Source organism: Amycolatopsis sp. NPDC051716 (genome assembly GCF_040681595.1).
Classification (GTDB): domain Bacteria; phylum Actinomycetota; class Actinomycetes; order Mycobacteriales; family Pseudonocardiaceae; genus Amycolatopsis.
In genome coordinates this window covers 1-55,955 of sequence record NZ_JBFAZA010000004.1, presented here as the reverse complement: position 1 = coordinate 55,955, position 55,955 = coordinate 1, and the positions used below count along the sequence as shown (strand labels likewise).

Here is a 55,955-nt window from a genome sequence, read left to right as displayed (position 1 = left end):
CCTGTGCGAAGACGACCGCCGGGGCGTCTACTCGGTGATCACCGACGCGGGCCGCAAGCGCTACAGCGAAACCGAACCGACGTACTGCGCGGTGCTGCGGACCGCGCTCGACAAGGCCGCGAGCGACCCGGAACTCGCCGCCGCCGTCGCTGCCGTCCGGGGCGCTTGACCCGAATATTCCTCAGTGGTTATATACCGGGACAGGCAACCCACGGGAGGACGCGTGTCCGGACGAGCGAAGCTGCAGACCGACGGCGAGCGCCCGGCGCTCCGGCTGGAGCGCCGCCTGAAGCACCCACCCGAGAAGGTCTGGCACACCATCACCGACCCGGCGGAGCTCGAGCACTGGTTCCCCGCGAAGGTCGACGTGGAACTGCGCGCCGGCGGCGCGATCCGGTTCACCTTCCCCGGCCAGGACGACCCGATGACCGGGCGGGTCGTCACCGCCGACCCGCCGCGCGAGTTCACCTTCGTGTGGAACGACGACACCCTGCGCTGGCTGATCTCCCCCGACGGCGACGGCAGCCTCTTGGAGTTCACCCACACCTTCGGCCGTGGCGACCCGGCGATCGCGAAGCTCGCCGCGGGCCGCACCGCCGCCGGCTGGGACACCTGCCTCGACGCGCTCGCCGCCCGCCTGGCCGGCCAGGACTTCGCGCAACCGCAGGAGTGGCACGCGCGGATGGCGTCCTATGTGGAGGAATTCGGCCTCGACGACGGCGAAGTCCTCGACGACGGCACGATCCGCTTCCGCCGCGACCTCGTCTGGAAACCGGTGGACGAGGTCCGGGCCCTGCTGCCGGACGAACCTGGCTGGCACGTGCTCCAAGACCCCGGCGAAGGCACCCGGGTCGAGTTCACCGAAGCGGCCGACGACGACGTCCCGGCGCAGCTGGCCCGGCGCCACGAGCAACTGGACAAGCTGTTCGCCGCCACCCACGGCGTCACCTTGCCGGACTGGCCGCCCGAGCGCGTCGAAGCCGTGAAGAAGCATTACGCGGAGCATCCGACCCAAGGTTGACGCGCGGGCCGGAGGTCCGCATTACGGTCGGTTCATGCGCATTCGCGTCGTTCTGGACGTGCTGGCCGTCCTGGTGCTGATCCTGGGGGCCGGCGGCAACCTCGCCGCCGGCGCCTGGACGCTGCCGCTGTGGCTGCCCGCCTGGCTCGGCTGGACCATCCTCGTGGGGAGCGTCGTGCCGATCCTGCTGCGGCGCTGGTGGCCGCGGCCCGCCTACATCCTGTCGCTGGTGATGACCGCGGCGGCGGTGCCGATCGGCGGGCCGGTGCTGGCGATCGCCGTCGTGGCGGCGGGCTGCGCGCTGTACACCTTCGTGGTGGCCCATGGCACCCGGGCGACCCGGGTCGGGTTCGCGGCCGGGCTGGTCGGCGTCGGCGTGATCGGCGTCGTGGTGCCGAACCCGAGCTCGGCGACGACGGTGAACTTCGGCGCGTCGGCGCTGATCGTCGGGTTCGCGCTCGGCATCGCCGTCCACGGCCGCCGCGAGCACGCCGCGATCGAGCGGGAAACCCATGCCCAGCAAGCGGTTTCGGCGGAACGGCTGCGGATCGCGCGGGAGATGCACGACGTCGTCGCGCACAGCATGAGCCTGATCGCGGTGAAGGCGGCGGTCGGCAACCACGTCGCCCTCGAACAGCCCGACCAGGCCCGAGACGCCCTGCGCGTCATCGAAGAGACCAGCCGCGAGACCCTGGCCGAGCTACGGCGCGTGCTCGGCGTGCTGCGCGACGGTACCGGCGTCCCGGCGCTGGCGCCCGCGCCGTCGCTCGACGACCTGCGGGCGCTCGCCGAACGCGCGCAGCAGGCGGGCCCCGCCGTCGACCTGGTCGTCGACGGCCTCACCGAGCTGCCGGGCGGGGTCGGCCAGTCGGTGTACCGGATCGTGCAGGAGGCACTGACCAATGTGGTCAAGCACGCGGGCGCGGCGAAGTGCCGGATCCACGTCACCGGCGGCGACGGCGAGGTGGCGATCGAAGTGCTCGACGACGGCCGCGGCGGCGACGCCGTCCCCGGCCACGGGCTGATCGGGATGCGCGAACGCGTCGCGGTCTACGCGGGGGAATTCTCCGCGGCGCCCGGCGAAACCGGCTTCCGCGTCTTCGCGCGGCTGCCCTACGAAGCACCGGTGACGGCCCGATGACCCGCGTCCTGATCGCCGACGACCAGGCCTTGCTGCGCGGGAGCTTCCGGGTGCTGGTCGACAGCGCGCCGGGCCTCGAAGTCGTCGGCGAGGCCTCCGACGGCGCCGAGGCGGTGGCCCTGACCCGCGTCGAGCGGCCGGACGTCGTGCTCATGGACGTCCGGATGCCGGAGATGGACGGCATCGAGGCGACCCGCCGGATCTGCGCGGAAACCGACGTCCGGGTGCTGATGCTGACGACGTTCGACCTGGACGAGTACGTCTATTCGGCGCTGCGCGCGGGCGCGAGCGGTTTCCTCCTCAAGGACACCCGCCCGGCGGACCTCCTGGCGGCGATCGACGTCGTGGCGTCCGGCAACGCCCTGCTGGCGCCGTCGGTGACGCGGCGCCTGGTGGCGGAGTTCGCCCGGCTGCCGTCGGGCCCGGTGACCCGGCTGGACGGCGTGACGGCCCGCGAGCAGGAGGTGCTGTCGCTGATCGCCCGCGGCCTGTCGAACGACGAGATCGCGGCGCGCCTGCACCTGGGCATCGCGACGGTGAAGACGCACATCGGCCGCCTGCTGCACAAGCTCGCGGCCCGCGACCGGGCGCAGCTGGTGATCGCGGCGTACGAATCCGGGCTGGTCCGGCCGACGGCGTCCTGAGTAGGGTGGAGCGGCCGATCACGAGGGGGAATGCGATGAGCACCGAACGTCGCGAGCCGGGCGAGGACGAGCTCCTCCCGCCGCCGCTCCTGCCGTCGGACGAGGACTGGGAGCAGGCGACGCATCCGGGCTGGGGCAACCAGGGCGGCGTCCCCGATCACGGCCCGTACCAGCCGATGCGCGAGCTCGACTCGGAGGACGGACCCCCGCCCCGCCGCGGTGGGCCGACCGGCTGAGCCGTCGTGATCCCCCAGACCCTGGGCGCGCTCGCCGGGTTCCTGGCCCTCGTGGCGCCGGGCATCGTGTTCGAGCTGCGCCGCGAACGCCGCCGCGGCCGCCACCAGGAGACGGCGTTCCGCGAGGCTTCCCGCGTCGCCCTCGGCAGTCTCGTTTTCACGCTGGTCTCCGTGCTGCTCATGACGGCGGTGCAGGCCGCCGGCGCCCGGTTGTTCGTCAGCCCGGTGGGCTGGCTGACCCGCGGCGAGGCCTACGCGCGCGAGCACCTGACGCTCATCGTCGTCAGCGTCGCCGTCGAGCTGGCCTTGGCGTGCGCGCTCGCGACGGGGTTCGAAGCGTTCTTCGCCCGCCGACGCGGCGAAGCGGCCACGGTCCGGCAGGGCTCGGCGTGGGCCCAGGCGTTGCGCACGGACCGGCCCGGGGGAAGCCGCGCGTGGGCGCACGCGCAGCTGGAGAACGGCACGTCGTTCTACGGGTACGTCCGCTCGTACACGCCGACGGGTCCGCCGGCCGACCGCGAACTCGTCCTCGAAGGTGAGGCCCTGACCTGCGAGAACGACGCGGGAACGAAGGTCATCGGCGAGGACTGGCGGCGGGTGGTCATCCCGGGCTCGAAGATCACCTACCTGCGCGTGACGTACCTGGACGCGGCGACCGGCGAACCCCTCACCCCACCGCCCGGGTGAACGGGGCGAACCGCATCGACGGATCACCGGGCAGCGGACGGCCGTCCAGGACCAGCCGCGGCGCCGGGACGCCCGGGACCAGCCCGCGTTCGCGGATCCACGTCGTCAGGCCGGGGAACCGGTGGTCCGGGTCCACCCGCACCTCGCCCGGCACCGACCGCGCCACCCCGCGGATCAGCCGCCGCGCCTGCTCCTCGGTCGCCGCGACGACCGGGCCGATCACCGTCACGTGGCCGATGTCCGTCCCGAACGCGAAGCCGCCGTCGACCACGAAAGGCGTCCCCAGCCGTTCCAGCAGCGGCCGCCGGTCGACACCCTGAGCCGCGAGGTCCAGCGCGAAGACGTCGGACAGCGAACCGGGCGAAGCACCCGGGCCGCCGTCGTCGGCGAACGTCCCGGTGTGGCCCTGGCAACCGCCGTCGGCGACGAACCCCATCGATTCGTACAACGGCCGCCCGAACTTCGACGCGTGCAGCCAGACGACCCGGTCCCCCGCCGCCGCGACGGCGTGCGCGGTGATCGCGCGCCCCCGGCCCCGCCGCTCGTAGCGAGGTGCGACCAGGACCATCGAGATCGACGCCACCGAGCCGAACGGCACCAGGACGGCGGCCGCCGCCAGGCCGGCGCCGTCCGGGGCGGCCACTCCGAACACCCGGCCGACCTCGTGCAGCAGCCGCCACTTCGGTGGTTCCCGCGGCCACGAGCGGGACTCGGCCAGGTCGGAGCAGGCGGGCAGGTCGGCGGCGGCGAGGGTCCGGATCTCCATGGACGTTGCCTACGCCACACGCCAAGTGACCGACAAGTAGTTAAGCTCCCGTGGCATGAGCAGTGCGACGGAGCCGCTCGGGACGCCGCCCGAGGATGAACCGGACATCCACACCACGGCCGGCAAGCTGGCCGACCTCTACCGCCGGTACGACGAGGCGGTGCACGCCGGTTCGGCCCGTGCGGTGGAGAAGCAGCACGCCAAGGGCAAGAAGACCGCGCGCGAGCGGATCGAGCTGCTGCTCGACGAGAACTCGTTCGTCGAGCTCGACGAGCTGGCCCGGCACCGCTCGACCAACTTCGGCCAGGAGAAGAACCGGCCCTACGGCGACGGCGTCGTCACCGGCTACGGCACCGTCGACGGCCGTCCGGTGTGCGTGTTCAGCCAGGACGTCACCGTCTTCGGCGGCAGCCTCGGCGAGGTCTACGGCGAGAAGATCGTCAAGGTGATGGACCTGGCGATCAAGACCGGGCGCCCGATCGTCGGCATCAACGAGGGCGGCGGCGCGCGCATCCAGGAGGGTGTCGTCTCGCTCGGCCTCTACGGCGAGATCTTCCGCCGCAACGTGCAGGCCTCCGGCGTCATCCCGCAGATTTCGCTGATCATGGGCGCGAACGCGGGCGGGCACGTCTACTCCCCCGCGCTGACCGACTTCGTCGTGATGGTCGACGAGACCTCGCAGATGTTCATCACCGGCCCGGACGTCGTCAAGACGGTCACCGGCGAGGACGTCACCTTCGAGGAGCTCGGCGGCGGCCGCACCCACAACACGAAGTCCGGCGTCGCGCACTACCTCGGTTCCGACGACGAAGACGCCATCGCCTACGTCAAGGAACTGCTCTCCTACCTGCCGCAGAACAACCTGTCGGACGCGCCGGTGTTCGAGTCGCCGGACAGCCCGGCCGGGTTCTTCGACGACGTCACCGACGCCGACCGCGAGCTCGACACGATCATCCCGGACTCGCCGAACACCCCGTACGACATGCACGAGGTGATCACCCGGGTCGTCGACGACGGCGACTTCCTCGAGGTCCACGAGCTGTTCGCGCCGAACATCATCGTCGGTTTCGGCCGCGTCGACGGCCAGAGCGTCGGCGTGGTGGCGAACCAGCCGACGCAGTTCGCCGGCTGCCTCGACATCGACGCGTCCGAGAAGGCCGCCCGGTTCGTCCGCACCTGCGACGCGTTCAACATCCCGGTGCTCACCTTCGTCGACGTCCCGGGCTTCCTCCCGGGCACCGAGCAGGAGTGGAACGGCATCATCCGCCGCGGCGCGAAGCTGATCTACGCCTACGCGGAGGCCACCGTCCCGCTGGTCACGATCATCACGCGCAAGGCCTACGGCGGCGCGTACGACGTCATGGGGTCGAAGCACCTCGGCGCGGACATCAACCTGGCCTGGCCGACCGCGCAGGTCGCGGTGATGGGTGCCCAGGGCGCGGCGAACATCGTGCACCGCAAGACCCTGGCCAACGCGGCCAACGAGGGCCGCGACGTGGATCAGCTCCGCGCCGAGCTGATCCAGGAGTACGAGGACACGCTGCTGAACCCGTACGCGGCGGCGGAGCGGGGGTACGTCGACTCGGTGATCGTGCCGGCGCACACCCGCGGCCACGTCGCGCGGGCGCTGGCGCTGCTGCGGAACAAGCGGGAATCGCTGCCGCCCAAGAAGCACGGGAACATCCCGCTGTGAGCGAGGAAAAGAAGCCCCTCCTGCGGGTGGTCCACGGAAACCCGAGCGACGCCGAGCTGGCGGCGCTGACGGCGATCGTCGCCGCGGCTTCGGCCGCGAAGGCGCCGGAGAAGCCGAAACCGCGTTCGTCGTGGTGGGGCGATCACGCTGCTTCACTGCGTCGGCCGCTTCACCCCGGCGAAGGTGCTTGGCGCGCCTCGGGTCTGCCTCAGGCCTGAAGGGCGTCGAGGAAGACCGTCGGGGCTTGGTTTTCCCGGACGATCGTGCCCAGCAGCGCCGCGAGCCGGTCGCGGTCCGGGGTGCCCAGGCTCGCGGCCAGCTCGTCGACGCGGCGGCACGTCGCCGCGTAGAAGTCCTCCGCGAGGTCGTGGCCTTCCCCGGTCAGGACGACGTGCACGGCCCGGCGGTCGTCCGGGTCGGGTTCGCGGCGGACCAGCCCGCGCTTGACCGCCCGGTCGACCAGGCCGGTGAGGCTGGACTTTTCGAGGCCGAGCGTCGCGCCCAGGTCGCCCATCCCGTACGGCCGGCCCATCAGCACGCACAGCAGCTGCCCCTGCTGCACGGTGAGCCCGTACTCGCGGGCGGACTCGGCGTAGACGGCGTTCACCAGGAACGACGCCCGCACGAGCCCGGCCACCACGCCGATGTCCGCCCCGCTCTTCCCCATCCGGTCAGCCTACTTCGCGACGGCCTCACGCACGGCGGGCACGATCTCGCCGGCCCACCGCGCGACGGCGACCTCGTCAGGAGTGCTGCCGCCGGGCCCGAAGAGCACGAACCCGGCGGCGCCGTACTCCAGCACCGCGCCGGTCAGCTCCTCGACCCACTGCGCGGGCGAGCCGCCGATCCAGCGGCCGTCCTCGGTGCGGGTCTTCGCGAGCGGTTCCGCCGTGATGCGCCCGGGGAAGTTGTAGACGGTGGCGATCTCGGCCGGGTCCCGGCCGGCGTCCACGGCGGCCTCGTCGATCACCGGACGCGAGGTGCGGTAGCGCTCGCTGAGCCAGTCGGCGGCACGCCCGGGCATCCACCCGTCGGCCACCCGCCCGGTGACGGCGAGCGACTTCGGCCCCACCGACCCGGTCCACACCGGCGGCATCGGTTCCGCGGCCGGCTCCAGGGCCGTGACCTGGTAGAACTCGCCGTCGAAGGTGACCGGCTCGCCGCCCCCGCCCAGCAGCTTCACGAGCCGGATGCCCTCTTCGAAGGCGCGCACGGCCTGCCCCGGCGTCAGCTTGGTGAAGCCGAGCCGCGCGATGTCGTCCCACAGCCCGCCGACACCCATCCCGAGCACGATCCGGCCCCCGGTCAGCGCGGACAGCGAGGTGATCGTGCGAGCGAGCATCGCCGCGGGCCGCGTGGGCAGATTGGTGACGCTGACCAGGCCGGAGACCCGTTCGGTCTTTCCCAGCAGGACACCGAGTTCGGCGTACGAGTCGAGCCGGTCGGCGTAGTAGGGGTGATCGGAGACGGTGATGAGATCGAGCCCGCCACGGTCGGCTTGGACGGCCAGCTTCAGGGTGTCGGGGACGGCGGTGACCGCGGTGGACACGCCGATTCCGAAGTGCACCATGATTCCTCCCAGTTAGTTCGTACTACGAACATAGCATACATAGTTCTTAGTACGAACTACCTTCGCCGGACGGTCCGCGCCCGCCGGAGTCTCGACCCCGGCGGAAAATCAGTCGAACAGCCGGCGATCCCTTGCTACCTTGGGTTTCGCCCGGTGCGACGGGGAAGGTTACTTCCGGTATCCCTTGGTTCGAATCCAAAACCGGCCGCCTCACGGTGGCCGGTCGACACCTTCGCCGACCGAGACCTCGGGCACCCAACTTCATCCGCACTCCCGGTGCGTCACCGATCTCGGGAGCCACGGCCACATCGATGCCCGGTGCGCAGGCGAGGGTTACTTCCTCTTAATGGGCAGGTCGGGGGTTCGAATCCCTCCCGGACCACACGGTCCGGTAGCTCAGCGGCAGAGCAGCTGTGCACCTTCACCGACTTCGATCTCGGGCATCGCTGTGGCCGTGGCTCCCTCCGCAAGAGGGGGAAGAAATGAGCAAGTTCAACACCGCACGAGCACCCGCCGCGACCTCACCGGTCCGCGGCGAGGCCACGCCGTCCACCGTCACGCACGAGGGTGGCGCCGGCTACGCGCGGGACTCCAAGTCCGAGCTCTTCCTGCTCGCCGTCACCAACATGGTCGGCGAGCACACCTTCTACGAGTCCGCGGACACGCGCGACACGCGCTACGCCGAGCTCATCCGGAAGGCCACTTTGGACGATCCACAGTGGACCGCCCGGTTCCTGCGCTGGCTGCGCTCCGGCGCGAACCTGCGCACGGCGTCGCTCGTCGGTGCCGCCGAGTTCGCCAAGGCGCGGCGGGACGCCGGCCTCGACGGCCTGAGCCGTCAGGTCGTCGCCGAGGTGCTGCAGCGGGCCGACGAGCCCGGTGAGCTGCTCGCGTACTGGACTTCCGTGCACGGCCGCGCCGTGCCGAAGCCCGTCAAGCGCGGGATCGCCGATGCCGCGGCGCGGCTGTACGACGAGCGGGCCTTCCTCAAGTGGGACTCCGCCGCGCGCGCGTTCCGGTTCGCCGACGTCCTGGAGCTGACGCACCCGGCAGGCGGGGGCGAGCTGTTCAAGCACATCCTCGACGAGCGGCACGCCCGCGGCAACGCGATCCCGGACTCCCTCACCACTCTGCGCGCCCGCGCGGAGCTCATGAGCTGGGACGTCGGCGACCGCCGGAAGCTCTTCGACCGGCCGGATGCCGCGGACGTGCTGCGTGCGGCGGGCATGACGTGGGAGTCCGTCGCCGGATGGCTGCAGGGTCCCCTGGACGCGCGCGTCTGGGAGGCGCTGATCCCGTCGATGGGTTACATGGCCCAGTTGCGGAACCTCCGCAACTTCGACGAGGCCGGCGTCTCGGACACCGTCGCGCGGCAGGTCGCCGGGCGGCTCGCCGATCCGGCGCAGGTCGCGAAGTCGCGGCAGCTGCCGATGCGGTTCCTGTCGGCCTACCGCGCGGCGCCGTCGCTGCGGTGGGCGTGGGCGCTGGAGCGGGCGATCGCGCACGCGCTGGCGAACGTGCCGGAGCTGGCCGGACGGACGCTCGTCCTCGTCGACACGTCGGCGTCGATGAACAGCGGTTTCGGCAAGGACGGCAGCCTCATGCGCTGGGACGCGGCCGCGGTGTTCGGCCTGGCGCTCGCACGGCGCTGCGCGAAGGCCGAGGTCGTCTCGTTCTCGGACGGCTACTGGGGCCGGGGCACCAAGGTGTTCAAGCTGCGCCGGGGCGGCTCGCTGCTGAGCGACGTCGAGCGCTGGAAGTCCGGCGGGTACTTCATCGGCGGCGGCACCGACACGGCGGGCGCGGTGAAGAAGCACTTCGCGAACCACGACCGCGTCGTGATCCTCACCGACGAGCAGGCCTCGTACGGCGACGTCGGGCGGGCGCTGCCCGCGCGCGTGCCGCTGTACACGTGGAACCTCGCCGGCTACCGGGCCGGTCACGCACCGTCCGGCAGCGGGCACCGGCACACGTTCGGCGGCCTGACCGACCAGGGTTTCCGGATGATCCCGCTGCTCGAGCGGGGTCAGCGCGCGGACTGGCCGTTCTGAGAGACGCCGTGAAGGCCCCCATGACGAGAGCATGGGGGCCTTCACGCTGTGTACGGACCGTCACAGGAATGACCGTGGACCCGCCGCTAGCCCACGTCGTATAGTCCACGTGGAATAAACGACCTGGAGGAATCAACCATGGCCTCGCCCAAGCTGACCCCGCTCGGCATCGCCGTGCTGGAGCTGCTCCACGAGAGGCCGATGCACCCGTACGAGATGGCCACGCTCATGCGCGAGCGGTACGTCGACACGCGGGTCAACCTGAAGGCAGGCTCGCTCTACCACACCGTGGAACGCCTGCACCGCAGCGGTTTCATCGAGATCGTCGACACGCAGCGGGACGGCCGGCGACCCGAACGGACGGTCTACGGCATGACGCGGACCGGGCTGGACGAGTTCAACCAGCGCGGCCGCGAACTGCTCGGTGACCTCGCCGAGGAGTTTCCCGCCTTCCTGTCCGGGCTCGCCGTGATCGACGAACTGGGTAAGGAAAGCTCGTTGATCGAGCTCGAACACCGGATCACGCGGTTGCGCGCCGCGGTGGCCGCCGACGAGGCGGTGCTGCAGCGGCTGGCCGAAGACGGGACGCCGCCGGTCTACTGGCTGGACTGGCGCTACCAGTGCGACCACCGGAAGTTCGAGCTCGGGTGGACCGAGCGGCTCCACGACGACCTGCGGTCCGGGCGGATCCCGTTCCAGGACGACGGACAACCCAAGCTCACGCTCATCACCGAGGAAGACGACGATGAACGCAAGACAAGCTAACCCGTGGGCCGCGCTGGGCGCGCTGTGCCTCGGCTTCTTCATGATCCTGCTCGACACGACGATCGTGTCGATCGCGATCCCGACCATGCTGCGCGAGCTGGGCGCCGGGCTGAACTCGATCGTCTGGGTGATCAGCGTCTACCTGCTCACCTACGCCGTGCCGATGCTGTTCACCAGCCGGCTCGGTGACCGCTTCGGCCCGAAGCGCGTGTTCCTCGCCGGCCTGCTCGTGTTCACCGGCGCGTCGCTGTGGTGCGGCCTGTCCGGCAACGTCGAGATGCTCATCGCCGCGCGGGCCGTGCAGGGGCTCGGCGCCGCGCTGATGACGCCGCAGACGCTGGCGTTCATCACGCACCTGTTCCCGCCGGCCAAGCGCGGCCCGGCAATGGGCATGTGGGGCGGCGTCGCCGGGCTGGCGACGATCGCGGGCCCGCTGCTCGGCGGCGTGCTGGTCGACCACTTCGGCTGGGAGTGGATCTTCTTCGTCAACGTGCCGATCGGCGCGATCGCCGTCGTGCTCACCCTCGTCCTGGTACCGGACTGGCAGCCGAAGCACTCGCACTCGTTCGACCTGCTGGGGATCGTGCTCTCGAGTGCCGCACTGCTCTGCATCGTGTTCGGCGTCCAGAACGGCCAGCAGTACGACTGGGGCACGGTCTTCGGCGGGATCACCGTCTTCGAGATCATCGCCGCCGGCGTGCTGCTGCTGATCGCGTTCGTGGTGTGGCAGCGCTTCAACAAAAAGGAGCCGCTGCTGCCGCTGCGAGTGTTCTCGAACCGGAACTTCTCGGCCGGGACGCTGACCGCGTCGACCGTCGGCTTCGCGATGACCGGCATGTTCCTGCCGCTCGTCATCTACATCCAGTCGGTGCTCGGGCTGAGCCCGACCATGGGCGGCCTGCTCACCGCGCCGATGTCGCTGCTGTCCGGGATCATCGCGCCGTTCGTCGGGCGTGCCTCGGACAAGGTCAACGGCAAGTACCTGGTGATGTTCGGCCTGGCGGCGCTCGCGGCCGGGCTCGGGATCATCGCGCTGCAGGCGACGCCGGACAGCAACCCTTGGACGTTCGTCCCGGCGCTGCTGGTGTGCGGGCTCGGCATCGGCTGCATCTTCTCGCCGATGAGCAACCTGACGATGGGCTCGGTCGAGCCGCGGCTCGCCGGGACCGCGTCCGGCATCTTCAACACCGCGCGCCAGGTGGGTGGCGTGCTCGGCAGTGCGGCGATCGGCGTGCTGCTGCAGGCGCGGATCAGCGCGTCCATCGCGGACGAGGCCACGAAGGCGGCTTCGCAGCTGCCGGAGCAGTACCGGGCGCCGTTCACCGAGGGGATCGCGCACGCGGCGGCGAGCACCGGGGAGTTCGGCTCGGCCGGCGGCCCGTCCCCGATGCCGGGCCTGCCCGCCGAGATCGCCGCGCAGGCGGGGAAGCTGGCGACCGAGGCGGTCCACAGTGGACTGACCGACGCGGCCCGGGTGACGATGCTGCTGCCGATGGGCGTGCTCCTGCTCGGGGTGATCTCGGCGGCGGTGATGCAGCGGGTCAAGCCGCGCTGGGAGTCCCCGGCGCCGGCGCCCGAAGCGGCCGCGGCCTGAACCGGGCAGGCCCCCGGATCCGGGTGTCGGGACCGGATCGGGGGCCTGCACGGACCGCGGGAGCGGTGGCTAGCGGCGACGGCTGTAGGACAGGCCGAACCCGTACGGGAACAGGCCCTGCTTGCCGTCACCGGCGTTGATCGGTTCCTGCGAAGAGCTCTTCGGCCAGGTGAAGCTCAGCTTGCCGGTAGGGTTGTAGTCGCCGTAGAGCACGTCGGCGACGCCGGCGCCTTCCGAGCCCGGCAGCCAGGCCGCCACCAGTCCCTTCATCGACGGCAGCTGTGCCGCGAGGTCCAGCGGCCGCCCGGAGACGGTGACCACGACCAGTGGCACGCCCGAGGCCTTCAGCTTGCCGATCAGGGCGACGTCTTCGGCGTCGAGAGCGAGGCCGCCGGGCCGGTCTCCCTGCCCTTCGGCGTACGGCGTTTCGCCCACCACGGCGACCGCGACCTTGTAGCCGGAGTTGATTCCGCCACCCGCACGGTCATACGTCACCACCGTGTCTTTCCCGGCACCGGCCTTGATGCCGTCGAGGATCGTCGTGCCCGGGATGACCCGCTCGCCGCTCTGGCCCTGCCAGGTCAGCGTCCAGCCGCCCGCCTGGTTGCCCAGGTCGTTCGCGTTCTTCCCGGCCACGAAGATCTTGTTGTTCGTCTTGGCCAGCGGCAGCACGCCGTCGTTCTTCAGCAGCACCTGCGACTCGCGAGCCGCCTGCCGCGCCAGTGCGTGGTGCGCCGCGCTGCCGAAGTCCTGCTGCAGCGAGCGATCGGTGTACGGGTGCTCGAACAGGCCGAGCTCGAACTTCTTCGTGAGGATCCGCCGGTTGGCGTCGTCGATGCGGGACATCGGGACGTGTCCATTGAGGACTTCGGACTTCAGCGTGCCGACGAACTTCAGGTAGTCGCTGGGGACCATGACCATGTCGATCCCGGCGTTGACCGCCTGCTTGACCTCGGACGCGGTGAAGCCGGTCTGGCCGTCGATCTGGTCGATGCCGTTCCAGTCCGACACCACGAAGCCGGAGAAGCCCAGCTCGCCCTTGAGCAGATCGGTGATCAGGAACTTGTTGCCGTGGTCCTTGACGCCGTTCCAGCTGTTGAAGCTGATCATCACCGAGCCGACGCCGTGGGCGATCGCGGCCTGGAACGGCGGCAGGTGGATCTTCCGCAGCTCGTCGAGGGTGATCTGGGTGTTGCCCTGGTCGACACCGCCGGTGGTGCCGCCGTCGCCCACGAAGTGCTTGGCCGTGGCCAGGATCGACGCCGGGGCAGCGAGCGAGCTGCCCTGCAGGCCCTCGATGACCACGGAGTTCGTCACAGCGTTGGCGGGGACTTCGCCGAAGGACTCGTAGGTCCGGCCCCAGCGGTCGTCGCGGGCGACGCACAGGCACGGCGCGAAGCCCCACTTGACGCCGGTGGCGGCGGTTTCCTGGGCGGTGACGGCGCCGATCTGCCGGACCAGCGCCGGGTCGTTCGCGGCTCCCAGGCCGATGTTGTGCGGGAAGATCGTGGCGCCGGAGGCGTTGTTGTGGCCGTGCACGGCGTCGGAGCCGTAGACGATCGGAATGCCGAGCCCGGTCGACGTCGCCGCCCGCTGGTAGGCGTCGATCATGTCCGCCCACGCCTGCGGGGTGTTCGGCGTCGGTGTCGAACCGCCGCCGGAGAGGATGGACCCGAGCCGGGCGGCGGCGGCCTGTGCGGGCGTCGCCGAGCCCCGCTCGCCCTGCGTCATCTGCCCGACCTTGTCGTCTAGCGTCATCCGCCCCATCAGATCCGTGACGCGGTCGGCCACCGAGACGCGCGGGTTCTTGTAGAGCGGCGCCGCGAACGCGGGCGTCGCCGGGACGAGAGCCGCGCTCACGAGGAGCAGACCGGCGAGAACAGTGGTTCGCAGCGATCTCGTGGTGCGGAGGAGCGGCATGTGGTCTCTCCGTGACGATCCGTCGATCGATAAGTTGCGAGCCACAACAAAATAACTCTACCGGAGAGTGACGCCGGTCACAATTCGGTCACGGCCGCCTGGTCCAGTAAGTTTCAGTCGTGCAGTTCGTCCTCGCCTCCCAGTCCCCCGCCCGGCTCGCCCTCCTGCGGTCCGCGGGCCTCGATCCCGCCGTGTTCGTCTCCGGCGTCGACGAGGACGCGGTCGCCGCTTCCCTGCCCGATCCGTCCCCTTCCGAGCTGGTCGCGGCCCTCGCCGCGGCCAAGGCCGAAGCGGTCATCGACCAGGTCGCCGCGGCGCACCCGGACGCCGTCGTCGTCGCCTGCGATTCGATGCTTTCGATCCACGGTCAGATGGTCGGCAAGCCGGGCTCACCGGACGTTGCCCGCGGCCGCTGGGCCGCGATGGCGGGTACATCCGGTGAACTCCTCACCGGCCACGCGGTCGTCCGGCTCGACGGCGGGACGCGCGCGAAGGAGACCGCGGGCTGGGAATCGACCACCGTCCGGTTCGGCACGCCGAGCGAGCACGAGATCGACGCCTACGTCGCCAGCGGCGAGCCGCTCAACGTCGCCGGCGGCTTCACGATCGACGGCCTGGGCGGCTGGTTCGTCGAAGGGCTCGACGGCGGCCACACGAGCGTCATCGGCATCAGCCTGCCGCTGACGCGCCGGTTGCTGGCCGAGGTCGGCGTGAGTGTCGTGGATCTCTGGCGGCCTCCCGCATCCTGAGAAGGGCGCCACACCAACGGGTGATCCGGAAGAGTCCGCTCTTGCCTAACGTTCTCCTCACGAGGCAAGACGAGAAACTTTCGAGCACCGGAGTCGCCCCGTGTCTTTCGTACGGACATACACCAAGCCGCGGGTGTTCGCGGCCGCGGTTCTCGGCTCGCTCGTCGTCGGCGCCCTGCTGGGCGTCGTCGCGCGGCAGACCGAGGCCGGCTGGCTGACCGATCTCCTCGACCAGATCGGCACCATCTTCACCACGCTGCTGCAGATCGCGGTGATCCCGCTGGTCTTCACGGCGATCGTGGTCGGCATCAACAGCCTCCGGGGCCTCGGCGGCGGCCGCACCGCCGCCCGCCTCGGCGGCAAGACCGTGCTGTGGTTCGCGATCACGTCGTTCGTCGCGTCGCTGATCGGCATCGCGATCGGCCGGATCTTCAACCCCGGCGCGGGCGGGCTCGGCGGCGTCACGGCGACCGCGAAGAACGCCGACAAGGCAGCGAAGAGCGTCGACCACTGGGGCTCGTGGGACGCGTTCGTGCAGGGATTGCTGCCGGAGAACTTCGTGAAAGCGTTCTCCGACGGCGAGACGCTGCAGGTGCTGTTCCTCGCGCTGGTCATCGGCGCGGCGGCCTACAGCCTCGGTGACAAGGCGAAGCCGTTCGTGGACTTCACGACGAGCGTGTTCGAGATCATCCAGCGCTACCTCGGCTGGATCGTCCGGCTCGCCCCGATCGGCATCATCGGCCTGATCGGCGCGGCGGTGTCGAACTACGGCGACGCGCTCTTCCGGCCGCTGTTCTCCACCACGCTCGCGGTGTACGTCGGCTGCCTGCTCGTGCTGTTCGTCGTCTACCCGATCCTGCTGCAGTTCGTGGCGAAGGTCAGCCCGCTGAAGTTCTTCGCGAAGGCCGGCACGGCGATCCAGTTCGCGTTCGCCTCCCAGTCTTCGGCCGCGACGCTGCCGCTGACCCGCCAGTCCGCGGTGAACCTCGGCGTCCAGCCGGCGTACGCGGCCTTCGCGACCCCGCTCGGCAGCGCGACCAAGATGGACGGCTGCGCGGCCGTGTTCCCGGCGATCGCGGCGATCTTCGTCGCCAACCTGGCCGGGGTGTCGCTGAACTTCTGGCAGTACGTGGGCATCGTTGTGGTGGCCGTGGTCGGCGCACTGGCGACCGCCGGGACCACGGGCTGGCTGACGGCCTTCACCCTGACGACGTCCTTCATCGGCCTGGACGCCAAGCAGGTGGCGCTGGGCCTGGCACTGATCTACTCCGTCAACCCGATCATGGACATGATGCGCACGGCGACGAACGTGGCCGGCCAGATCGTGGTGCCGACGATCGTGGCGCGCGGCGAAGGCCTCCTCGACGACAAGGTCCTCAACGCCCCGACGGACAACCCGCAGCACACCGACGACGGCTCGACGGCCCGCCACACGGAACCCGCCCCCGCCTGACGCAGGAGTCCGCGAAGGCCGTCTCGAGTGTTCGAGGCGGCCTTCACGGCGTTTCAGGACGGGCAGGTGCGGAGGTCGGCGTGGGTCAGGCGGATGTCCGGCCAGCCACGCAGGTCCGACGGCGACGTCACCCGCCGCGTGCAGCCCACCGACCGGCCCGCCAGGTCGTACACCTCGCCCAGCACCGGCGCCCCCGTGCACTTCGGGGTGCCGGCCGCGGAGTCCGGGCAGTCGTGGCGGACCACGATCACGTCCGGGCTGGCGTCGGCCGTGACGTCGTAGAGCGAAAGCGTCCCGGCGTCCGCGTAGAACGGCTTGCCCGGGTCGCGCCACACTCCCCCGCTGCCGACGAGCAGCTCGCCGTACGCGGCCGTCCCGTCGTCGCCGACGTCGCCGCGGACCAGGCACGCCGGGGCCGGGCCGTCGATGCAGCGCAGCGAATTCTGGTCAAGCCGCACACCCAGCTGCGCGATCGACAGCTCGAACACCGTGCCCGGCTCGGGTCCGACGCGCAGGCGGGCCGAACCGCCCGCGGTGTCGGTCAGCAGCACCACCGGGGTGCCCCCGACCGTCACCGCCGCGAGCTGGCGGCACGGACCGCCGCCGCAGGTCACCACGGGCTTCACCGGTGCGGCGGCGGGTTCGGCCAGCCCGGGGCCCGTCTCGGGCCGCGGCCGCAGCAGGAACACCGCGCCGATCGCGCCGACGGTGACCACCGCGGCCAGCACCGCGGTGAGCAGCGCCGACCGGGGCGTCCGCGCTGCCGTAGTCCGCATAAGACAGAGCGTAAGCCGCTTCGCGACTGTGCGTCGGAAGCGCCCCGTCGCGATGTGACTGAATCCCCCGGGGGTGCAACCCCCGTACCCCGCCCGGGGGGCTCCGCCCCCACGGACCCCCCAAAGCGTGAGTGCCCGACGGGGTCACGCGTAGCGGAAAGTGTCCGTCTATGTTGTCCGGGTGACGAACCCGAACCTGCCCCCCGCCCTTTACCTGCCGACCGGCCCGGCCAGCGCCGAGACCGAAGGCGCGTCGATCGAGCTGCGCCGCACGCCGGACGGCCGCACCGCGCTGGTCGCCTTCACCGCGCTGGACCGGCTGATCGACTGCTGCGGCGAGCACCAGCCGTGGGCGCTGGTGAACACCGAACACCTGGCGAAGGTGCACGCCGCGAACCCGTACGACGTGATCGTGCTCGACTCGCCGCTGCCGCAGGAGCTCCGCCACCACGTCTGAGCGTGGTTCACCTCTCACTCAAGAGACTCCCGACCGCATATCCGTAGACTTCCCTGATGCCGCGTGGGCGGTCAGCAATGCAGCTGTCGGACGCAGGAGGTGCGGGGTGGCCGAGCAGGTCGGCGAATCCACGGGCGGTCCGGTGACCAAGATCCTGGTCGCCAACCGTGGCGAAATCGCGGTACGCGTCATCAGAGCCGCGAAGGACGCTGGCCTGGCCAGTGTCGCGGTGTACGCCGATCCGGACCGCGACGCGCCACACGTCCGGCTGGCCGACGAAGCCTTCGCGCTCGGCGGCACCACGGCGGCCGAGAGCTACCTCAACTTCGACAAGCTCTTGGAAGCCGCCAAGCGCTCGGGCGCCGATTCGGTGCACCCGGGTTACGGCTTCCTCTCCGAAAACGCGGACTTCGCCCAGGCCGTCCTCGACGCCGGGCTGACCTGGATCGGGCCGAGCCCGCAGGCCATCCGCGACCTCGGCGACAAGGTCACCGCCCGCCACATCGCCACGCGCGCGGGCGCGCCGCTGGTGCCGGGCACGAAGGAGCCGGCCAAGGACGCCGCCGAGATCGTCGCGTTCGCCGACGAGCACGGCCTGCCGGTGGCCATCAAGGCCGCGTTCGGCGGTGGCGGCCGCGGCCTGAAGGTCGCGCGCACCCGCGAAGAGATCCCCGAGCTGTTCGAGTCGGCCACGCGCGAGGCGGTCGCCGCGTTCGGCCGCGGCGAGTGCTTCGTCGAGCGGTACCTGGACAAGCCGCGGCACGTCGAGGCGCAGGTGCTGGCCGACATGCACGGCAACGCGATCGTCGTCGGCACCCGCGACTGCTCACTGCAGCGCCGGCACCAAAAGCTCGTCGAGGAGGCGCCCGCGCCGTACCTGAGCGACGAGCAGCGCAAGCGCATCCACGAATCCGCGAAGGCGATCTGCAAGGAAGCCGGGTACTACGGCGCCGGCACGGTCGAGTACCTCGTCGCCACCGACGGCACGATCTCCTTCCTCGAGGTCAACACGCGGCTGCAGGTCGAGCACCCGGTGTCGGAGGAGACGACCGGGCTCGACCTGGTGCGCGAGATGTTCCGGATCGCACGCGGCGAGAAGCTGCGGATCACCGAGGACCCCGAGCCGCGCGGCCACTCGATCGAGTTCCGCATCAACGGCGAGGACGCCGGCCGCGGCTTCCTGCCCGCGCCGGGCACGGTGACGAAGTTCGTCGCGCCGAGCGGCCCGGGCGTGCGCGTCGACTCCGGCGTCGAAGCCGGCAGCGTCGTCGGCGGGCAGTTCGACTCGATGCTGGCCAAGCTGATCGTCACCGGCTCGGACCGGAACAACGCCCTGGAGCGCAGCCGCCGCGCGCTCGACGAGATGGTCGTCGAAGGCATGGCGACGGTCCTGCCGTTCGACCGCGTGATCGTGAACGACCCGGCCTTCATCGGCGACGAGAACGGCTTCAGCGTCCACACGCGCTGGATCGAGACGGAGTTCGACAACAAGATCGAGCCGTTCGTGGCGCCGGACGTCGAAGCCGCCGAAGAGGAACCGCGGCAGAACGTCGTGGTCGAGGTCGGCGGCCGGCGGCTCGAAGTGTCGCTGCCGGGCGGGTTCGCGCTCGAAGGCGGCGGCGGGGGCGGCACCGGGGTCAAGGCGAAGCCGCGCAAGCGCGCCGGCGGCGGCAAGGCCGCGGTGAGCGGCGACGCCGTCACCGCGCCGATGCAGGGCACGATCGTGAAGGTGGCCGTCGAAGAGGGCCAGAGCGTCGAAGCCGGTGAGCTGATCGTCGTCCTCGAGGCGATGAAGATGGAGAACCCGGTCACCGCACACAAAGCGGGCACCGTCACCGGGCTCTCGGTCGAGGTCGGCGCCGCCGTGACGCAGGGCACGCAGCTTCTCGAGCTCAAGTAGCGCGGTTCGTTACGGATGTCGTGGTGGGCCGCCCCCGGGGCGGCCTACCATCGACTACGTGACCGAAGTCCCCTCTCCGCAGCTGCGGATCAGCGACCAGAACCGTGAGTCCGCGCTGTCCGCGCTCGGGGAGCACATGAGCGCGGGCCGGATCGACATCGACGAGTACGGCGAACGCTCGGCCCGGATCACCGCGGCCAAGACGCGCGGCGAGCTCGCCGAGATCTTCGCGGACCTGCCGGCCCCGCACCCGAGGTACGACGGCGTTCCCCAGGCCGTCGCCGCTCCTGGGCCCGCCACGGAGACCGCGCCCGCGCCGCAGCGCCCGGGGTCACCCGAGAACTGGTCACCACCACAGCGGTTCCTCGCCGCGATCGTGCCGTTGACCTGGATCGTCGCGATCGCGCTGATCGCCGCCGTCAGCGGAGCCCTGTGGCCGGTCATCTTCGTGCCGATCGGGCTCACCGTCTTCGGCAAGTCCATGTGGGGCCACGACTGGAACCCGAACCACGACCGCCACGACCGGGACCGGCGGCGCGAGCTGCGCGACTCCCACCGTGATCGCCGGCGCGAGCTGGGCCGCTGATCCCGCCGTGGGTGACATGCGGTTGAGCGACGAGGAACGCCAGGACGCCCTGGACGTCCTCGAAGAACACGTCCGCACCGGCCGGCTCGACATCGACGAGTACGGGACCAGGTCCGCGAAGGTCACGGCGGCGAGGCGGGTCAGCGAACTCGTGCCGCTCTTCGACGACCTCCCGTCGCCGCGCCCGAGCGCGTTGCTGAACGGGGTTTCCGCGCCCGGAGTTCCGGTTCTTTCGTCGGAGGACAGCGCGCTGGCGCGGTTCCTGACGGCGGGCGCGGTGCCGATCGCGATCGTCCTGGCGATCGCGGTGCTGATCCTTTCCCGCGGGCGGCTGCTGATCATTTCGGTGGCGCTGCCGCTGGTCGTCGCGATGATCGCCGGGGCGCGCCGCCGCCGTTCCTGATTGCTCCCTTTGCCGGGCAACCTGCTCCCGCGTTCCGGCGTGGTGATCACGCAGGTCGGGGGAAAGGGAGGATCCATGAACAAGTTGTGGGCGCGATCGGGGGTGCTCGCCACCGTGGCGATCGCCGTCGCGGCCTTGGCGGCGGGACCGGCGCAGGCCGAGATCCCCAAACTGGGCTGGCAGCCGACGGTGCTGCCGTTGCCGGCCGGAGCCGACCCCGCGGGGCACGGCTACCTGACGGCTTCGAACGGCCGGGGCGAGTACACGGGGTCGTTCATCGTCAGCGACAAGCTGCAGGTCGTGAGCTGGCGCGGCGGCCGGCCGGTGCTGCGCGGTGTCCCGGACGGCTTCGAGTGGGCCATGGTCGCCGGCGAGGACCGGGCCGGCCGGATCTACGGCGAGGCACTGGACTACGACACGAACGAGGACCGGTCGTTCGTCCTCGACGCCACCGGTTTCCACCTGTGGACGCCACCACCGGGCTACCGCACCTTCGCGGTGCACGCGGTGAACCGGCGCGGTGACGCACTCGGCACGCTGACCACCACCGGCGACCCGGCGCGGTACCTGCCGGCCGTCTGGCCCGCCGGGGCCGCGACGCCGACGGTGCTGGACTGGCCGGCCGGAACGGACAGCGTGGTCGACATCGACGACGACGGCGCGATCCTGTTCGGCGGGTTCGCGCGCGACATCGTGTGGAAGGACGGGGTGAGCCGGCCGCTGGCCGACCTCCCCGGCTTCACCAACCCGCACGGTTCGGCGATCCGCCACGGTGTCGTGGTCGGATTCGCGTCGAACAGCAACGCGGAGCAGGCCATCCGCTGGACGACACCGGAGCAGGCGACCCCGCTGCCCGGTGGCGAGTACGCGATCGACGTGAACGCGGGCGGCCTGACGGCCGGGCTGGCCTCGGTCCCGGGCTCGTACCACGGCAAGTCTCCGGTGTGGCACGGCACGACACCGGCCGGCGAACTGAAGCAGCCGGGCACCTACCGGGGCTACCAGGCGGGCCACGTCAGCGACGACGGAACGTTCGCGGGCTGGGCGTCGAACGGCTCGCTCGACGAGGGCGGGGTGCCGGTGATCTGGCGCTTCACCCCGTGAGCCCGCCTTGATCGCCAGGCCGGGGGCGGTGTGCTCCCGGCCTGGCTAGGCTGGGTGGAGTGGAACCGGTGGAGATCAACGCGGGCACGTACTACCTGCGCCAGCTGCGCGCCGATCGCCACATCGACGACCGCCCGTTGTTGATGGAGGCGTTCGCCGATCCGACGCACCGCAAGTACGTGCTGAACTACCGGCTGCGCACGCTCGACGAGGCCACGGAGTACGTGGCCTTGCGCGCGGCCCAGTGGGCCGGCGACGAGCGCTGTTCCTGGGCGATCGCGGAGCCGACGTCGGGCCGGCTCCTGGGCGAAGTGGGGTTGCGCGAGCTGAACCTGGACGCCTCCTACGCGGAGGCGACGGTCTGGGTCCACCCGGCGGAGCGGGGCAAGGGAATCGCGACGACGGCGTTGAACGCGGCGCTGCGGTTCGGCTTCGGCGGGTTGGGGCTGACCGAGGTGAGTTACCGGTACGAGGAGAGCAACGCGCCCTCGGCGATCGTGGCGGAACGGTGCGGGTTCACGCTGGTCGGCCCGGAGGCGGAGCGGGCGCCGACGGGCGAGCGCCTGATCCGCTGGCACCGGACGTCCTGACCGGCGCCTATACCGAGTACGCCCCCGCGTCGAGGTCGTCGACGAGAGTCGGCCCGCCGGGCGTCCAGCCGAGCAGCTTCTGCGTAGCCGTGCTGGTCGCGGCCAAGTCCATGGCGAAGAAGGTGCCGATCCAGCCGAAGTGGGCGGGAATGTCGTCGGCGGGGATCGAGGCGACGGGCAGGTCGAACGCGCGGCCGATCGCCTCGGCGATTTCGCGGGCCGGCACGCCTTCTTCGGCGACGGCGTGCAGGCGGGTGCCGGCCGGTGCGTTCTCGAGGCCGAGGGTGACCATCCGGGCGGCGTCGGTGCGGTGCACGGCGGCCCAGCGGTGGGTGCCGTCGCCGGGGTAGCCGGAGACGCCCTTCTCGCGGGCGATCGCGGCGAGGATGGCGATGAACCCGTGGTCGCCGGTGCCGTGGACGGTCGGCGCGAAGCGCAGGCTCACGCTGCGCACCCCCTGGTCGACGAACTCGAGCGCGAGGTTCTCGCTCCCGCCTCGCGGCGAGTCGGCGCCGTGGAACGGGGAGACGTCGTCCTCGGTGGCGGGCCGGCCCTGGACCATTGCGGCGATGCCGGAGGCGAGCAGGAACGGGCGGCCGGTGCCCGCGAGCGTGTCGCCGATGGTCTGGACGGCGGCGCGCTCGGCCGTGCTCGAGACGGCCGGGTTGACGAAGTCGTGCTTGTTCGCGAGGTGGATGACGGCGTCGGCGTCCTTGGCGCCGGCGCGGAGGCCGTCCAGGTCGTCCAGGTCACCGCGGCGAACGTGGGCGCCCTTCGCCGCCACCGCGGCGGCGGACGCGTCGGACCTGGCCAGCCCGGTGACTTCGTGGCCCGCGCCGAGCAGGTCGGTGACGACGGCCGAGCCGATCCAGCCGGATGCTCCGGTGACGAAAACGTGCATGAGTGCTCTCCTCTGACGGCTCCACGCGGGGGCGAAGCGAGTGATGTCTGCGGCTGACGTCAGCCACAGACATCACCGTACCCTTCAAGTCAGCCGCTGTCATCACTACACTCGACCGCATGGTGCGCTGGGAACCGGGAGCTGCCGAGCGGCTTCAGAAAGCCGCGCTCGAGCTGTTCGCCACGCGCGGGTTCGAGCAGACGACCGCCACGGAGATCGCCGAGTCCGTCGGCTTGACCGAGCGCACCTTCTTCCGCCACTTCAGCGACAAGCGCGAGGTGCTTTTCCACGGGCAGCAGCTGCTGGCGGACGCGTTCCTCGCCGGCGTCGACGCGGCGCCACCGGAGGCGTCCCCGATCGAGGTCGTCGCCTCCGCGCTGCAGTCCGCGACGTCCTTCTTCCCGGCCGAGCGCCGCGCCCACTCCCGGCTCCGGCAATCGATCATCGACCAGAACCCGGCCCTGCAGGAACGCGAGCGGCACAAGCTCGCCAGCGTCGCCACCACGGTCGCCGACGCCCTGCGCCGCCGAGGCGTCGACGAGGTGGCCGCGACCCTGGCCGCCGAGTCGGGCGCCACCGTGTTCGCGATCGCGTTCACCCAGTGGATCCGCGAGGACGAGCAGCGGTCACTCGCCGACATCGCCGCGGAGGTGCTGCGCGAACTGCTGAGCTTGACCGCGACGGCGTCGGCGAAGATTCCGCGATGACGAGGTTCTCGCGCGGGATCACCCCGGTGGGCGATCCCGCGCAAGACCTCAGCTGACCGGCTCCACGATGCCCGCCCGGGCCTCCGGGGCCGCCGACCGCAACGCGTCCGCCGCTTCGTCGCTCGGCTGGGACTGGGACTTGCGCTCCGCCTCCACCCGGGCCCGGTAGACCTCGATTTCGTGCTTCACCGTTTCGGGCGACCAGCCCAGGACCTCGCCCACCAGGGCCGCCACCTGCTCGGCGCAGTCCACGCCCCGGTGCGCGTACTCGATCGAGATGCGCGTCCGGCGGGCCAGGACGTCCTCCAGGTGCAGCGCCCCCTCGTGCGAAGCCGCGTACACCACTTCGACGCCCAGGTAGTCCGGGGCGTGCTCGATCGGCTTCAGCAGCTCCGGGCGGCCCTCCGCCGAGGCCAGGACCTCGTGGACCAGCGAGCCGTAGCGGTCCAGGAGGTGCCTCACCCGGTAGGGGTGCAGGCCGTGCTCCGCCGCCAGGTGATCGGCCTGGTTGACCAGCGCGTGGTAGCCGTCCGCACCGATCAGGGGGACCTTGTCCGTGATCGACGGCTGGGACCGGCCGGGCAGGTCCACCGCCGCCGCGTCGACCGCGTCCGCCGCCATCACGCGGTACGTCGTGTACTTGCCGCCCGCGATCGCCACCAGGCCCGGCGCCACCCTCGCCACCGCGTGCTCGCGCGAAAGCTTCGACGTCTCTTCGCTCTCCCCCGCCAGCAGCGGGCGAAGGCCGGCGTACACACCTTCGATGTCGTCGTGGGTCAGCGGTGTCGCCAGGACCGTGTTGACGTGCTCGAGGATGTAGTCGATGTCGTGCTTCGTCGCCGCCGGGTGGGCCAGGTCGAGCTCCCAGTCGGTGTCCGTCGTCCCGACGATCCAGTGGTTGCGCCACGGGATCACGAACAGCACCGACTTCTCGGTGCGCAGGATCATCCCCGATTCCGACACGATCCGGTCGCGCGGGACGACGATGTGCACGCCCTTGCTCGCGCGCACCCGGAACCGGCCGCGGCCGCCCGACAGGCGCTGCAGCTCGTCGGTCCAGACGCCGGTGCAGTTGATCACCGCGGCCGCCGAAATCTCCGTCTCGCGGCCGTCCTCGACGTCGCGCACGCGCACGCCCGACACCCGGTCGGCCTCGCGCAGGAACCCGACGACCTGGGTCGACGTCCGCACGACCGCGCCGTAGTGCGCCGCCGTCCGCGCCACGGTCATCGTGTGGCGGGCGTCGTCGGACTGCGCGTCGTAGTAGCGGATCCCGCCGATCAGGGCCGACCGCTTGAGCGCCGGCACCATCCGCAGCGCACCCGCGCGGGTCAGGTGCTTCTGGCCCGGGACGCTGCGGGCGCCGCCCATCGTGTCGTACATCAGCAGGCCCGCCGCGGTGTACGGCCGTTCCCAGACGCGGTGCGTCAGCGGGTACAGGAAGCTGACCGGCTTCACCAGGTGGGGCGCGATGGTCGTCAGCATCAGCTCGCGCTCGCGCAGCGCCTCCCGGACCAGCCCGAATTCGAGCTGCTCGAGGTACCGCAGGCCGCCGTGGAAGAGCTTGCTCGACCGGCTCGACGTCCCGGACGCGAGGTCGCGGGCCTCGACGAGCGCGACCCGCAGGCCGCGCGTCGCGGCGTCCAGCGCCGTGCCCGCCCCGACCACGCCGCCGCCGATCACGACGACGTCGAACGTCTCCTTGCCGAGCCGCTGCCAAGTCTCTTCCCGCTTGACCGGGCCCAGTCGAGCCGGGTTCGTCTCCGCTGCGTGCTGCGCCACGTGACATTCCTCCTCGTGCCGGCGAGGCTTCCAGCATCGCACGACCCGGTGATCATCCGCCCGTCCACGGATGACACTTGTGGCGTAACCCTCCGCGATCTTGAAAAGATTCGGCTGCCCGGTGCTTGGAAGTAGCTTCTACGCCCCGGTAACGTCGCGCGGACGTGGGTCGGCAACGGTGCCGTGGCACGCCGTGATCGACCCTGCGCAGAGTGTCCAGTGTGGAGGTGCAGCGGTGAGTGCTGGAGCGATAATCGTCTGGGAGCTGCTGGGAACAGCGGCCCTGATCCTGCTCGGCAACGGTGTGGTCGCGAACCACGTCCTCCGTAAGACCAACGGCAACAACGGCGGCATGCTGTTCATCAACTTCGGCTGGGCCTTCGCCGTCTTCACGGGCGCCAGCATCGCCGCGCCCAGTGGCGCGCACCTCAACCCGGCGGTGACGCTGGGCCTCGCCATCGCGGACAAGACCCCGTGGGCCAACGTCCCCTTCTACTTCATCGGCCAGTTCGCCGGCGCCATCATCGGCGCCATGCTCTGCTGGGCCACCTACAAGCTGCAGTTCGACGATCACCCCGAGCCGGAGAACACCCTCGGCATCTTCTCCACCGGCCCGCAGATCCCGAACACCGTGTGGAACCTCGTCACCGAGGTCATCGGCACCTTCGTGCTGGTCGCGTGGATCCTGCTCAGCCCGACCTACGCCGCCGGCGACGGCGGGACGCCGAACTTCGGCAACTCCGCGCTGGGCTACGCGGGTGTCTCGTTCGTCGTCCTCGTCATCGGTACCTCCCTCGGTGGCCCGACGGGGTACGCCATCAACCCGGCGCGTGACCTCGGCCCCCGGATCGCGTACGCGTTCCTGATGCCGATCCGGAACAAGGCGAACGCCAACTGGGGCTACTCGTGGATCCCGGTCGTCGGCCCGCTGGCCGGTGGCGCCCTCGCCGCACTCCTCTACCTCGTCGTCCACAACCTGACCTGATCGCCCGATCGACGACAATTCCGGGAGCACAAATGACTTCGTACGTAGCCGCGATCGACCAGGGGACCACCTCCACCCGGTGCATGATCTTCAACCACGAGGGCCGGGTCGTCTCGGTCGACCAGCGCGAGCACGAGCAGATCTTCCCCAAGGCCGGCTGGGTCGAGCACAACGCGGAAGAGATCTGGGAGAACACCCGCCGGGTCGCCGCGGGCGCACTGGCCAAGGCCGACCTGACCGCCAAGGACATCGCCGCCGTCGGCATCACCAACCAGCGCGAGACCGCGCTCGTCTGGGACAAGACGACCGGCCGGCCGGTGTACAACGCGATCGTCTGGCAGGACACCCGCACCGACAAGATCGTCACCGAGCTCGGCAACCTCGGCGGCGGCCAGGAGCGCTACCGCGACAAGGTCGGCCTCCCGCTCGCGACCTACTTCTCCGGACCCAAGATCAAGTGGATCCTGGACAACGTCGAGGGCGCGCGCGAGAAGGCCGAGGCCGGTGACCTGATCTTCGGCAACATGGACACCTGGGTGCTGTGGAACATGACCGGCGGGACCGACGGCGGCGTGCACGTCACCGACCCGACCAACGCCTCCCGCACCATGCTGATGGACCTCGACACCCTGCAGTGGGACGCCGAGATCGCCGGCGAGATGGGCATCCCCCTTTCGATGCTGCCGGAGATCCGCTCCTCGTCCGAGGAGTACGGCAAGGTCCGCGAGAAGGGCGCACTGGCCGGCGTCCCGATCGCGGGCATCCTGGGCGACCAGCAGGCCGCGACGTTCGGCCAGGCCTGCCTCTCGCCCGGCGAGGCCAAGAACACCTACGGCACCGGCAACTTCATGCTGCTCAACACCGGCACCGAGAAGGTGATGTCGCAGAACGGGCTGCTCACCACGGTCTGCTACAAGATCGGCTCGAACGACACGATCTACGCGCTGGAAGGCTCCATCGCCGTCACCGGTTCGCTGGTGCAGTGGCTGCGCGACAACCTCGGCATGATCGCGACCGCGGCCGAGATCGAGGAGCACGCGCGCAGCGTCGAGGACAACGGCGGCGCGTACTTCGTCCCGGCGTTCTCGGGTCTGTTCGCTCCTTACTGGCGATCCGACGCGCGCGGCGCGATCGTCGGGCTCACCCGGTTCGTCAACAAGGGCCACCTCGCCCGCGCGGTGCTGGAGGCGACCGCCTTCCAGTCGCGCGAGGTCATCGACGCGATGAACGCCGACTCCGGAGTCCCGCTGAAGTCGCTCAAGGTCGACGGCGGCATGGTCGTCAACGAGCTGCTCATGCAGTTCCAGGCCGACATCCTCGGCGTGCCGGTGATCCGCCCGGTGGTCAACGAGACCACCGCCCTGGGTGCCGCGTACGCCGCCGGCCTCGCCGTCGGGTTCTGGAAGTCCGAAGACGACATCCGCACCAACTGGGCCCAGGACAAGCAGTGGGACCCGGGGATGGACGACGCCCGCCGCGAGCGCGAGTACCGCAACTGGAAGAAGGCCGTCACCAAGACCTTCGACTGGGTCTCCGAAGAGGACTGACCGGCGAGGGCCGGGGGTGCCGCCTCATGGCGCTCCCGGCCCGCCCTTCACACCTCCCAGCCTTCCGGCTCGCCGGACTGCTCGTTCGGGGCGATCACGATGAACGGCACACCCTGGTCGTCGGTGACCCGCACCTGCCGCCCGTACGGCGAGTCCCACGGTTTCCCGTCGACCGTGCCGCCGAGCTCGGCCACCTTGGCCGAGCTCGCGTCGGCGTCCGCCACCCAGAAGTACGCCGCCCAGTACGACGGCACCTCCGGGGGCACCGAGGCGGGCATCGCGCCGAGGCCGCCGACCGGGCGCCCGTCGATGAGCACCACCGCGTACGTGAAGTCGTCGCCCGAGATGTCCTGGAAGCCGAAGCCGAAGATCTCTTCGTAGAACGGCTTCGCCGCCGGGTAGTCCCGGCTCATGCAGTCGTTCCAGGCCAGGGTGCCCGGGGCCGACGTGACCTGCGTGCCGATGTGGTTTCCGGCCTCCCAGAGGCCGAAGACCGCGCCCGCCGGATCGGCCGCGACGGCCATCCGGCCCTCCTTCATCACCTCCATCACCGGCACGACGATCTGCCCGCCCGCCTCGGTGATGGCCGCGGCCGTCCGGTCCACATCGGACACCGCGAGGTAGGTCGTCCAGGCCGCGGGGATGTCCTGGCCCGGCGGGGTCTGGCCGATGCCGGCGACCGGGCGCCCCCGCAGCTCCGCCATGCCGTAGAAGCCGGTCTCCTCACCACCCCGGTGCACGTCCCAGCCGAACAGGCCGCTGTAGAAGGCGATCGCCTTCGCCTGGTCGGGCACCATCAGGTCCACCCAGCCGGGCGTACCGTCGGGCCATCTTTCGTCCCGGAACACCATGCCGACTCCCAACCCTCGTCCGTGCCGCCGCTGGTGACGACCGGGACAGTCTGGCACCGGGCACCGACAAAAACCGAAAATCAGGCCTGGACCAGGCGGGCGTAGACGACGATGTTGTCGACGTAGTTGTGCGCGGTCCGGTCGAAGACGCCCCCGCAGGTGATCAGCCGCAGCTCGGGACCGGCCGTGTCGTCGTAGACGCCTTCGCCCTCGAAGTCCTTCTTCGGCACCTGGTGCATCTTCGTCACCTCGAACACCACCGTGGTGCCGTCCTTGCGGGCGATCGAGACCCGGTCGCCGGGCGCCAGCTCCTTGAGCCGGAAGAAGATGCCCTTCTGGTGGTTGCCGTCGACGTGGCCGAGGACGACGGCCGGGCCGGTCTCGCCCGGCGTCGGCGCGTAGGTGTACCAGCCGGCCTGCAGCGGCGTGGTCACCGGCGGCACCTCGACGGTGTCGTCGGGGTTGAGGCCGAGCGGGACCAGCGACGAGTGCGCGCCGATCTTCGGGATGTCGAGCGAGACGGGCTCGGACCTGGGCAGCGCCGCGGCGGCGTCCTCGCTGCGCGCCTGGGGCGCCGGGACGACCGCGACCGGCTGGGCGGGCGGCGGCTGCGCGGGGTCCGGACCGGGGCCGCCGCCGAGCGTCAGCGCCAGCACGGCCACCGTGGCCGCCAAAACCACGACGAGGGCGATCAGGACACCCCGTCCGTTCGTGATCCTCCTGGTCATGCCCTCCCCCTGCCTGGCGCCCGCAAGTTCACACGTCCGGGTGGCCGGTTCGGTTGCGCCTGACGGTACCTCCGCTGCCGGACCGGGGTCGGCGACGCCCCGCGGTCAGCGGCGCCACGACCGCCGGGCCAGCACGAGACCGCCACCGCCGACAGCCAGCACGCCCATGGCGCCCGCGGCGGCGAGCGGGCCGTGCTCGGCGGGGCCGCCTCCGGTCTGCGGTGCGCCCGACGGCACCTTCGCCACCTGACGACGTTCACCCAGAACGGTGAACTTCGCGGCCAGTTCCGCGCCGCCGCAGGAGAACGACACCTGGTAGACGCCGGGTTTCGCGGGCTGCACGACCGCCGAGGCGGCCGCGGCGGGCGCCTTGGCCGGGTCGTCCTGCGGGCCGACGCGCCGCAACGCGCCGATCTTGAGGACCGGGGACGCCGGCTCGCGCGTGCTCGAGGCTTCGCAACCGAGCCGGATCTGCACCTGCGCGCCCGGGCGGGCGGCGGTCGGCATGACGCGGAGGTAGGCCTTCGGATTCCCGGCGTGCTCGGCCGGTGTGGCGGCGAAGGCCGCCGGGGCCGTGAGCAGCAATCCACCCGAAACGGCGGCGACAGCCAGAACCTTTTTCATTTCCATCCCCTTTTCCTCTCGGAAAAACTCCCCCGGGAGCTCTGTTTCGAAAGACGCTCTACCTGCGAAGAGGTTGCCTCGGGCCGGAAAAAACCACCCCGGAGCGCGGCTCCGGGGTGGTCGTGTGCGGTTTCGGGAAATCAGCCGGCCATGCTGCCGTCGCCCGCCTTCGCGGCGCCGGCCGGCACCTTCGCGACCTGCGAGGCCGGCACCGTGAACTGCGTGGTGTAGGTCTGGCCGCCGCAGGTCACGGTCAGCGGGTACGTCCCCGCCGCGGTGCCGGGCTTGAGCTCGGCGTCGGCGCTGATGTTCGCGTCGGCGCCCATGAACGGGCCGGGGGTGTAGTTGGTGAAGGTCAGCGCCGGCGAGGAGAACGCCGGGGACGGGCCTTCGCACTTCGCCAGCGCGACGTTCGGCGCGTCGCGGACGTACTTGTCCACCAGCGACTGGTTGATCGCGGTGTTCACGTTGAGCTGGACGTTGCCCGCGGCGGTCTTCGGCGCCGGGCTCGCACTCGGCGTCGAACCGGTGCTCTGCGCCATCGCCGACCCCGTCAGCGTCGTCGCCCCGATCACCGCTGCCGCAACGAAAACCACCGTCTTGCGCACGTTCGCACCCTTCGCGTCCTTCAGTCTTACAACCGACAAGACGCGACGGGTGCGCCCGGGTTGCGTGCCGGATCAGTCGAGATCGTCGTGGCGCATGAGCTGGCGCCCGGCCTCGGTGATCGAGCCCGAGAGCGACGGGTACACCGAAAATGTCAGTGCCAGGTGGTCCACTGTGAGCTGGTTCTGGACGGCGAGCGCGATGGGAAGGATGAGCTCGCTCGCCTGCGGCGCCACGACGACACCACCGACGACCACGCCGGTGGCGGGGCGGCAGAACAGCTTCACGAAGCCTCGGCGGAGGCCCTCCATCTTCGCGCGCGCGTTGGTGGCCAGGGGCAGCATGATGGTGCGCGCGGGCACCTCGCCGGAGTCGATCGCCTGCTGGCTGATGCCGACGGTGGCGATCTCCGGGTGGGTGAACACGTTGGCGGCGACGGTCTTGAGCTTGATCGGCGCGACGCCTTCGCCCAGCGCGTGCCACATCGCGATGCGGCCCTGCATGCTCGCCACCGAGGCGAGCATGAGCACGCCGGTGCAGTCGCCGGCGGCGTAGATCCCGGGAACGGAGGTGCGCGAAACGCGGTCGACGGTGATGAACCCGCCGGGGCCGGGCGAGATGCCGACCTTGTCGAGGCCGATGTCCTTGGTGTTGGGGACCGAACCGACGGTCATCAGCGCGTGGCTGGCCTCGATCACGCGGCCGTCGGCGAGGTGGATCTCGACGCCCTTTTCGGTGCGCTCGACGCGGTCCGCGCGTGCCTGCTTCGCGACGGTCGTGCCGCGCTGCGAGAAGACCTCCTCGAGCACCGCGGCGGCGTCGGCGTCTTCGTGCGGGAGGACGCGGTCCCGGCTGGAGACGACGGTGACCTTGACGCCCATCTCGGTGTAGGCGGACGCGAACTCGGCGCCGGTGACGCCCGAGCCGATCACGGCGAGGTGCTCCGGCAGCTCCTGGAGCTCGTAGAGCTGGCGCCAGTCGAGGATGCGCTCACCGTCCGGCACGGCGCCGGGCAGGACGCGCGGGGTGGCGCCGGTGGCGATGAGGACGACGTCGGCGGGCAGCTTCTCGGTGCCGTCCTTCGTCGTGACGGCGACCTTGTGCGTGGCCAGGCCGGGCTCTTCGTCGCAGAAGCGGGCCTCGCCGGCGATGACGCGGACGCCTTCGCGCTGGACGCGGGCGCGGATGTCGGCGGACTGGGCGAGCGCGAGGCCCTTCACCCGGCCGTGGACCGTCGGGAGGTCGATCCTCGTGTCGGCCATGTCGGTGTTGATGCCGAGCTCGCCGAGGTCGTGCATCTTCGCCAGGGCGCCGGAGCTCGCGATGAACGTCTTCGAAGGGACGCAGTCGTAGAGGACGCAGGCGCCACCCAGGCCGTCCCGCTCGACGATCGTGACGTCGGCCCCGTGCTGGGCTGCGACCAGCGCGGCTTCGTAGCCGGCCGGGCCCCCGCCCATGATCACGATCCTGGTCACCTGGGTCCTCCTAAGGCAGTTCGTGCGGTGCTCTCACCGTACGCGGCGAAGGTGACCGGACACTGAAGTGGGCGAACACGGCGAGTGCGTCCACCCGGGTCAGGGAGGTGTCGCTACGCTGTCGGCGTGCCGTTGTATGCCGCGTACGGATCGAACATGGAGCCCGCCCAGATGCTGGAGCGCGCGCCGCACTCTCCGATGGCCGGCACCGGCTGGCTGGAGGGGTGGCGCCTGACCTTCGGCGGCGAGGACTTCGGCTGGGAAGGTGCCCTGGCCACGATCGTCGAGGACCCGGGAGCCCGAGTCTTCGTCGTCCTCTACGACGTGACCCCCCTGGACGAGGACGGGCTGGACCGCTGGGAAGGCGGCGAGCTCGGGATCCACTCGAAGATCCGCCTCCGCGTCCAGACGATGGACGGCTCGGTCCTGGCCTGGCTCTACGTCCTGGACGCCTACGAAGGCGGCCTGCCTTCGGCCCGCTACCTGGGCGTCCTGGCCGACGCCGCCGAGGCGGCCGGCGCCCCAGCCGACTACGTCGGCGACCTCCGAACCCGCCCCTGCTCCGGCATAACCGGCTAACCGACCCTCCAGGTACGCAGGCCGACCCTCCAGGTACGCGAGCCGACCCTCCAGGTACGCGAGCTACGCAGAGCGAGTCCGAAGTGCCTCGCGCAGCTCGCGAAGGACCCGAGCCGGATCACGCAGATCGGCGGCCGTAGCGCGGACGGTGATCCATCCACGGCCGGCCATTCGCCGATCCCGCTCGGCATCGGCATCCTGCCGGTCCTCATGAGCGGCGAACCCGTCGTACTCGAGTGCGACGCGTCGAGCGGGCCAAGCCATGTCGAGCACGTACAGCAGCTTGCCCCCGATGTCGTTGATCGGGTACTGCACCTCCGGAGCCGGCAAGCCGGCCTCCACCACGATCAGCTTCAGCATGCTCTCGGGCGGCGATTCGGCCTTGCCGCCGGCGAGGGCGAGCATCGACAGCCCCCTGTGGATACCTTGGCGGCTCGCGCGATCGACAATGCGGTCGCGGACGTTGTCACGGAGCTCCTCGAGGTGGTCCGGCGGCAGCCCGTGCATGGCCTCTTCGACAGCCGCGAACGCGGTTGGCTTGTCACCGCGGCAGAGGAAATCAGCCAACGCGAGATCCAGACTGAATGTCGGCAGACCGTCGATTTCGATCACGTCATGCGGCTCGTAGTCACTCTGGTGCACGACCAGTCCCGGCTTGGATCGGACCCGCCGCGCATAGGGGACAGTAAGGTGGATGTCCGCCCCGTCGACGACCGAAATCCCATGCAGCGCAAGGGAAGTCGCACCTGAAAGCACGGCCGGTGGGCCAGCCAGAAGCAGGGCGGCCTCGGCCCGTGTTGTCAGTTTGAGCGAGTCCGACGCCGGAACCACGACGCCTCGCCAGGGCTGCGCCAGCAGCCCGCCGGCGAGCGCATGACGGACCGCTCGCTGACCCAGCACTTGGACGGCTTGGCCACGCAGAGCCGCACCGTGTCGTCCTCCCCAATTGATCACAAGATTGAGAATGAGGGTCTTCCGCCGACGATGGAAGACCCTCATTCACGACCTGTGGACAACTCGCCTCACCTGTGGACAACTCCGGACCCGGAGAGTCGGTTCGCGTATCTGGAGAGTCGGCTTGCGTACCTGGAGGGTCGGTTAGGCGAGGGTGGTTAGGGCGGTGTGGACGAGGGTTCGGACTCCGCAGAGGAGGGCTCGCTCGTCGAGGACGAACGTGGGGCGGTGGATGTCCGATTGGGGGGCCGGAGGGCCGGGCCAGACGCCGAGGCGGGCGAAGGCTCCCTGGACGTGCTCCAGGTACCAGCCGAAGTCCTCGCCGCCCGAGGACTGCTCGGTGGGGGCCACTGCGCCCTCGCCGAGGGCGGCTTCGGTGCCCGCGCGCATCAGGGCCGTCGACTCGGGGTCCGAGACCACCGGCGGGACGCCGCGGCGGTAGTCCAGGTGGAAGCCGACGCCGGTCGGGGCCAGCAGGGACTCCACCGACGACGCCACCAGCGGCTCCAGGGCCGTCCAGACCTCGTGGTCGGCCGTGCGCAGGGTGCCGCGCAGGACGCCGTCCTGCGGGACCGCGTTGGCCGCCTGGCCCGCGTGGACCGCTCCCCAGACCAGGACCGTGCCCGACCGCGGGTCGACGCGGCGGGAGAGCACCGCGGGCAGGGACGTGATCACCGTGCCCAGCGCGTGCACCAGGTCGGCCGTCAGGTGCGGCCGGGACGTGTGGCCGCCCGGCGACGTCAGGCGCAGCTCGATCAGGTCGGCGGCCGACGTTAAGGCGCCGACGCGCATCCCCACGGAACCCACCTCGAGCCGCGGGTCGACGTGCAGGCCGTAGATGCGCTCGACGCCGTCGAGCGCGCCCGCCGCGATCATGTCCAGCGCGCCGCCGGGCATGACCTCCTCGGCCGGTTGGAAGATCAGCCGCACCCGGCCGGGCAGCTCCGGCGCGCCGGCCAGGGCGCGGGCCGCGCCGAGCAGGATCGCCGTGTGGGCGTCGTGGCCGCACATGTGGGCCGCGCCCTCGGTCGTCGACGCGTAGGGCAGGCCTGTCGCCTCCGTCAGCGGCAGCGCGTCCATGTCCGCGCGCAGCGCCACGCACCGCTCACCGCTGCCGATGTCGCACACGACGCCGGTGCCGCCCGGCAGCACCCACGGCTTGAGCCCGACCGACCGCAGCAGCGTGACGACCAGTTCCGTGGTCGCGAACTCGTGCCGCGACAGCTCCGGGTGCGCGTGGATGTGCCGCCGCCAGGCGATCAGGTCGGTCGCGTTGGCGCGCAGCCAGCCGTCCAGCCAGAACGGGCCGCGGCCCGCACCAAGGTCCTCCACAGGAGCCATGCTTACGCCGGCTTCGGAAATCAGCGCCTCGGACCCCTCCATGGGGTTGATGATGCGCCCTTGGGGGTCGCCTGGAACGTCCGGTCGTGAATCCAACACCGTCACGCCGCACCTCCTCCCGCAACACGGGTAACCCGCGCAGCGGCTGGGGTCACGCTTCGTGCCGATCGATCTGTCGTACGCATTTGCAGACGATCGTGCACCATGCAGGCGGCAAGCCGCGCCTTGAAAACAGCCGTCCTAGACGGCCGGTACCGGATCTGCGTTGAACGGCGTGCACTAGTTCGGCAAAGCCGAAAACCTCAGGACCCCTTGGCCCGCTTCGAACGGATCTTGCGCCCCCAGATCACGATGCCGAGCAGGACCACCGCCAGCAGGCCCGCGATCAGCTTGTTCTTGGTCTTCTCGGTGTTGGCCTTGTCCGTCTGAGCCGGGTCGAGGACCGGGCCCGGGGGCTGCGTCTGCACCGGGACCAGCCCCGCGGACGCGTGCGCCACGCTCATCGTGACGGCGGCCGGACGCACCGGCTCGGCCAGCGCCGGCGACGCGGTGAACAGCACCGCTCCCAGCAGCCCGACCAGGACCAGACCCCGCAGTTTCGCCATGTCATCCTTCCGCCGCGACCAGGCATTCTGCCCACGGACCGCCCGCACGTCAGCCACCGAACGCGTCGAGGATCCGCTGTGCACCGAGGGTAGCCGTCAGTTCACCGTCCCGCACCGCCCGTTCGACGTCGGGAACGACCGTTCGCACCTCCGGATGCGCCGCCAGCCGACCCAGCAGCTGTTCGCGCACCATCGCCCACGTCCAGTCGACCTGCTGCTGCCGCCGCCGGGCGTCCAGTTCACCGGACGCGGTGAGCGTGTCGCGGTGCTGCTCGATCGCGCCCCAGACCTCGTCGAGACGCAGGTTGTGCAGGCCGCTGCAGGTCAGCACCGGGGGCGTCCACGACGCTTCGGGCCCGTAGATCATCCGCAGCGCGCCCGCCAGCTCCCGCGCCGCGCGCCGGGCGTCCCGTTCGTGGTCGCCGTCGGCCTTGTTGACGGCGATGACGTCGGCGAGCTCCAGCACGCCCTTCTTGATGCCCTGGAGCTGGTCGCCGGTGCGGGCCAGGGTCAGGAACAGGAAGCAGTCGACCATGTTCGCCACGGTCACTTCGGACTGTCCGACGCCGACCGTCTCGACCAGCACGATGTCGTAGCCGGCCGCCTCCATCAGCACGATCGTCTCGCGGGTCGCCCGCGCGACGCCGCCGAGCGTCCCGGACGTCGGCGACGGCCGGATGAACGCCCGCGGGTCGACCGCCAGCCGCGCCATCCGGGTCTTGTCGCCGAGGATCGACCCGCCGGTCCGCGTCGACGACGGGTCGACGGCCAGCACGGCCACCCGGTGCCCGGCCGCGGTCAGGTCGGTGCCCAGCTGGTCGATGAAAGTCGACTTGCCGACTCCCGGGACGCCGGTGATGCCGACGCGCCGAGCGCCGCCGGCCGACGGCAGCAGCTCGACCAGCAGCTCCTGCGCCAGCGCCCGGTGGTCCTCCCGCTGCGACTCGACCAGCGTGATCGCCTTCGACAGCGTCCCGCGGTCCCCCGCCAGCACGCCCTTGGCGTAGGCGGTGACGTCGATCTTGCGCGGCAAGGGTCAGGACTCCTGCGCGGTCAGCTGGCCGAGCAGGTCGATGGCTGCGTCCGCGAGCACCGTGCCGGGCCCGAAGATCGCCGCCGCGCCGGCCTCGCGCAGCGCCGGGTAGTCCTGCGGCGGGATGACGCCGCCGACGACGACCATGATGTCCTCGCGGCCCAGTTCGGCGAGCTCGTGGCGCAGCGCGGGCACCAGCGAGAGGTGCCCGGCGGCCAGCGAGGACACCCCGACGACGTGCACGTCCGCCTCGATCGCCTGGCGGGCGACCTCGGCCGGGGTGGAGAACAGCGGGCCGACGTCGACGTCGAAGCCGAGGTCGGCGAAGCCGGTGGCGATCACCTTCTGGCCGCGGTCGTGGCCGTCCTGGCCCATCTTCGCGACGAGGATCCGGGGCCGCCGGCCCTCCTCCGCGGCGAACTCGTCGACCAGCTGACGGGCCTTCTCGACGTTCTGCGTCTTCCCCACCTCCTCGCGGTACACCCCCGAGATGGTCCGGATCTGGCCGGAGTGCCGGCCCCAGATCTTCTCGAGCGCGTCGGAGATCTCGCCGACGGTCGCCTTCGCGCGGGCCGCGTCGATGGCCAGTTCCAGCAGGTTGCCGCCGTTCCCGGCGCCTTCGGTCAGCCGTCGCAACGCGTCCTCGGTGGCGGTGGAGTCGCGCTCGGAGCGCAGCCGACGCAGCTTCTCCAGCTGCTGCGTCCGGACGCCGGCGTTGTCCACTTTGAGCACTTCGATGTCTTCGTCGCTCGTGACCTGGTACTTGTTGACGCCGATCACCGGCTGGCGGCCGGAGTCGATGCGGGCCTGCGTCCGGGCCGCGGCCTCTTCGATCCGCAGCTTGGGGATGCCCGCGTCGATCGCCTTGGCCATGCCGCCGGCCTGCTCGACCTCGCTGATGTGGCCCCACGCCTTGCGCGCGAGGTCGTAGGTCAGCTTCTCGACGAAGGCGCTGCCGCCCCACGGGTCGATCACGCGCGTGGTGCCGGACTCCTGCTGCAGCAGCAGCTGGGTGTTGCGGGCGATCCGCGCGGAGAAGTCCGTCGGCAGCGCGAGGGCCTCGTCGAGGGCGTTCGTGTGCAGCGACTGCGTGTGCCCCTGGGTCGCGGCCATCGCCTCGACGCACGTCCGGACGACGTTGTTGTAGACGTCCTGCGCGGTCAGCGACCAGCCCGACGTCTGGGAGTGCGTGCGCAGCGACAACGACTTCGACGACGAAGGGTTGAAGCCCTTTACCAGCTTCGCCCACAGCAGCCGGGCCGCGCGCAGCTTCGCGACCTCCATGAAGAAGTTCATGCCGATCGCCCAGAAGAACGACAGCCGCGGCGCGAACTTGTCGACGCTCAGCCCCGCGTCGACGCCCGAGCGGATGTACTCGACGCCGTCGGCGAGCGTGTACGCCAGCTCCAAGTCGGCCGTCGCGCCGGCTTCCTGCATGTGGTAGCCGGAGATGGAGATCGAGTTGTACTTCGGCATGTGCTGCGAAGTGAAGGAGAAGATGTCGGAGATGATCCGCATCGACGGCTGCGGCGGGTAGATGTAGGTGTTGCGGACCATGAACTCCTTGAGGATGTCGTTCTGGATGGTCCCCGCGAGCTGCTCCGGTTTGACGCCCTGCTCCTCCGCCGCGACGACGTACAGGGCGAGCACCGGCAGCACCGCGCCGTTCATCGTCATCGACACCGACATCTTGTCCAGCGGGATGCCGTCGAAGAGCTGCCGCATGTCGTAGATGGAGTCGATCGCGACGCCCGCCATGCCGACGTCGCCGGAGACGCGCGGGTGGTCGGAGTCGTAGCCGCGGTGGGTGGCCAGGTCGAAGGCGACCGAAAGCCCTTTCTGCCCGGCGGCGAGGTTGCGCCGGTAGAACGCGTTGGACTCCTCGGCGGTGGAGAACCCGGCGTACTGGCGGATGGTCCACGGCTGGTTGACGTACATCGTCGGGTACGGCCCGCGCAGGAAGGGCGCGATGCCCGGGTACGTGCCCAGGAAGTCCACATCGGACAGGTCGGCGGCGGTGTAGACGGGCTTGACGCCGATGCCTTCGGGCGTCTCCCAGGCCAGGGCGTCCGGGCCCTTGCCGGTGGCGCTCTCCACGGCGCGCGCCCACGCGTCGCGGTCGCCCGGGGACGGCGTGCCGAGGTCGAGACCGGCGAAGTTCGGGATGGTCATCGCGCAACTCCCAGCTTGGCGTGCAGGCCGTCGAGGACTTCCAGGGCGTCGCAGCCGGCGAAGACGTTCCCGGCCACGCCGTCGTAGGACCCCTTCCCCGCCAGTAAGACGTACTCGGCGCCGAGGGACGCGGCGACGTCGGCCGCCTGCGCCGCGTAGGCGTCGTCGGTGCCGCAGAGGCAGGCGACGCGGGCGCCGGACGCCCGGAACGCGCCGGGCAGGTCGTCGGTCGCGCCCGGGTTGACGGCTTCGATCCCGCCCGCCTGGAACAGGTTGGCGGCGAACCCGGCCCGCGCGGTGTGCGCGGCGACCGGGCCGAGCGTCGCGAGGAAGATCTTCGGCCGCGAGCCGTGCTCGGCGAGGTACGCGTCCGACGCGTCGCGAAGGGCTTCGAAGCCTTCGGCGTACCGGTGCCGCGGTAGCCCACCTTCCACAGTGGACTCCACCGGCGTGCGGACCACCGGCTTTTCGGCCAGGTTCGGGAATTCGCTGACGCCGGTGAGCGGGTCGCGCCGGGTGGCGATCCGCTTCGAGCGCTTCTCCCACGTCGAAGCCAGCCGCCCGGCCAGCGCACCGGAGGCCAGCGAAGCCACCAGGCCGCCCTCGCCTTCGATGGCGGTGAACTCGGCCCAGGCGGCGTGCGCGAGGTCGTCGGTGAGCTTCTCGACGTACCAGGAGCCGCCCGCCGGGTCGGCCACGCCGGCCAGCTTGGCCTCCTCCAGCAGCACGGCGTGGGTGTTGCGGGCGATCCGCGCGGAGAAGGCGTCGGGGCGGCCGATCGCCGCGTCGAACGGCAATACGGTGACCGCGTCCGCGCCGCCGGCGCCCGCGCCGAAGCAGGCCACGGTGGTGCGCAGCATGTTCACCCAGGGATCGCGCCTGGTCAGCATGGCCGGCGACGTCACGGCGTGCTGGCGCATGGGCGAGGTGAAGCCGCAGACCTCGGCCACGCGCGCCCACAGGCGGCGGGCCGCGCGCAGCTTCGCGATGGTGGAGAACTGGTCGGCGGTCGCGGCGAGCCGGAACTCCAGCTGCCCGGCGGCGGCCTCGACGGCCAGCCCGGCGTCGGTCAGCGCCCGCAGGTAGGTGACGCCGGCGGCGACGAGCGCGCCCAGCTCCTGCGCGTCCGACCCGCCGGCCTCGTGGAACGGCAGGCCGTCGGCGACGATCGTCCGCACTTTCGGGTACTTCCCGGCGACACGCGCGGCGAGCGCGGCGGCCGGTTCGAGCGCCACGGCGGAGCCGGAGCGGGCCGCCAGCCCGATCGGGTCGGCGCCCAGCACGGCGGTGGCCTCGCTCGCCGGGATCTCGCGCTCGCCGAACAGCGCCAGCAGCTCCGAAGCCGCGGCTTCGTACTCGGGACCGGTGTCCAGCACGACGGGCGCCAGGTCGAGGTACACCTCGTTCAGGGCGTCGGCGATAGACGCGGGGGGCACCGACAGCCAGATCGACGTCACGCCGCCTTCGAGGTCGGCGAGGATCGCCCGGTTGACCGCGCGGGCGTCGTCGCCGGTGAACCGGGCCCGGACGTCCCAGCCGGTGCCGACCCGGCCGTCCGGGCGCGCACCACGCACGTAGGGCGGCAGGCCGGGGAAGCCGCTGTCGCCGGGGACGTCCTCGGCCGTGTACAGCGGCTGGATCTCGATCCCGTCGTAGGTCCGCGTGACGAGCTTGCTCTCCGGGGCACCCGTGAAGTCCTCCGGCAGCTTCCCGCTCTTGCGCAGCACACCGGCGACCAGTTCTTGCCACTGTTCGCGCGTCGCCTGCGGAAACTCGGCCGCGAGGTCGAGCTCGGAGATCGGCGCTGATTCCGGACCGGCCACTTCAGTCATAACCAGTGATGGTAGAGGCACGGGCCGCGTCCGACCTGTGACTCTAGTCGCGCCCCTAGGCAGCCGGCGGTGAGCCGCGTAAGACACAATCAGGAGGTGCCCCCCTCCAGCGAAGAGACACGAGTGGTCGCCGGTCGTTACCGGCTGCGTTCGGTGCTCGGCTCCGGGTCGATGGGCACCGTCTGGTCGGCGTACGACGAGTTCCTGCACCGGCAGGTGGCCGTCAAGGAGATGAAGGTGCCGCCGGGCATCCCGGCGGCGCAGGCGGACGAGCTGAGGGAGCGCACGCTGCGCGAGGCGCGCGCGATCGCGGTCCTCTCCCACCCCAACGTGATCATCCTGCACGACGTCGCCCGCGAGGACGACCAGCCGTTCGTGGTGATGGAGCTGCTGCCCTCGCGCAGCCTGGCGCACATCCTGCGTGACCACGGTCCGCTGACCGTCGGGCAGGCCGCCGCGGTCGGCATCGCCGTGGCGTCCGCGCTGGAGGCCGCGCACTCGGCCGGGATCACCCACCGCGACGTCAAGCCGGGCAACGTCCTGGTGGCCAGCGACGGCCGGATCAAGCTGACCGACTTCGGCATCGCCCGCAACGTCTCCGAGGCGACCATGACCCGCACCGGGATCATGCTCGGCTCACCCGCCTACATCGCGCCGGAAGTGGCCTCCGGCGGCGCCGTCACGCCGGCCGCGGACCTGTGGGGCCTCGGCGCGACGCTGTTCGCCGCGGTCGAGGGCGCGCCGCCGTACGACGCCGACGGCGATCCGCTGGAGACGGTCGGGAAGGTCGTCAACGGGAAGGTGCCGAAGCCGAAGGCCGGCCCGCTCGCCGACGTCATCAGCGCCCTCATGACGAAGGAGCCGGCCCGGCGGATCACGCTGCGGGACGTCCGGCACCGGCTGTACCCGCTGCAGACGAAGACGCCGCTCGACCTGTTCGGGTCCGAGCTGTTCCACACCCCGGACGGCAAGAAGACGTCCGCGCAGCCGGACGCGACCGACACGCAGGTGATCAAGACCGTCCTGCCCGAGAAGGCCAAGGCGGAGAAGAAGGCCGAGACGTCGAGCAGCGAGCTCGCCGCCGACCCGGGCCCCCTGCCGTTCCTGCGCCCGCCCGCCCCGGCAGCGCCGGCGGGCCCCGCCTCGGGTGCGCCGACGATGTTCGTCCCGCCGCCGCCACCGCGGCCGGCGCGGCGCAGCTCCACGGCCACCGCCGTGCTCGTCGCGGTGGCGATCCTGCTCTTCCTCCTCGCCGCGGGCGGCGGGTTCGCGCTGGCCAGGACGGTCGGCGGCCAGTCGCTGCTGCCTCCGGCCGCCGCGCCGCGGAACACGTCGAACGGCGTGACCGACGTGCCGCCGCCGACGCTGGTGCAGCAGTCGGGCGACGCGAGCTTCGCGACCGGCAACGGCGGGCAGTTCGGCCTCCAGGTGCCGGAGGGCTGGCAGAAGTTCGTCGCCCCGCACACGACGACGAAGTTCGGCGCGAGCACGGCGGTCCAGTACGTCTCCCCCGACGGCCGCCGGTCGCTGCGCGTGGAACGGCTGGCGAAGTACTTCGCCCAGTACCCCCACGACGACGAGTACATCGCCTGGCTGAAGGGGTCCTACCCGGCCAGCGCGCTCCAGCTCTACGACCCGATGCCGCTGCCGGGCGGCAAGGGTTCGACGCTGACGTACCGCCTCGCCGAGGGCGGCAACCTCCCCGAACGCGACGGGGGCGGCGGCACCCGGGTGACGTTCATGAACCTGGTCCAGGCGAACACCAGCCTGTGGATCCTCTCCGTCACCGTGCCGGCAGAACAGGAAAACTCGGGCCGCCAGGACGTCTTCGACCGCGTCGCCCCCACCCTGAGCGTCTCGGACTAGCCGCCGAGGACCTCGCGGGACACCTGTTCCTGGGCGAGGTGGCGCAGACCGGCGAAGATCCGGTCGCCGAGCACGGTGGCGACCAGCCCGGCCTCGATGATCTTGTCCAGCGACGCCAGGCCGGCCACCACCTCGACGTCGAGCTCCGCGACGCGCATCGCCAGCTCGGCGTATTCCCCGAGCCGTTCGGTCAGCTTCTCCTGCCCCAGCTCCTTGGCCGTCGCCAGCGCCGCGATGAGGTTGGCCATCGCGCGGTGCTCGGGCGGGTGCGTCTTCCAGCCGCGGCGGCCCATGAGGTCCGCCAGCCGCTCCGACGCCCACTCGGCGGCCTCGTCGGACACCTTGGGCGGGGGCCCGGCCAGCTCCTCCTGGACGACGCCCATCGTCCGGTGCGGGGTCTCGTGGTCGTCGATCGCGCCGAGCACGACGCCGACCGAGGCCAGCGGCAGCCCGCCGACTTCGGTGAGCGCCTTGATCAGCCGCAGCCGCTGGACGTGCGCCGCGGAGTACCGCGCCTGGTTCGGGCTGGTGCGCTCGCCAGGCGGGAGCAGGCCCTCGCGCAGGTAGAACTTGACGGTCGCGACCGGCACCCCGGACTCGGCGCTCAGCTCGGCCATCCGCATGGGTTTCCGCTCCGATCCCGGGGTCCGTCTCGGGGACAACCCTGAAGACTTCTCAGCATGGATAGTTTAACTTCCCAAAACGGAGAGCTTCACTATCCGTTCTGGGAGGAACCATGACCATCCTTGCCGATCTCCGGAGCAGAACGCACACGTGGCACCGGCCGTCCGCGCTCGCGGCCGCCGGGCTGGGGGTGGTGGCCGTGCTGTGCGTCGCCGCCATGCTCCTCGACCAGCGGACCCTGGGCGGCGCGCCGATCTGGGCGAAGCCGTTCAAGTTCGCGGTCTCCGGCGCGCTCTACTTCGCCACCTGGAGCTGGCTCGTCTCGCTGCTGCCGCGGTTCCGGCGCACGGCGTCCTGGCTCACGAACCTCCTGGTCCTCATCTTCGCCGCCGAGTACGTCCTGCTGGTGTTCCAGGCGGCGCGCGGCCACGCGAGCCACTTCAACAACGCGACGCCGCAGGACGCCTTGATCTACAACGTCATGGGCAAGATGATCATGGGGCTGTGGGCCGCCACGCTCGTGCTGACCGTCCTGGTCATGTTCACGAAGGTGCCGGACCGGGCGAGCTTCTGGGCGGTCCGCACCGGGGCCGCGCTCTCCCCGGCCGGGATCTCGCTGGGCATCCTGATGACGAGCCCGACCGCGCGGCAGCTCGCGCAGTGGAAGGCCGGCGGAACGCCGGACGTGGTCGGCGCGCACACCGTCGGGCTCGCCAACGGCGGCCCCGGCCTGCCGATCCTCGGCTGGAGCACGGTGGCGGGCGACCTGCGGATCCCGCACTTCGCCGGGATGCACGCCCTGCAGGCGCTGCCGCTGCTCGCCATCGCGCTCCTGGCGCTGGCCTCGCGGTTCCCGCGGCTGCGTGACGACGTCGTCCGCGCCCGGCTCGTCCTGGTCGGCGCGGCCGGGTACGCGGGGCTGCTCGCGCTGCTCACGTGGCAGGCATTGCGGGCGCAGTCGATCGTGCACCCGGACGCGACGACACTGGGCGCGTTCGCGCTGCTGGTCGCGGCGGTCGGGCTGGGTGCACTGGCCGTCGTCCGCGCGCCGGGACAGAAGGCGGTTCGATGACCCTGTTCACCTGGGCGTTTCCCCTGGCGGCGCCGTTCTGGGCGTTGATGATCCTGGCCCCGAAGTGGCGGTGGACCGAGCGGATCATGCAGTCGCCGTGGGTGCCGCTGCTGCCGCTGGTGTGCTACTTCGGGCTCGAGCTGCCGCACTTCGGCGAGTGGGGCCGGGCGATGCTGCGGCCCGACCTCGGCGTCCTGCAGACGCTGCTGGCCACGCCGTGGGGCGCCGGGCTCGTCTGGGCGCACCTCATCGCGTTCGACCTGTTCATCGCCCGCTGGATGTACTTCGAGGCGCGGGACCGGGAGATCTCGCCGTGGCTCGTCAGCCCGATCCTGCTGCTGACGATCTTCCTGTCACCCTTCGGCCTGGTGGTGTTCCTCGTGGTGCGGGCCGTCCGGATACGCTCCCTCGCATGAGTGAACACGAAGCCGCGAGCGCCATCGCCAAGCGCACCGGCGTGGACGCGCACGACATCGCGGTGGTCCTGGGGTCGGGCTGGCGCCCGGCGGCGGACGTCATCGGGGAGTGCGAGACGGAGATCCCGTTCGCCGAACTGCCCGGTTTCACCACACCCGGTGCGGTGGGCCACGGCGGCACCATCCGCTCGCTGAAGGTCGGCGGCAAGTACGTCCTGGTGATGCTGGGCCGGACGCACTTCTACGAGGGCAAGGGCATCGACCCGGTGGTGCACAACGTGCGCACCGCGGCGGCGGCCGGCGTCCGGTCGGTGCTGCTGACGAACGCGGCGGGCGGCCTGCGCGAAGGCTTCCACGTGGGGCAGCCGGTGCTGATTTCCGACCACCTGAACCTGACCGCGCGCTCCCCGATCGTCGGCGCGAACTTCGTCGACCTGACGGACCTGTACTCGGCGCGGCTGCGGAAGGTCGCGCGGGAGATCGACCCGTCGCTCGAAGAAGGCGTCTACGCGGGCCTGACCGGGCCGCACTTCGAGACGCCGGCGGAAATCCGGATGCTGCGCACGCTGGGCGCGGACCTGGTCGGCATGTCGACGGTGCTGGAGGCGATCGCCGCCCGCGCGGCCGGCGTCGAGGTCTTCGGCCTGTCCCTGGTGACGAACCTCGCCGCGGGCATGACCGGCGAGCCGCTGAACCACGAAGAGGTCCTGGAAGCCGGCCGCGCGGCCGCGACGAAGATGGGCTCCCTGCTGCGGGAACTGGTCACCCGCGCCTGACCTCGTGTCGTCCCCCCAATCACGCGTGTCGACCCTTCAATCACGCGTGTCGACCCTTCGCGCACCGGCGCGGTGTGCGGAAAGCGTCGACACGCGTGATCAGGAGGTCGACACGCGTGATCAGCGGGTCGACACGGTGTCAGGCGAAGGTGGGGAGTTGGGCGGCGACCTCGGCCGGGGACGGCATGGCCGCGACTTCCGCGGCCAACGCGCGGGCCGCGTCGCGGACCGCGGTGTCGGTGAGGAGGTGGCGGGCCTTGGCGGCGACGGCTTCGGCGGTGACCTCGGCGCCGAGCAGGCGGTCGCCCACGCCGGCCGCCAGGACCGCGTCCGCGTTGGCGAACTGGTCCGCGCCCTGCGGGAGCAGCAGCTGCGGGAGGGCCGCGCCGAACGCGCCGAGCGTCGTGCCGCTGCCGCCGTGGTGGATCACCAGGTCGACGTGCGGGAGCAGCGCCGCCTGCGGGACCCACGCCTCGAGCCGGACGTTCGCCGGGACTTCGCCCAGCGCGTCCTCGGGCAGCGACGGGCCGGTGGCGACCAGGACGTCGGCGTCCAAACCGGACAGCCCGGCGATCGCCTCGGTGAGCACGCCCGCGTGGCCCATCGCCGTGCCCAGCGTCAGGTAGACCAGCGGACGCCGCTTGTCCAGCACGCCCGCCGGCAGCTCGCCCGGCTCGCTCCAGCCGACCGGGCGCAACGGCACCCGGCGGGTGCGCGCCAGGAAACCCGGGTCCTGCACCGACTCCGGGCAAATGTCGATGAACGGGCCGCCGAACGCCAGGTCCTCACCGGCCTCGATCCCCAGCCCCGCGGCGTGCTCGCGGATCGCGTCCCGGATCTTCGTGGTCATCGGGTCGCCGGTCGACACCCGGCCGAAACCGTGCGCCACCACCGGGAGCCCGGCCTTCCGCGCGGCGAACAACCCGCCCGGGTTGCCCGCCTCGCTCACGACCAGGTCGGGCCGGACGTGCTCGAACAGCGGCAGCAGATCGGCGGCGAACCGCTTCGGCAGCAGTTCGCCGAACACCTTCGCCACGACCGGGAACAGCTCCTCCCGCGGGATGTCGCCGGGCGGGCGCCGCGGGCCGGGCGGCCCGCCCTCGGCGAACGCCTGGCCGAACGCGTTCTCCATGGAAATGCCGGCCGCCGCCGTTTCGAGCCCGGCTTTCCGCAGCTGTGGAAGGAACTCTTCAGTGGTCGCGAAGACGACGTCGTGGCCCGCCTCGCGCGCGGCGACCGCCAGCGGCACGAGCGGGAAGGTGTGACCGAAGGACCCCAGTGAGGTGAACAGTAAGCGCACCTACCCGACCATAGCCCGTAGGCTGACGCGGTGACATCAGATTCCACCCTGCGTGACGCCGTTTCCCGCTGGATCGCCGCCGACCCGGACGCCGGCACCCGTGCCGAACTGGAAGCCGTGCTGGCCCGGGCGGACGGCGGCGAACCCGGTGCCGCCGAAGACCTGGCCGACCGGCTGGCCGGTCCGCTCGAATTCGGCACCGCCGGCCTGCGCGGCCCGGTGCGCGCCGGGCCGAACGGCATGAACGTCGCCGTCGTCACCCGGACGACGGCCGGGGTCGCGGAGTGGCTGAAGGCGCACGGGCACGCCGGCGCGCTGGTCGTCGTCGGCCGCGACGCTCGGCACGGCTCGGAAGCCTTCGCGACGGCCGCCGCCGAGGTGCTGACCGCGGCCGGCTTCGACGTCAAGGTGTTCCCCCGCCCGCTGCCGACGCCGGTGCTCGCGTTCGCCGTCGGCCGGCTCGGCGCGGTGGCCGGGATCCAGATCACCGCGTCGCACAATCCCCCGGCGGACAACGGGTACAAGCTCTACGACGCGACCGGCGGGCAGATCGTCCCGCCGTCCGACGGCGAGATCGAGCGCGCCATCGAGGCCGCGCCGCCCGCCGCCGACGTGCCGCGGGCGCCCGGCGCCGAGGTCACCGACCTGCTGGACCGCTACCTCGACGAGGTCGCGACGCTGCCGCTGGGCCACGAACGCGCGGTGCGGGTCGCCGCGACGGCGTTGCACGGCGTCGGCGCCGGCACGCTGCGCGCGGCGTTCGAGCGGGCCGGGTTCACCGATCTGCACCTGGTCGGCGACCAGGCCGCGCCGGACCCGGACTTCCCGACCGTGGCGTTCCCGAACCCCGAAGAGCCGGGCGCGACGGACCTGCTGCTGGCGCTGGCGTCCGATGTGGACGCCGACCTGGCCGTCGCGCTCGACCCGGACGCCGACCGGTGCGCGCTCGGCGTGCGCGAGCGGGACGGGCGGTGGCGCATGCTGCGCGGCGACGAGACCGGCGTGCTGCTCGGCTCGTACGTCTTGTCCACAGTGGACCGCACGGTCCTGCCGGACCCGCTGGTGGCGACCACGATCGTGTCGTCGTCGATGCTCGGCGAAATCGCGAAGGCGGAAGGCGCCCGCTACGCCGAGACGTTGACCGGCTTCAAGTGGCTGGTCCGGGCCGGCGAAGGCCTGGTGTTCGCCTACGAAGAGGCGCTCGGGCTGTGCGTGAACCCGGGCTTCGTGCGCGACAAGGACGGCATCGCCGCCGCGACGCTGGCGGCCGGGCTCGCCGCGCAGCTGAAGGCGCAGGGCCGCACGCCGCTGGACGTGCTCGACGAGCTGGCGCGGCGCCACGGCGTCCACCTGACCGATCAGGTTTCGCTGCGGGTCACGGATCTCGCGGTCCGCGGCCGGCTGATGGCGAAGGTGCGGGCGACCCCGCCGTCCCGGCTCGGCGGCGTCGAAGTCGGCCTCGAAGACCTGCTGCCGGACGCCGACGTGGTGCGGCTGACCGGCGACGGCGTCCGCGTGGTCGTGCGGCCGTCCGGGACCGAGCCGAAGCTGAAGGCGTACCTGCAGGTGGTGGCGCCGGTGACGGACGAACTGGCCGATGCCCGCGACGCGGCGCAGGAGCGGCTGACGGCGCTGCGGGCGGACGTCGAGGAGCTGCTCGCCTGATGCCGAGGCTGCTGATCGTGCACCACACGCCGTCGCCGTCGACGCAGGCGCTCTTCGAGGCGGTCGTGGCGGGAGCGACGCACCCGGACATCGAGGGGGTGGAAGTGGTCCGCCGCGCGGCGCTGGCGGCCACGGTCACCGACGTCTTCGAGGCGGACGGCTACCTGCTGGGCACGCCGGCGAACCTCGGCAGCATGAGCGGTGCGCTCAAGCACTTCTTCGACACGATCTACTACCCGTGCCTGGACGAGACGCGAGGTCGCCCGTTCGGGTACTGGATTCACGGCAACAGCGACACTTCGGGCACGGAACGCCAACTGCTGGCCATCACGACGGGCCTGGCGTGGGCCAACGCGGCGAAACCCGTCATCAGCACGGGTGAACCGGACAAGAGAACCGTCGAGGCGTGCACCGAATTGGGCGGCACGCTGGCCGCCACGCTGATGAGCTGAGGGGATCGCCCGGAAATTAAAGGGGCCTGTCACCGGAAGCCCTGGGGGTCGACCTCCGGCAACAGGCCGTAACCAAGGGTTCGCCCGAGGGCGATCAACCTTGGCCTGTGAAGCGTACTACACACGGCCGATCATGACGAGTCGAAGGCGCGACAACCTCTCGCCTGAGCCGTTCCGTACACCCCCAGGGTACGGAGGGTCAGGCGAGAGGCGAGCCAACTGTAAACCACTGCATACGCCAGCTGTCAACATGTGCGTACAGTGGTTTTCCGGTTAGAATTTTCGCGGCTGGATTCCCAGGGGGTGGAGATGGCACGGGAACGCACCTTCGCGGAGCGCTTGAGCGCCCTGATCGAGGCCGCCCGGCTGGACGGGCGCGCCCCGCACAGCTACCGGGAGATCTCGGCCGCCGTCGAGCGGGCGGGTGGCCCGGCGATGTCGCCCGCCTACCTGCAGCAGCTCGCGACGGGCAAGCGGGTCAACCCGAAGATCCACTACGTCGAGGCGCTGGCGAAGCTGTTCGGCGTGCCGGTGACGTACTTCTTCGACGCGGAGGCGGCCGCGGCACCCGCGGGTGAGGCCCAGCTGATGGCGATGCGCGCCCAGGAGCTGTCGCCACAGGGCCGCCGACAGGTGATGGACCTGCTGGAGCTCGTCGAGCGCTACGAGCGGGCCGAACGCGAGGGGCGGAACCCGGAGGACGGCGAGGGCCGGGGCCCGGGAAGCGCAGTGCGATGAAGGAACGCGAGCTGCGCCGGCGCTGCCGGAAGCTGCTCAAGGAGCTGGACATCGAGCCGCCGCTGGACGTCGAGGTGCTGTGCGCGCGGCTGGGCGAACGGCGCGGGAAGCCGATCCGGCTGCTGGCGTACCCGCTCGAGGTGCCGGGGCCGTTCGGCTGCTGGATCGCGACGTCGTCCGCGGACTACATCTTCTACCAGGCCGAAACGACGAAATCGCACCAGGACCACATCATCCTGCACGAACTCGGGCACATGCTGGCCGACCACCACCCGCAGGGCGACGCCGAACCGGCGGACTTCCTGCGCGGCCCCGCGACGGATCTTGACCCGGATGCCGTACACCGCGCACTGCGCCGCTCGTCCTACGATGACGCGCACGAGTGGGAAGCCGAAACGGTCGCGACGATCATCCTCGAATGGGCGTCGGTCCTGAACTACACGATTCCCCGGCGCGCCGCCGACCGGGATCTCCGCCGGATCCAGGGGGCGCTCGGCGATCATCAAGGGTGGTTGTGAGCACACTTGTTACCAATCCGGCCAAAGGTAGGCCGGTCCCCCGAGCGGCACGTACCGTTGCCACGAAAAGCTATCCGGCCGTGACTGTGGTCGGATTGGTAACGAAAGGCACAGCAGCCCGGTGAACCTCGTTGCGCTGCTTCTGTTCTCCGCCGCGCTGGCGTGGCGGATCTACCAGGTGACCCGCGCGCCGACCGTGCCGAACTGGGCGGTCACCGCCTGCGTGGCCGGCTTCGCGGCGGCATTCCTGCTGCAGCAGCCGGTGCTCTCCGACGAAGTCGACGCGCTGCTGGGCCGGGGTGCGGCCCGGGTGGCGAACAACGCGCTGCTGGCGTGCGCCGTCTGCGCGCTGGTGATCTTCTTCCTCGGCTCGGCGCTGGGCCCCCGCCGGTACCGCCGGGTGGTGGCCGAACTGGTCCCGCTGGTCGCGGCGATCGCGCTGATGATCGTCGCGATGAGCCTGACACCGCCGGAGCTGCGGGGCCTGCCGCTGGGGCCGTCGACGATCCACGACAGCGGCGTCGCGGTCTTCTACCTCGGCGCCGGGCTGTACCTGATCTACGGCCTCGTCGCCTGCACGGCCTGGATCGTGCGGTACCTGCGGGTGGCCGACCGGGACCTGCGGATCGGGCTGCGGCTGGGCGCGATCGGCATGGCCAGCGCGGCCGTCGGCAGCATCTTCCGCGCGCTGTACATCGTGGTGGCGTGGGCGTTCGGGCCCGTCGTCAAGGTCCTGCTGCTGCTCGGTGTGCCGTTCGTGATCGCCGGCGGGATGCTGTTCCTCGCCGGCGTGACCTACCCGGGCGTGCGAGCGCGGGTTTCGGCGTTGCGGCGCCGCCGCCAGCACCGGCGGGAGCACGAGGCGCTGGCTCCCTTGTGGACGGTCCTGGTGGAGGCGTTCCCCAGCATCGTGCTGCGGACGCCGCCGCGCCGCGGCGACCGGCTGTCCCCGCGCGGCACCAACCGCGTGCACTACCGCCGGGTGATCGAGATCCGCGACGGCCTGGTGCAGCTGTCGCCGTACCTCGAGGCGGACTTCGGCGAGGTCACCGCCGCCGATCCGGCCGCCGCGGCGGCCGCGTTGAAGGCGGCGCTGCGGCGGCACGCGGACGGCGAAGCCAGCGACGGCCGCGCCAAGCAGGTCCTGCCCGCCGGGGCCGACGACCTCGAATCCGACGTCCGGCCGCTGCTCGCGCTGTCGGCCGCGATGACGAACGGGAAGTGACGTGGACACCCTGATCACCGCCGGCCGGGTGCTGCCCCGGCCGGCCACGCCGGTCGACGACGGTGCCGTGCTGGTGCGCGACGGCGTCATCGTCGCGGCGGGCCCGCGCGCGGACGTCGTCGCGCGGGCCGCGCCGGACGCGTCCCGGCACGACTTCCCCACCGGGACCGCGCTCGCCGGGCTGTGCAACGTCCACGTGCACCTGGCGTTCGACGCGTCCCGCGAGATGCTGGCCCACTTCTCGGAAAGCGAAGACCCGCTGGACGGCGCACGCGCTCGGCTCACGGCGATGCTGCGCAGCGGCGTCACGACCGTGCGGGACCTCGGCGACCGCGGGCACCTCGGCGCGGCCGTCCGGCGGTCGTTCGACGGTTCACCCGCGCCGCGGCTGCTGGTGTCCGGGCCGCCGATCACCGTCCCGGGCGGCCATTGCCACTTTTTCGGCGGTGAAACGGCTTCGGACGGCGAAATCCGCGCCCTGATCGACGCGAACGCGGCCGCGGGCGCGGACGTGATCAAGGTGATGGCCAGCGGTGGCCAGATCACCGAGGGCGGCGCGGACATGTGGGAGTCGCAGTTCGACGCCCGGCAGCTGCGCGTGGTCACCGAGCACGCGGCGTCGCACGGGCTGCCGGTCGCCGCGCACGCCCACGGCGCCGACGCGATCGAAGCGGCGGTCGAGGCCGGGGTGTCGACGGTCGAGCACTGCAGCTTCCTGACCGGGCCACGCTCCTTCGACCGCCGGGAGCACGTGGCGAAGCGGATGGCGGCCGACGGGATCTCGGCGTGCTCGACGAGCAGCCGCAACTGGCGCGTGCTCGTCGAGAAGCTCGGCGACGACGTCGCCCAGGCGATGTACGGGCGGCTGCCGTGGCTCGAGGAACACGGCGTCCGGCTGCTTTCCGGGACTGACGCGGGCCTGCCCGGCTCGGTGTTCGACGACCCGGTCGGCGCGCTGGAACTCTACGAATGGCTCGGTTTCCCGCGTCGCCGGATCCTGGAGATCGCGACCGAGGACAGCGCGGCCGGGCTGGGCCTCGGCGACGTGACCGGACGGCTGGAAGCCGGGCTCGCGGCGGACGTCCTGGTCGTCGAAGGCGACCCGCTCGCGTCGCTGGCCGCGCTCCGCAACCCGCTGCTGGTGCTGGCCCAGGGCCGGCCCGCCTAGGTTCCCCGATCGGGGAACACCCAGTTTGGTGACAGCGTTTTAAAACAGTGTTACTGTTGCGCTACCCCACCTCGAAGGAGCTCCCCGATGCACGGACCGACCCAGCTGTTCACGGTGATCGCGCTGGTCTCGCTGCCGACCGTGATGTACGGCGGTTACGCGCTGATGGGCGTCATGCGCGACCGCAAGCTCACCGAACACCAGCGCGCGATGTTCCGGGCCGGCCACGCCCACGCCGGCGTCCTGCTGATCCTCGCCCTGGTCGCGCTGCAGATCCTCAGCCGCACGACGCTGTCCGGCACGACGTTGTGGATCGGCTGCTTCCTGCTGCTGTTCGGGATCCTCGCCCAATCGGGTGGATTCTTCTTCCACCTGATCCCGAACCGCGGCAAGCTCGGCGGCCGCGTGACGTCCGTGGGCGCGGTGTTCCTGGCCGCGGCCACGCTGCTCACCGCGTACGGGGTCGCCTTCGCCTGAGCACCGGTCGTTAAGCTGGTGACGTGCCTGAATACCTGCCGACCGCGCCCTACAAGGGGACCCGGGACTTCCTGCCCGCCGAAATGTCCGTGCGTACCCAGGTGTTCGGTCATCTCTACGACGTCCTCGAACGCCGCGGCTTCCTCCGCTACGACGGCCCGATCCTCGAATCGGCCGAGATCTACGAGCGGAAGTCCGGCCAGGAGCTCGCCGACAAGCAGCTGTACACGCTGACCGACAAGGGCGGGCGGCGGCTGGCGCTGCGGCCGGAAATGACGCCCTCGGTGGCGCGGATGATCGCCGGGAGCGCGAAGTCGCTGTCGTTCCCGGTCCGCTGGTACAGCCACCCGAACTGCCACCGGTACGAGGCGCCGCAGCGCGGCCGCGTCCGCGAGCACTGGCAGATCAACGCGGACATCTTCGGCTCCGACAGCGCCAACTGCGAGATCGAGATCTTCGAGCTGGTGCACGACATGATGGCCGCGCTGGGTGCGACGCCGGACATGTTCGTGCTGCGCGTCAACGACCGGAACCTGCTGACGTCGGCCCTCACCGACGTCGCCGGCGTGTCGGCGGACCACCTGTCCCAGGTGTTCGCGCTGGTCGACCGGTGGGAGAAGTACCCGCGCGAGAAGCTGGCCGAGAGCGCCGGCGAGATCGGGCTGTCGGAGAAGCAGTTCGAGAAGCTCGCCGAGACGCTCGACGCGGGCGAGGCGCTGCTCGACGAGCTGCCGGCCGCGGTGCGGGCGGAGTCGAACCTGGTCCGCGTCCTGAACAGCAGCGCGGGTTCGCTGGTGAAGTACGAGCCGATCATCGTGCGCGGGCTGGCGTACTACACGTCGACCGTGTTCGAGGTCTTCGACACTTCGCCGGAGAACCGCCGCGCCCTCTTCGGGGGCGGCCGCTACAGCGACCTCGCGTCGATGTTCACCCCGCAGCAGATCCCGGGCATCGGGTTCGGCATGGGCGACGTCACGCTGATCGACTTCCTCGACACGCACGGCCTGACCCCGGCCCCGCGCAGCGAGGTCGACGTCATGGTGATCCCGGTGACCGAGGACCTCGCGGACGCGGCCCGGTCGGTGGCGGGCTCGCTGCGGCAGGCCGGCCTGCGGACGTCGACGCCGATCGAGCACCGCAAGCTGGGCAAGGAACTGACCCGCGCGGACAAGGCGGGCGCGGTCGCGGTGGTGATCGTCGGCCAGGAGGACTGGGCGGCGGGGAACGTGACGGTCCGCAGCCTGGCGACCCGGGAGCAGAACCCGGTCGCGGTCGCCGACGCCCCGGCGGCGGTGCGCGCGCTGCTGGCGTAAATCGGATCGACTCCCCTCCGGCGCCCGGGCATCCTGGGCGGCGGAGGGGATGCCGATGATCGTTTACGAAGACGCGCGGCAGTGGGTCGAGTTCGACGCCACCGTGCGGCGAACAGCGGGGTATCGCCGCAACAGACGGCTGAGCCGCCGGCCTTCGCGCGAAGAGCTCGCCGAAGCCGCGTGCGACCGTGACGGATATCTGCGCCAGGCCGCTGTCGAACGGCTGGCGGTCAGCACCGACCCTGAAGCCGTACCGCTGCTGCTGCTCCGGTGCGTCGACTGGGTCCGGCCGGTCCGGGAGCTCGCCCGGTCGATCGTCAGGGCCAAACTGGACGACACGGTGCTTCGCGCGGCGCTGCCCTTGATCGGCGTCCTGCGGCGGCGTCGGTTCGACGCCTGGATGACCTCGCTACTGCGCGAAGCCCTGCCTCGCTTGCTCGACGACGCGTTGGCGCTGGAGGATCGGGAAACCCGTCGCTGGGTCCACACGGAAGCGATCGGGCTCCTGTCGCGCGAGCGGCTGCTCGACATCGCGGTGCGCGACCACGACTTCGTGGTCCGCGTGTTGTGCGGCGACGCGCTGCTCGACCGCGGCGAGTGCGTCGAGGAACTGCTGGCGGCCGGGGCGCCGAAGGTCCGGATGCGGGCGTTGACGTTGCTCGGCCCCGAAGCCGCCGTGGCCCACCTGGCGGACCGCTCGTCGGCGGTCCGGTCGATGGCGCAGGCGCTGGTCCTGAAGGCGGGCGGCGACCCGGCGGCGCACTACCGCGCGATGCCGGTCTCGTTCGGCGCGCTCGCGGGACTCGGCGAAACGGGGACGGCCGCCGACGCGCCGGTCCTGGAACGTCACCTCGCCGACGAGCGGCCGCGGATCCGCGGGGTGGCGGTCCGCGGCCTGCGCCGGGTCGCGCCGGAGTCGCCGGCGGTCCGGCCGTTGCTGACGGACCCGTCGCCGGCGGTGACCCGCCAGGTGGTGACGTTCCTGCGCGGGAAGTTCGTCGACCTGGCCACGCTGCAGGCCCTCCTGTCCCCCGCGCACCCGATCCACACGCGCCGGGCGGCCGCGGCCCTGCTCCGCGACCGCGACACCTGGCGGCGCCTGCACACGGACCTCACCCTCCTGCGCGACCCGGACCTGGCCGCCGACGCCCACGAGGACATCCACGCCTGGCTCGCGCACTCGGCGGACACCTACACCACCCCGTCCCCGGCCTTGGCCGCCGAAATCGACGCGGCCTGCACCACCCTCGACCCGGCCTTGGCCCGCCAAATCCGCTTCGCCCTCCCGGGCAGGCGTGCAGCAAGGGTCGACACGCGTGATTGAGCGGTCGACACGCGTGATGGAAGGGTCGACACGGCGAACCGGGCGTGCCTTGCCGTGTCGTCGCCCGAATCACGCGTGTCGACCGTCTAATCACGCGTGTGGAGTTGCCCCGGTGGGGCGGACACGGGGTTGTTAGGCAGCCGGGGCCTGACGATAGTTGGTTCGGGTTTCGGCTGGGGTGTTCTGGCCGATG

At 71.3% G+C, this 55,955-nt stretch carries 56 protein-coding genes (1 of these 56 running past the window's edge); 36 read left to right on the top strand and 20 right to left on the bottom strand.

From position 1 onward, the window contains the following. The 6 genes in view from AB0M30_RS06320 to AB0M30_RS06295 are tightly spaced (at most 54 nt apart) and all read left to right on the top strand, a layout consistent with a single transcriptional unit that may run on beyond the window. Nucleotides 1-169, top strand: the final stretch of a protein-coding gene (locus tag AB0M30_RS06320; RefSeq protein ID WP_364580626.1) for a MarR family transcriptional regulator. The gene continues 248 nt to the left of window position 1, outside the view; the window shows 169 of its 417 coding nt (coding positions 249-417); the start codon falls outside the window, past its left edge; it ends in the stop codon at nucleotides 167-169. A 54-nt stretch (nucleotides 170-223) separates the two neighbouring features. Beyond that, nucleotides 224-1,021: an SRPBCC family protein gene (locus AB0M30_RS06315; protein WP_364580624.1), complete on the top strand. Its 798-nt coding sequence runs from the start codon at nucleotides 224-226 to the stop codon at nucleotides 1,019-1,021. 34 nt (nucleotides 1,022-1,055) lie between these two features. Further along, nucleotides 1,056-2,162 (top strand): sensor histidine kinase, encoded by a 1,107-nt coding sequence (locus tag AB0M30_RS06310; RefSeq protein ID WP_364580622.1) that lies wholly within the window; start codon nucleotides 1,056-1,058, stop codon nucleotides 2,160-2,162. Then, nucleotides 2,159-2,806: a response regulator transcription factor gene (locus AB0M30_RS06305; protein WP_103341033.1), complete on the top strand. Its 648-nt coding sequence runs from the start codon at nucleotides 2,159-2,161 to the stop codon at nucleotides 2,804-2,806. The genes AB0M30_RS06310 and AB0M30_RS06305 overlap by 4 nt, the downstream gene beginning before the upstream one ends. Before the next feature lie 35 nt (nucleotides 2,807-2,841). Then, entirely contained in the window at nucleotides 2,842-3,042 is a 201-nt protein-coding gene (locus AB0M30_RS06300) for a hypothetical protein (protein WP_364580620.1), read from the top strand. A 6-nt stretch (nucleotides 3,043-3,048) separates the two neighbouring features. Beyond that, on the top strand, nucleotides 3,049-3,729 hold the full coding sequence (locus AB0M30_RS06295) for a DUF6338 family protein (RefSeq protein ID WP_364580618.1): 681 nt from the start codon (nucleotides 3,049-3,051) through the stop codon (nucleotides 3,727-3,729). Here the strand turns inward: AB0M30_RS06295 and AB0M30_RS06290 are convergent. Beyond that, nucleotides 3,710-4,495, bottom strand: a complete 786-nt coding sequence (locus tag AB0M30_RS06290; RefSeq protein WP_364580617.1) for a GNAT family N-acetyltransferase — start codon at nucleotides 4,493-4,495, stop codon at nucleotides 3,710-3,712. The two genes, AB0M30_RS06295 and AB0M30_RS06290, sit on opposite strands and share 20 nt — an antisense overlap. Nucleotides 4,496-4,550: 55 nt before the next feature. Here AB0M30_RS06290 and AB0M30_RS06285 point away from each other — a divergent pair, with 55 nt between their 5' ends. Together AB0M30_RS06285 and AB0M30_RS06280 are read left to right on the top strand one after the other, a co-directional pair. Next, nucleotides 4,551-6,188, top strand: coding sequence for an acyl-CoA carboxylase subunit beta (locus AB0M30_RS06285; protein ID WP_364580615.1), 1,638 nt, complete (start codon nucleotides 4,551-4,553; stop codon nucleotides 6,186-6,188). Beyond that, a complete protein-coding gene (locus AB0M30_RS06280) occupies nucleotides 6,185-6,406 on the top strand; it encodes an acyl-CoA carboxylase subunit epsilon (RefSeq protein ID WP_364580613.1) in 222 nt (73 codons plus the stop codon). The genes AB0M30_RS06285 and AB0M30_RS06280 overlap by 4 nt, the downstream gene beginning before the upstream one ends. On the opposite strand, the gene AB0M30_RS06275 is transcribed toward AB0M30_RS06280, so the two are convergent. Continuing rightward, on the bottom strand, nucleotides 6,397-6,855 hold the full coding sequence (locus AB0M30_RS06275) for a MarR family transcriptional regulator (protein ID WP_364580611.1): 459 nt from the start codon (nucleotides 6,853-6,855) through the stop codon (nucleotides 6,397-6,399). The two genes, AB0M30_RS06280 and AB0M30_RS06275, sit on opposite strands and share 10 nt — an antisense overlap. A gap of 9 nt (nucleotides 6,856-6,864) precedes the next feature. After that, nucleotides 6,865-7,758 (bottom strand): LLM class flavin-dependent oxidoreductase, encoded by an 894-nt coding sequence (locus AB0M30_RS06270; RefSeq protein ID WP_364580609.1) that lies wholly within the window; start codon nucleotides 7,756-7,758, stop codon nucleotides 6,865-6,867. A gap of 482 nt (nucleotides 7,759-8,240) precedes the next feature. Here AB0M30_RS06270 and AB0M30_RS06265 point away from each other — a divergent pair, with 482 nt between their 5' ends. The 3 genes from AB0M30_RS06265 (at nucleotide 8,241) to AB0M30_RS06255 (ending at nucleotide 12,168) form a co-directional block, all read left to right on the top strand. Beyond that, on the top strand, nucleotides 8,241-9,809 hold the full coding sequence (locus tag AB0M30_RS06265) for a TROVE domain-containing protein (RefSeq protein WP_364580608.1): 1,569 nt from the start codon (nucleotides 8,241-8,243) through the stop codon (nucleotides 9,807-9,809). A 138-nt stretch (nucleotides 9,810-9,947) separates the two neighbouring features. Further along, entirely contained in the window at nucleotides 9,948-10,574 is a 627-nt protein-coding gene (locus tag AB0M30_RS06260; protein ID WP_364580606.1) for a PadR family transcriptional regulator, read from the top strand. Next, nucleotides 10,555-12,168, top strand: coding sequence for a DHA2 family efflux MFS transporter permease subunit (locus AB0M30_RS06255; protein ID WP_364580604.1), 1,614 nt, complete (start codon nucleotides 10,555-10,557; stop codon nucleotides 12,166-12,168). Before AB0M30_RS06260 ends, AB0M30_RS06255 begins: the two co-directional genes overlap by 20 nt. Nucleotides 12,169-12,237: 69 nt before the next feature. On the opposite strand, the gene AB0M30_RS06250 is transcribed toward AB0M30_RS06255, so the two are convergent. Beyond that, the gene (locus tag AB0M30_RS06250; protein WP_364580602.1) at nucleotides 12,238-14,088 is read right to left on the bottom strand and encodes a glycoside hydrolase family 3 N-terminal domain-containing protein; all 1,851 of its coding nucleotides are present in this window, start codon (nucleotides 14,086-14,088) and stop codon (nucleotides 12,238-12,240) included. A 119-nt stretch (nucleotides 14,089-14,207) separates the two neighbouring features. Between AB0M30_RS06250 and AB0M30_RS06245 the strand changes: the two genes are divergently transcribed. Continuing rightward, nucleotides 14,208-14,837, top strand: a complete 630-nt coding sequence (locus tag AB0M30_RS06245; protein ID WP_364580601.1) for a Maf family nucleotide pyrophosphatase — start codon at nucleotides 14,208-14,210, stop codon at nucleotides 14,835-14,837. Nucleotides 14,838-14,937: 100 nt separating this feature from the next. Beyond that, a complete protein-coding gene (locus tag AB0M30_RS06240; RefSeq protein WP_364580599.1) occupies nucleotides 14,938-16,290 on the top strand; it encodes a dicarboxylate/amino acid:cation symporter in 1,353 nt (450 codons plus the stop codon). 53 nt (nucleotides 16,291-16,343) lie between these two features. On the opposite strand, the gene AB0M30_RS06235 is transcribed toward AB0M30_RS06240, so the two are convergent. Continuing rightward, a complete protein-coding gene (locus AB0M30_RS06235) occupies nucleotides 16,344-17,066 on the bottom strand; it encodes a hypothetical protein (protein ID WP_364580597.1) in 723 nt (240 codons plus the stop codon). A gap of 181 nt (nucleotides 17,067-17,247) precedes the next feature. Here AB0M30_RS06235 and AB0M30_RS06230 point away from each other — a divergent pair, with 181 nt between their 5' ends. The 6 genes from AB0M30_RS06230 (at nucleotide 17,248) to AB0M30_RS06205 (ending at nucleotide 22,106) form a co-directional block, all read left to right on the top strand. Further along, nucleotides 17,248-17,523: an SAV_915 family protein gene (locus AB0M30_RS06230; protein ID WP_199191507.1), complete on the top strand. Its 276-nt coding sequence runs from the start codon at nucleotides 17,248-17,250 to the stop codon at nucleotides 17,521-17,523. A 106-nt stretch (nucleotides 17,524-17,629) separates the two neighbouring features. Further along, complete coding sequence (locus AB0M30_RS06225) at nucleotides 17,630-19,423, top strand: acetyl/propionyl/methylcrotonyl-CoA carboxylase subunit alpha (RefSeq protein ID WP_364580595.1); 1,794 nt, start codon at nucleotides 17,630-17,632, stop codon at nucleotides 19,421-19,423. A gap of 58 nt (nucleotides 19,424-19,481) precedes the next feature. Further along, a complete protein-coding gene (locus tag AB0M30_RS06220) occupies nucleotides 19,482-20,009 on the top strand; it encodes a DUF1707 domain-containing protein (protein WP_364580593.1) in 528 nt (175 codons plus the stop codon). Between the two features lie 7 nt (nucleotides 20,010-20,016). Continuing rightward, nucleotides 20,017-20,412 carry a DUF1707 domain-containing protein gene (locus AB0M30_RS06215; protein WP_364580590.1) on the top strand — a complete coding sequence of 132 codons (396 nt, stop codon included), beginning with the start codon at nucleotides 20,017-20,019 and terminating at the stop codon, nucleotides 20,410-20,412. A 75-nt stretch (nucleotides 20,413-20,487) separates the two neighbouring features. Further along, nucleotides 20,488-21,516: a hypothetical protein gene (locus AB0M30_RS06210; protein WP_364580587.1), complete on the top strand. Its 1,029-nt coding sequence runs from the start codon at nucleotides 20,488-20,490 to the stop codon at nucleotides 21,514-21,516. Between the two features lie 59 nt (nucleotides 21,517-21,575). Further along, nucleotides 21,576-22,106 (top strand): GNAT family N-acetyltransferase, encoded by a 531-nt coding sequence (locus AB0M30_RS06205; protein ID WP_364580585.1) that lies wholly within the window; start codon nucleotides 21,576-21,578, stop codon nucleotides 22,104-22,106. A 7-nt stretch (nucleotides 22,107-22,113) separates the two neighbouring features. On the opposite strand, the gene AB0M30_RS06200 is transcribed toward AB0M30_RS06205, so the two are convergent. Continuing rightward, entirely contained in the window at nucleotides 22,114-23,007 is an 894-nt protein-coding gene (locus AB0M30_RS06200; RefSeq protein ID WP_364580582.1) for an SDR family oxidoreductase, read from the bottom strand. Between the two features lie 119 nt (nucleotides 23,008-23,126). Between AB0M30_RS06200 and AB0M30_RS06195 the strand changes: the two genes are divergently transcribed. After that, nucleotides 23,127-23,714, top strand: coding sequence for a TetR family transcriptional regulator (locus AB0M30_RS06195; protein ID WP_364580579.1), 588 nt, complete (start codon nucleotides 23,127-23,129; stop codon nucleotides 23,712-23,714). A gap of 48 nt (nucleotides 23,715-23,762) precedes the next feature. On the opposite strand, the gene AB0M30_RS06190 is transcribed toward AB0M30_RS06195, so the two are convergent. After that, complete coding sequence (locus tag AB0M30_RS06190; RefSeq protein ID WP_364580576.1) at nucleotides 23,763-25,496, bottom strand: glycerol-3-phosphate dehydrogenase/oxidase; 1,734 nt, start codon at nucleotides 25,494-25,496, stop codon at nucleotides 23,763-23,765. Between the two features lie 235 nt (nucleotides 25,497-25,731). Here AB0M30_RS06190 and AB0M30_RS06185 point away from each other — a divergent pair, with 235 nt between their 5' ends. Then, entirely contained in the window at nucleotides 25,732-26,481 is a 750-nt protein-coding gene (locus tag AB0M30_RS06185) for an MIP/aquaporin family protein (RefSeq protein ID WP_364580573.1), read from the top strand. Between the two features lie 32 nt (nucleotides 26,482-26,513). Beyond that, nucleotides 26,514-28,028, top strand: coding sequence for a glycerol kinase GlpK (glpK, locus tag AB0M30_RS06180; RefSeq protein ID WP_364580570.1), 1,515 nt, complete (start codon nucleotides 26,514-26,516; stop codon nucleotides 28,026-28,028). Nucleotides 28,029-28,075: 47 nt separating this feature from the next. Here glpK and AB0M30_RS06175 read toward each other — a convergent pair whose 3' ends face one another. The 5 genes from AB0M30_RS06175 to AB0M30_RS06155 all read right to left on the bottom strand — a co-directional run bounded on the left by AB0M30_RS06175 (nucleotide 28,076) and on the right by AB0M30_RS06155 (nucleotide 32,312). Then, nucleotides 28,076-28,879 carry a VOC family protein gene (locus AB0M30_RS06175; RefSeq protein ID WP_364580567.1) on the bottom strand — a complete coding sequence of 268 codons (804 nt, stop codon included), beginning with the start codon at nucleotides 28,877-28,879 and terminating at the stop codon, nucleotides 28,076-28,078. Nucleotides 28,880-28,959: 80 nt separating this feature from the next. Further along, on the bottom strand, nucleotides 28,960-29,607 hold the full coding sequence (locus AB0M30_RS06170; RefSeq protein WP_364580564.1) for a class F sortase: 648 nt from the start codon (nucleotides 29,605-29,607) through the stop codon (nucleotides 28,960-28,962). Nucleotides 29,608-29,712: 105 nt separating this feature from the next. After that, complete coding sequence (locus AB0M30_RS06165) at nucleotides 29,713-30,231, bottom strand: hypothetical protein (protein ID WP_364580562.1); 519 nt, start codon at nucleotides 30,229-30,231, stop codon at nucleotides 29,713-29,715. Between the two features lie 140 nt (nucleotides 30,232-30,371). Further along, nucleotides 30,372-30,839, bottom strand: coding sequence for a hypothetical protein (locus AB0M30_RS06160; RefSeq protein ID WP_364580561.1), 468 nt, complete (start codon nucleotides 30,837-30,839; stop codon nucleotides 30,372-30,374). Between the two features lie 72 nt (nucleotides 30,840-30,911). Beyond that, nucleotides 30,912-32,312: an NAD(P)H-quinone dehydrogenase gene (locus tag AB0M30_RS06155; RefSeq protein WP_103341005.1), complete on the bottom strand. Its 1,401-nt coding sequence runs from the start codon at nucleotides 32,310-32,312 to the stop codon at nucleotides 30,912-30,914. A gap of 126 nt (nucleotides 32,313-32,438) precedes the next feature. On the opposite strand from AB0M30_RS06155, the gene AB0M30_RS06150 reads away from it, so the two are divergent. Further along, complete coding sequence (locus AB0M30_RS06150; protein ID WP_364580558.1) at nucleotides 32,439-32,891, top strand: gamma-glutamylcyclotransferase; 453 nt, start codon at nucleotides 32,439-32,441, stop codon at nucleotides 32,889-32,891. A 63-nt stretch (nucleotides 32,892-32,954) separates the two neighbouring features. Here the strand turns inward: AB0M30_RS06150 and AB0M30_RS06145 are convergent, their stop codons facing one another. The 6 genes from AB0M30_RS06145 to AB0M30_RS06120 all read right to left on the bottom strand — a co-directional run bounded on the left by AB0M30_RS06145 (nucleotide 32,955) and on the right by AB0M30_RS06120 (nucleotide 40,828). Continuing rightward, entirely contained in the window at nucleotides 32,955-33,788 is an 834-nt protein-coding gene (locus tag AB0M30_RS06145) for a DUF559 domain-containing protein (protein ID WP_364581231.1), read from the bottom strand. A 201-nt stretch (nucleotides 33,789-33,989) separates the two neighbouring features. Further along, nucleotides 33,990-35,291: an amidohydrolase gene (locus tag AB0M30_RS06140; RefSeq protein WP_103341002.1), complete on the bottom strand. Its 1,302-nt coding sequence runs from the start codon at nucleotides 35,289-35,291 to the stop codon at nucleotides 33,990-33,992. Between the two features lie 197 nt (nucleotides 35,292-35,488). Next, on the bottom strand, nucleotides 35,489-35,791 hold the full coding sequence (locus AB0M30_RS06135) for a hypothetical protein (protein ID WP_103341001.1): 303 nt from the start codon (nucleotides 35,789-35,791) through the stop codon (nucleotides 35,489-35,491). Between the two features lie 49 nt (nucleotides 35,792-35,840). Beyond that, nucleotides 35,841-36,824, bottom strand: a complete 984-nt coding sequence (gene meaB, locus AB0M30_RS06130) for a methylmalonyl Co-A mutase-associated GTPase MeaB (RefSeq protein ID WP_364580555.1) — start codon at nucleotides 36,822-36,824, stop codon at nucleotides 35,841-35,843. Between the two features lie 3 nt (nucleotides 36,825-36,827). After that, a complete protein-coding gene (scpA, locus tag AB0M30_RS06125) occupies nucleotides 36,828-38,996 on the bottom strand; it encodes a methylmalonyl-CoA mutase (protein ID WP_364580553.1) in 2,169 nt (722 codons plus the stop codon). After that, a complete protein-coding gene (locus AB0M30_RS06120; protein ID WP_364580551.1) occupies nucleotides 38,993-40,828 on the bottom strand; it encodes a methylmalonyl-CoA mutase family protein in 1,836 nt (611 codons plus the stop codon). The genes scpA and AB0M30_RS06120 overlap by 4 nt, the downstream gene beginning before the upstream one ends. A gap of 123 nt (nucleotides 40,829-40,951) precedes the next feature. Here AB0M30_RS06120 and AB0M30_RS06115 point away from each other — a divergent pair, with 123 nt between their 5' ends. Then, a complete protein-coding gene (locus AB0M30_RS06115; RefSeq protein WP_364581229.1) occupies nucleotides 40,952-42,694 on the top strand; it encodes a serine/threonine-protein kinase in 1,743 nt (580 codons plus the stop codon). Here AB0M30_RS06115 and AB0M30_RS06110 read toward each other — a convergent pair. Next, nucleotides 42,691-43,317: a MerR family transcriptional regulator gene (locus tag AB0M30_RS06110; protein ID WP_364580548.1), complete on the bottom strand. Its 627-nt coding sequence runs from the start codon at nucleotides 43,315-43,317 to the stop codon at nucleotides 42,691-42,693. The two genes, AB0M30_RS06115 and AB0M30_RS06110, sit on opposite strands and share 4 nt — an antisense overlap. Before the next feature lie 113 nt (nucleotides 43,318-43,430). On the opposite strand from AB0M30_RS06110, the gene AB0M30_RS06105 reads away from it, so the two are divergent. Genes AB0M30_RS06105 through AB0M30_RS06095 form a run of 3 tightly spaced genes read left to right on the top strand, consistent with a single transcriptional unit; the run spans nucleotide 43,431 to nucleotide 45,582 of the window. Further along, on the top strand, nucleotides 43,431-44,390 hold the full coding sequence (locus AB0M30_RS06105) for a hypothetical protein (protein ID WP_364580545.1): 960 nt from the start codon (nucleotides 43,431-43,433) through the stop codon (nucleotides 44,388-44,390). After that, on the top strand, nucleotides 44,387-44,806 hold the full coding sequence (locus tag AB0M30_RS06100) for an ABA4-like family protein (RefSeq protein WP_364580542.1): 420 nt from the start codon (nucleotides 44,387-44,389) through the stop codon (nucleotides 44,804-44,806). The genes AB0M30_RS06105 and AB0M30_RS06100 overlap by 4 nt, the downstream gene beginning before the upstream one ends. Beyond that, on the top strand, nucleotides 44,803-45,582 hold the full coding sequence (locus AB0M30_RS06095) for a purine-nucleoside phosphorylase (protein ID WP_364580539.1): 780 nt from the start codon (nucleotides 44,803-44,805) through the stop codon (nucleotides 45,580-45,582). The genes AB0M30_RS06100 and AB0M30_RS06095 overlap by 4 nt, the downstream gene beginning before the upstream one ends. 139 nt (nucleotides 45,583-45,721) lie before the next feature. Here the strand turns inward: AB0M30_RS06095 and AB0M30_RS06090 are convergent, their stop codons facing one another. Then, complete coding sequence (locus AB0M30_RS06090) at nucleotides 45,722-46,882, bottom strand: nucleotide disphospho-sugar-binding domain-containing protein (protein WP_364580536.1); 1,161 nt, start codon at nucleotides 46,880-46,882, stop codon at nucleotides 45,722-45,724. A 30-nt stretch (nucleotides 46,883-46,912) separates the two neighbouring features. On the opposite strand from AB0M30_RS06090, the gene AB0M30_RS06085 reads away from it, so the two are divergent. The 9 genes from AB0M30_RS06085 to AB0M30_RS06045 all read left to right on the top strand — a co-directional run bounded on the left by AB0M30_RS06085 (nucleotide 46,913) and on the right by AB0M30_RS06045 (nucleotide 55,762). Further along, a complete protein-coding gene (locus tag AB0M30_RS06085) occupies nucleotides 46,913-48,547 on the top strand; it encodes a phospho-sugar mutase (RefSeq protein ID WP_364580533.1) in 1,635 nt (544 codons plus the stop codon). Beyond that, nucleotides 48,547-48,999 (top strand): NAD(P)H-dependent oxidoreductase, encoded by a 453-nt coding sequence (locus AB0M30_RS06080; protein WP_364580530.1) that lies wholly within the window; start codon nucleotides 48,547-48,549, stop codon nucleotides 48,997-48,999. Before AB0M30_RS06085 ends, AB0M30_RS06080 begins: the two co-directional genes overlap by 1 nt. Before the next feature lie 309 nt (nucleotides 49,000-49,308). After that, entirely contained in the window at nucleotides 49,309-49,737 is a 429-nt protein-coding gene (locus AB0M30_RS06075) for a helix-turn-helix transcriptional regulator (RefSeq protein ID WP_360172600.1), read from the top strand. Beyond that, on the top strand, nucleotides 49,734-50,255 hold the full coding sequence (locus tag AB0M30_RS06070; protein WP_360172597.1) for a hypothetical protein: 522 nt from the start codon (nucleotides 49,734-49,736) through the stop codon (nucleotides 50,253-50,255). The genes AB0M30_RS06075 and AB0M30_RS06070 overlap by 4 nt, the downstream gene beginning before the upstream one ends. Nucleotides 50,256-50,376: 121 nt before the next feature. Next, nucleotides 50,377-51,480: an MAB_1171c family putative transporter gene (locus AB0M30_RS06065; RefSeq protein ID WP_364580526.1), complete on the top strand. Its 1,104-nt coding sequence runs from the start codon at nucleotides 50,377-50,379 to the stop codon at nucleotides 51,478-51,480. Nucleotide 51,481: 1 nt separating this feature from the next. Next, nucleotides 51,482-52,648 (top strand): amidohydrolase family protein, encoded by a 1,167-nt coding sequence (locus tag AB0M30_RS06060; RefSeq protein ID WP_364580523.1) that lies wholly within the window; start codon nucleotides 51,482-51,484, stop codon nucleotides 52,646-52,648. 87 nt (nucleotides 52,649-52,735) lie between these two features. Further along, entirely contained in the window at nucleotides 52,736-53,125 is a 390-nt protein-coding gene (locus AB0M30_RS06055; protein ID WP_364580520.1) for a hypothetical protein, read from the top strand. 23 nt (nucleotides 53,126-53,148) lie between these two features. Next, a complete protein-coding gene (gene hisS / locus AB0M30_RS06050; protein ID WP_364580518.1) occupies nucleotides 53,149-54,438 on the top strand; it encodes a histidine--tRNA ligase in 1,290 nt (429 codons plus the stop codon). Nucleotides 54,439-54,493: 55 nt separating this feature from the next. Further along, entirely contained in the window at nucleotides 54,494-55,762 is a 1,269-nt protein-coding gene (locus AB0M30_RS06045) for a hypothetical protein (protein ID WP_364580515.1), read from the top strand. Nucleotides 55,763-55,955 lie beyond the last annotated feature (193 nt).

Excerpts from the sequence above, each read along its gene's own strand:
- AB0M30_RS06310 (WP_364580622.1), top strand. The coding sequence starts at position 1,056 with ATGCGCATTCGCGTCGTTCTGGACGTGCTGGCCGTCCTGGTGCTGATC.
- AB0M30_RS06305 (WP_103341033.1), top strand. The coding sequence starts at position 2,159 with ATGACCCGCGTCCTGATCGCCGACGACCAGGCCTTGCTGCGCGGGAGC.
- AB0M30_RS06300 (WP_364580620.1), top strand. The coding sequence starts at position 2,842 with ATGAGCACCGAACGTCGCGAGCCGGGCGAGGACGAGCTCCTCCCGCCG.
- AB0M30_RS06290 (WP_364580617.1), bottom strand. The coding sequence starts at position 4,495 with ATGGAGATCCGGACCCTCGCCGCCGCCGACCTGCCCGCCTGCTCCGAC.
- AB0M30_RS06285 (WP_364580615.1), top strand. The coding sequence starts at position 4,551 with ATGAGCAGTGCGACGGAGCCGCTCGGGACGCCGCCCGAGGATGAACCG.
- AB0M30_RS06275 (WP_364580611.1), bottom strand. The coding sequence starts at position 6,855 with ATGGGGAAGAGCGGGGCGGACATCGGCGTGGTGGCCGGGCTCGTGCGG.
- AB0M30_RS06270 (WP_364580609.1), bottom strand. The coding sequence starts at position 7,758 with ATGGTGCACTTCGGAATCGGCGTGTCCACCGCGGTCACCGCCGTCCCC.
- AB0M30_RS06265 (WP_364580608.1), top strand. The coding sequence starts at position 8,241 with ATGAGCAAGTTCAACACCGCACGAGCACCCGCCGCGACCTCACCGGTC.
- AB0M30_RS06260 (WP_364580606.1), top strand. The coding sequence starts at position 9,948 with ATGGCCTCGCCCAAGCTGACCCCGCTCGGCATCGCCGTGCTGGAGCTG.
- AB0M30_RS06255 (WP_364580604.1), top strand. The coding sequence starts at position 10,555 with ATGAACGCAAGACAAGCTAACCCGTGGGCCGCGCTGGGCGCGCTGTGC.
- AB0M30_RS06250 (WP_364580602.1), bottom strand. The coding sequence starts at position 14,088 with ATGCCGCTCCTCCGCACCACGAGATCGCTGCGAACCACTGTTCTCGCC.
- AB0M30_RS06235 (WP_364580597.1), bottom strand. The coding sequence starts at position 17,066 with ATGCGGACTACGGCAGCGCGGACGCCCCGGTCGGCGCTGCTCACCGCG.
- AB0M30_RS06210 (WP_364580587.1), top strand. The coding sequence starts at position 20,488 with ATGAACAAGTTGTGGGCGCGATCGGGGGTGCTCGCCACCGTGGCGATC.
- AB0M30_RS06200 (WP_364580582.1), bottom strand. The coding sequence starts at position 23,007 with ATGCACGTTTTCGTCACCGGAGCATCCGGCTGGATCGGCTCGGCCGTC.
- AB0M30_RS06195 (WP_364580579.1), top strand. The coding sequence starts at position 23,127 with ATGGTGCGCTGGGAACCGGGAGCTGCCGAGCGGCTTCAGAAAGCCGCG.
- glpK (WP_364580570.1), top strand. The coding sequence starts at position 26,514 with ATGACTTCGTACGTAGCCGCGATCGACCAGGGGACCACCTCCACCCGG.
- AB0M30_RS06175 (WP_364580567.1), bottom strand. The coding sequence starts at position 28,879 with ATGGTGTTCCGGGACGAAAGATGGCCCGACGGTACGCCCGGCTGGGTG.
- AB0M30_RS06170 (WP_364580564.1), bottom strand. The coding sequence starts at position 29,607 with ATGACCAGGAGGATCACGAACGGACGGGGTGTCCTGATCGCCCTCGTC.
- AB0M30_RS06165 (WP_364580562.1), bottom strand. The coding sequence starts at position 30,231 with ATGAAAAAGGTTCTGGCTGTCGCCGCCGTTTCGGGTGGATTGCTGCTC.
- AB0M30_RS06135 (WP_103341001.1), bottom strand. The coding sequence starts at position 35,791 with ATGGCGAAACTGCGGGGTCTGGTCCTGGTCGGGCTGCTGGGAGCGGTG.
- scpA (WP_364580553.1), bottom strand. The coding sequence starts at position 38,996 with ATGACCATCCCGAACTTCGCCGGTCTCGACCTCGGCACGCCGTCCCCG.
- AB0M30_RS06120 (WP_364580551.1), bottom strand. The coding sequence starts at position 40,828 with ATGACTGAAGTGGCCGGTCCGGAATCAGCGCCGATCTCCGAGCTCGAC.
- AB0M30_RS06110 (WP_364580548.1), bottom strand. The coding sequence starts at position 43,317 with ATGCGGATGGCCGAGCTGAGCGCCGAGTCCGGGGTGCCGGTCGCGACC.
- AB0M30_RS06105 (WP_364580545.1), top strand. The coding sequence starts at position 43,431 with ATGACCATCCTTGCCGATCTCCGGAGCAGAACGCACACGTGGCACCGG.
- AB0M30_RS06100 (WP_364580542.1), top strand. The coding sequence starts at position 44,387 with ATGACCCTGTTCACCTGGGCGTTTCCCCTGGCGGCGCCGTTCTGGGCG.
- AB0M30_RS06095 (WP_364580539.1), top strand. The coding sequence starts at position 44,803 with ATGAGTGAACACGAAGCCGCGAGCGCCATCGCCAAGCGCACCGGCGTG.
- AB0M30_RS06080 (WP_364580530.1), top strand. The coding sequence starts at position 48,547 with ATGCCGAGGCTGCTGATCGTGCACCACACGCCGTCGCCGTCGACGCAG.
- AB0M30_RS06075 (WP_360172600.1), top strand. The coding sequence starts at position 49,309 with ATGGCACGGGAACGCACCTTCGCGGAGCGCTTGAGCGCCCTGATCGAG.
- AB0M30_RS06070 (WP_360172597.1), top strand. The coding sequence starts at position 49,734 with ATGAAGGAACGCGAGCTGCGCCGGCGCTGCCGGAAGCTGCTCAAGGAG.
- AB0M30_RS06055 (WP_364580520.1), top strand. The coding sequence starts at position 52,736 with ATGCACGGACCGACCCAGCTGTTCACGGTGATCGCGCTGGTCTCGCTG.
- AB0M30_RS06045 (WP_364580515.1), top strand. The coding sequence starts at position 54,494 with ATGATCGTTTACGAAGACGCGCGGCAGTGGGTCGAGTTCGACGCCACC.